Origin of the sequence: Clostridium sp. D5, assembly GCF_000190355.1 — a bacterium.
GTDB lineage: Bacteria > Bacillota > Clostridia > Lachnospirales > Lachnospiraceae > Faecalicatena > Faecalicatena fissicatena_A.
Map to the genome: position 1 here is coordinate 378,246 of NZ_GL870811.1, position 40,659 is coordinate 418,904.

Sequence of the window (40,659 nt, forward strand, 5' to 3'; positions counted from 1 at the left end):
TGCGGATCTATTTTGCAGGCGGTAGGTGAAAGAGATTTTCGGTCGCTGGCTCGATCCGATATATTCTGACAGCAATCTCCTTCCAAAACGTCCAGGCTTTTTAATACACATCCGCCGCTCCCCCGAAAGAAGTCCCTCCCGACAGGGAGTCTCTTTTATCCCAACCGATTGGATGCGTCCAGCTAAGTGAAAGACGGGCCTGGTTTCCGGGCAGGGGAGAGGTATGCCATTTCAAAGTCCATAGAGCGCGCTTAGAATCCGTTAGAGAAAAAACTGGGAACATGGAGGGCAGAATTTGCCTTACCAGGCAAATTCTGTTGCCGCCGGCGGCGCGAATGCATCGGCATTCGGGCCAACTGCGGCAAGCACCCTCCATGTTCCCTGTTTTTTCTCTTACGGATTCTTAGCAAGCGGACAGGATCTTGAAATGGCATACCTCTCCCCTGCCCGGAAACCAGGCCCGTCTTTCACTTAGCGCCCCCCCTAATTTGAAAAAAAGATTGTATTCTTCCCTTTAATTCGCTAAAATAAGTGTAGTGTCGGCAAAAGCAGACGCGTCCATATCTGTATTTTACCGCTGCACCTGTCAGGTGCATCTGTCATACGTTCCCCGGGGATGTATGCCGGGCGGTAAGGTATACCCAGGGGTATGCCGGAATTCATGACCTGCGGGCGGGGGTGCAGCAAGGCTGCAGTATAAGGTACAGGAATAAAAATGAGAGTGAGGTTGATTTATGGACGGTTCAATGTTTATCGGAACATGGTGGTCTTTGGTGCCACCGCTTTTAGCCATTATTCTGGCTTTAGTAACAAAAGAGGTATACAGTTCTTTATTTATCGGTGTTGCGGTGGGAGCTTTACTGTATACCGGGTTTCAGCCGTGGGATTCTTTTGTTGCATTTTTTGAAATCATGAAGAACAGTATGAATCTGAATATCTTAATATTTGATGTACTGCTTGGTATGATTATCGTATTAATGGCGAAATCAGGAGGGTCTTCCGCTTATGGAAACTGGGCGGGCAGTAAGATTAAGACGAAGAAGAGTGCGCTTCTTGCTACAACGGGCCTGGGACTTCTGATTTTCGTGGATGATTATTTTAACTGTCTGACCGTAGGGTCTGTTATGAGACCGGTAACGGACAGGTACAAAGTTTCCAGGGCGAAGCTGGCTTATATTATTGATGCCACGGCGGCTCCGGTTTGCATTATCGCGCCGATTTCCAGCTGGGCGGCTGCAGTAAACTCTTATGTCCCAGATGATGCGGGCATTACAGGGTTCCAGCTGTTTTTAAGAACAATACCATACAACTTATATGCGCTGCTGACGATCGCTATGGTGTTCTATATCATCATTTCGGGTTTTGATTTCGGACTGATGAAGAAGCATGAGGCAAATGCGGCGAAAGGGGATCTGTTTACCACGGGAGCGGAAGAATTCGAACAGATCAAGGAGGAGACTTCCTCTGCAAAAGGCAGGGTGATCGATCTGGTACTTCCTGTGGCAGTGCTGATTGTTTCCGCCATTGGGGCCATGATATTTACCGGATTCCAGGGCGGCGCAACAGGTGTAATTGATGCATTTGCGGGATGCGATGCGGAGACAAGCCTTATCTTTGCTACAATGTTGACCATATTATTTATGCTGGTTTTGTATCTGCCAAGAAAAGTTATTTCATTCAAAGGATTTATGGATAGTTTTGTAGATGGCTTCAAGCTTATGATTCCGGCTGTTGCTATTCTGATATTTGCATGGTCCCTGAAAGGAATGGGCGATGCACTTGGCATAGACGTTTTTGTCGGTAATCTTGTGGGAACCAATGCATCCGCAAGTGTAGCAATTCCGGCGATTATGTTTGCAATTGCAATCTTCCTGGGATTTTCTACAGGAACTTCATGGGGAACTTTTGCAATCCTTGTACCAATTGTTGTTGCAATGTTCTCTTCCTCTAATAACCTGGAAATGATGATCATTTCAGTATCCGCAGTTCTGGCGGGCGCAGTGTGCGGCGACCATGTATCTCCGATTTCGGATACGACAGTCATGTCCTCGGCCGGGGCGCAGAGCAATCATATCAATCACGTGTCAACGCAGATGCAGTATGCCATGATTGTGGCAATTGTGTGCGTGATTGGATATATTATAGCAGGATTCGTGAAGGTATGGTGGATTACACTGGGGCTGAGCCTGGCAATTCTGTTTATTGTGCTGACGGTGATGAAGAAGTATACACAGAGGTGTAGTGAAACGGTGATGGCAGATGATTAAACTTGACGTACCATACATAGACCAGAGTGTTAGATATCCAACGGGGTGTGAGAGCGTTTCAGCGGTTATGCTGCTCCAGTATCTGGGGTATTCCATCACGGTGGACGAGTTTATTGAAAAATATCTGGAGCTTGGAAAACTGGAAGAACAGGACGGAGAGCTTTACGGGCCTAACCCGAATGAATGTTTCTGCGGAAGCCCTTATGATGAAAACTCTTTTGGCTGCTATGCCCCGGTAATCCGCAGGGCGCTGGAAAGAGCCGCGGGAGAGTCCTATGACGTTTATGATGAAACAGGCACTCCGATTGAGAAACTGCTGGAAAAGTATATAGACCAGGGAATGCCGGTGGTCTTTTGGGCATGTATCAACATGCGGGAACCGATTACCGGTCCCTGCTGGAAGCTCCGGGACTGCGGCAGTGATTTTACATGGATATCCAACGAGCACTGTATGCTGCTTGTGGGTTATGATGAGGAGGGATATTATTTCAATGATCCCTATGAAAATAACGGCGTGATCCGTTATGCAAAAGATGTAGTGGAACATCGCCATGCGGCCCAGCATTCTATGGCTGTGGGAATCCGGAAAAAGCAGTAATCCGAGTGCCCGGTAAAGAATAAAAAAACGAAAAAAGCACACAGAGCAGATATGGTTCACTTCCTGACAGCGTAACAGTCTATACGATTAAAACTGTCAGTCTGGAGGAGATCTTAACCAAAACTGTACTGTGTGCTTTTATTTTCAGCCGGCCCAGTATATAGCGCGGCCTTAGTATATAGAGTGAACTGAGTACAGAGTACTACGGCCTGTCAAGATAGGACCGGATTGCACTACCGATTTTAAAGCATCTGTATTCCGTTCTCCAGAGCCAGACTCAGCATATCCTCAGGCCAGATAGAAGACTGTACCTCACCAATATGTGCTTTGCGGAGATAGTACATACAGATTCTGGACTGACCGATTCCGCCGCCTACGGTATAGGGAAGCTCTCCGGCAAGCAGAGCCTTCTGGAAGGAGAGTTCTGCCCTTTCTTCACAGCCTGCAAGTTTCAGCTGCCTCTTCAAAGCATCCTCATCGACGCGGATTCCCATGGAAGAAAGCTCCAGGGCGATATCCAGTACCGGATAATAGACAATGATATCACCGTTCAGCTCCCAATCGTCATAATCCGGGGCGCGTCCGTCATGCTTTTCACCGGAAGCCAGAGTCTTGCCAATCTGGGAAATGAATACGGCCCCTTTTGCTTTCGCGATGCGGTGTTCTCTTTCCTTCGGTGTTTTACTCGGAAACATCTCTTCCAGCTCCTGGGCTGTAATGAAGAAGATATCATCGGGCAACAGGGGTTCTATGTAATTATAGCGTCTGGAGATGAAATCTTCCGTCTCTTTCAGAGCGCCGTAAACCTTGCGAACCGTATATTCCAGTGTCTCTGTATTGCGTTCTTCTTTGGAAATGATCTTTTCCCAGTCCCACTGGTCCACATAGAGCGAATGAATATTATCTGTGTCCTCATCCCTGCGGATTGCACTCATATCGGTGTAGAGGCCCTCTCCGGAATGAAAATCATAATGCTTCAGCGCATATCTCTTCCATTTTGCAAGAGAGTGTACGATCTCGGCAGGCGCATCTTCCTGTTCCCTGATTCCAAAGGAAACCGGGCGTTCCACGCCGTTCAGGTTATCGTTCAGTCCCGATTCCGGACGGACAAAAAGTGGTGCGGATACACGGGTCAGATGCAGCGACTTTGCCAGTGAACGCTCAAAATGGTCTTTGATTTCCTTGATAGCGACCTCTGTTTCCCGTATTGTAAGGGGAGAACGGTACCCCTGAGGAATTGTCAATTGTTCCATAGTATAAACTCCTTTATCATTTTCTATATCTGAATATATATTAAAAGTCCGATATTCCTATTCTACAATCTCAGAATAAAGAAGTCAATGAGGAGTGCCGAAAGATAAATTAACAGATAATTAAAAATATATAATTAAAATGTTAGAAATCATATTGACAAAATAAAAGATGAATGTTATTATAATAACAAGAAAAAAACTGATTGAACAATCATTTAAAAAGGAAAAGTAATCTTTTAATAAGAGAGGAAAATTCTTCGTAAATGAAACTTCAAAAAGTTTTAGCCTATTGGATAAAACAGTGAATGATCGGAAAAGAAAGATGGAGAAATTATCATAATGACGAGAAAGTTATGAGAGAAGTAAAATCCATCCGGAAAAGAAGACCAGAGAATCTTAATCCAATAAGGAAGTTTATGAACAGGAGGTACGGACCGCCAGCAAATTAAATTTTTAAAACCAAGCCCTATCAAAAGATAGAGAAAGAGGTAAAGAAAGAATGATAGAGATATCAGAATAGAGATGGGTGTTAATCATTGATAGATTAGCATCCATCTTTATATTGTATATTTTTAGGAATATTGTTAAAATAGGATAGGTGCAGGTAAAAAAATGTGGGATTATACGTAACAGTTCAGACAGGTCTGAACTGTTACGATTATACAGGGGAGAATATTATGGCGAAATCTTGCAACCAGAAGGAGAAAATCCTGTATCTGATGAGGCTGTTTCTGGAGGAAACAGATGCAGAGCACCCGTTAACCAGAAGGCAGCTGGAGGAAAAGCTGGCAGACTATGGTATCCAGACAGAGAGAAAGAGTCTTTACAGCGACATGGAGACGCTAAAGCGGTTTGGAATGGATATCGCGTACAGAAAAGAGAGGCCGGAAGGTTACTATCTGGCGGGACACGAATTTGAACTGGCAGAGCTGAAGCTTCTGGTGGATGCCGTCCAGTCGTCCAGATTTATTACTGAGAAGAAATCAAACAGCCTGATCCGCAAGATCGAAGGGCTGGCCAGCCGTCATGAGGCGAAGCAGCTTCAGCGGCAGGTTGTGGTGACCAACCGGATCAAGGCGATGAATGAAAGTATCTACTATAATATAGACAAACTTCATGTGGCGATTGCCTCAAACCAGCAGATTCTTTTCAGATATTTTGAGTGGACTATCGATAAGAATATCCGCCTGAAGAAGGGCGGGAGCCCATATCAGGTAAGCCCCTGGGCGCTGACGTGGGATGATGAAAATTATTATCTCATTGGATTTGATATGGATGCGGGGATGCTGAAGCATTTCAGAGTGGACAAGATGCTGGAGATCGAGCTTCTTGAGGAGCCCAGAGCTGGCAGGGAGGAGTTTAGCCGGTTTGATCTGGCACATTATGCGAAAAAAACATTTGGTATGTTTGGTGGGGAGGAGGAGACCCTGCGTATCAGATTTCATAATAAATACATAGGTGTTGTCATTGACAGATTCGGGAAAGATGTTTCTGTCAGGCCGGATGGTGAACAGCATTTTATCGCCCGGGTGGCGGTGGCGGTAAGCGAGCCATTTTTCGGATGGCTGACTGGTCTGGGGAAGAATGTAAAAATTCTTTCACCTGCCCATGTGGCGGATGCATATCTGAACCTGCTTCGGGAGATAACAGAAAGTTATGACAACGGGGAACAAAAGTAAATATTAACAAGGGATAAGGAGATTTATTAAGATGGAAGTGAATTTGATTTTTCAGAAAATGCAGGTTGAGATCAATGCCGGTCTGACAGCATTGTCATCCAAAAGCAGTAACCTGTCACAGGAAGACATGATCATGCTGGCAGTCATTGCAGCTGTTGGTCTGCTGTTCTGTTTCTTTGGATTGAAGATGGTGCGTTTCTGGGCTGCTTTTTTGGGCCTGGCAATTGGTGTGACTGGCGGAAGTTATGTGGCATCCTACTTTAATGTTAGTGATAATATAGCATGGATTATCGGATTGGTGGCAGGTGTGATACTGGCTGTGCTGGGAGCCCGGTTTTATCTGGCAGGGGTCTTTCTGGTTGCCTGGTTTTTGGGCACCGTGGCCAGCGCTTATTTTATGCAGCCGGCAGACTGGATATACACGCTTGTATGTGTCGGAATCGGACTGGTAATCGGCCTGATTACGCTGAAGTTTGCGGAGCCGGTAACGATGGTGGTGACTTCATTGTTCGGAGGCTTTACAGCAGGGCAGGCAATCTATGGACTGATCCCGCTGGAGAATGAGATCGTGCGGATAGCAGCGATTGCAGTTCTCGTTATTCTGGGTGTGATCGTGCAGTTTTTACTGGAATCCAAAAAGCGCAAAAGGCTTCATCTGAAAAAAGCAGAAGAGATCAGGAAAAAGCATTCTACTGCCAATGAGGTGGACAAGGCAAGGGCCATGATGGACAATCTGGACAGTGTTGAGCCTGTGAATAAAAAAGAAGCCGGTGCCGGTACCGTGGCTTTAGCGAAAGCCGCTGACAGGGGAAAGGACACTCAAGCGAACAGCAGAGCAGAGGATGGCGAAAAAATTCTGGATGAGGAAGAGTTCCTGGAAGACGAAGAGTTGCTCGATGATGAGGAGTATTTAGACGAGGATGATGACGGGCTGGACGGGGAAGAAGATCTGGACGATGACATTACGATTCTGGATCTGGATGATGATAAATAAAAGAGGCGAATACTTTAAAGAAACATAAAATAATAAAACAAAAATAAAACAAAAACAAAAAACAAAAAAGTAAAGTCCGTTTTATGACACACCCTTTCTGATATGATGGTTTCATATGAGAGAGAGGTGTGTTTTTTATGTCTGATAAAAAATCAATAATGAGCGGAGCAGTTATAGTATTTGGGACGGCTGTGCTGTTGATTCTAGCCGTGCTCTACTGTTTTACAGAGGTTCAGGTTCCCGGATATGTGTATATTTTTGGCTGGACCGGCAGTATCCTGGCCGTAGTGGATATAGTTGGAAAAATAGAACGGCAGGAAAATGGAGAGAATAGTAATTAAAAATAAAACAGTAAAATAAAACCCCAAAAATCCAGGGAATGACCGGATTCTGGAAAATGTGGCAATTGAAATGAACGTTAATTTATTGCCAGCCCTCAGACAAAGTTGTATAATACATATATGTATATAAACTAAAAAAAGGGGGCTTACTTATGAAGATTGATATGCACTGCCATGTGAAGGAAGGTTCTATAGACAGCAAAGTAAGCTTGGACGAATACATTACAATTCTAAAAAGCAAAGGATTCCAGGGAATGGTAGTTACAGACCATAACACGTATAAGGGATACCGCTACTGGAAGAACCATATGAAAGGAAAAGTCCATGAAGATTTTGTTGTTTTAAAAGGAATCGAGTACGATACAAGGGATGCCGGACATATTCTGGTCATTATGCCGGAGGGAGTCAAGATGCGGCTGCTTGAGATGCGCGGCATGCCGGTATCTGTCCTGATTGACCTGGTGCACCGTAACGGTGGGATTCTCGGGCCTGCACATCCGTGCGGCGAGAAGTATCTGAGTATTACGAATACGAAAAGGTTTTATACGAACCCTGAAGTGATGAAGCGGTTTGATTTTGTGGAAGCATTCAATAGCTGTGAATCTGCAGCGTCCAATGCAGGGGCGCTGAAGCTGGCTGAAAAGTACGGCAAGGTTACCGTAGGCGGCAGCGATTCCCACAAGCCGGGCTGTGTGGGACGGGCTTATACTATACTACCCGAGCCGGTGAGCTGTGAGACAGAACTGATTTCTATGATTCACAAAAGGACGAAGCTGGAGACAGGCGGAACACTGTACGAGAAGACCACAAAAGACCGGATTGGAAAGGTGAATAAAGTGCTTGTATATTCCTTCTGGTTTTATAATAAGGGCGGGGAACTTCTTAAACGTCACGGGCGGAAAGAGAAGATGGAGGTGGAGAATCCCATTGACCCCATCGATCCGATTGAGATGTATTATACAGGAGAACAGAAGCTGTCTTAAACGGCAGCTTTTCTGTATTCACCGGGCGTCTGTCCATATTTACGCTTAAAAAGCCGGTTAAAGTAGGACAGGTTGTCAAAGCCGGTTCTTGCGGCAACCTCCAATACAGAATATCCGGAGGTGACCAGCAGCCGTGAGGCCATGCTGAGACGGTAATCATTCAGATATTCTGTGAATCCCATTCCCATATGGCTTTTGAAAAACTTCATGAAATGGGATTTACTGTAATATGTAACTGCTGCCATATCCTCAATGGTGATTGCATCGGCATAGTGTTCCTCAACATATTTCAATATGGTTTTTAATTTTTCCAGAGATTTGGTCTTGATTGTTGAGGTCGAATCTCTTTTTGTCTGTGAGGAGATCAGCAGAAAGAAGAACTGAAAGAGATATCCTTTTACTGCCAGTTGATATCCATCCGGCCGGGCAGCGCATAAATCATCGATATGGCTGATGCAGCCTGCCAGATCCGCATATGCGGCACTGGATGGCGTAATGAAGGTAAGTGCGGCGCGTTCCGCACGAAGCAGAGGCTGCAGAAACTGTACAGTGCAGAGATCGCTGCTGTCTGCAAGCAGCAGTCCGGGTTTGAAAAGGATATTTTCGTACTCCATGGTGCAGCCTGCCCGCTGCTCAATAGAATGGAGCTGTCCGGGAAGAATGAAGATGATATCTCCGGCAGCCGCGGCTTCCGTCTGAAAGTTGACGGAAACATAGCCCTGCCCTTTTTTTATAACAATAAGCTCGATTTCTTCATGCCAGTGCAGCGGAACCTGTATAAAATCGAGAGGAATGGAACATAGATAAGTATTATAGGGAAAATCAGCATTTGTATGGGATTTGGTTTCATGGTAATTCTGGTACTCTGTAATATTCAAAATGGTGCCTCGCTTTCTGTAATAATACAGCTGGATTTATAAGAATGATAGTATTGTACTATAAATGAAGAGTATTTTGCAAGAAAATGAACTGTAATCGTATTAAAATGCATAACATAGACTTGATGTAAGGCCAATTTGGATTTCCATGAAAGGAGTTATGATATGGGTATAAAGGATAGTATGAGTCAGAAACTGGGAAAGGGAATTGCAGAAGCTTCCAACGAAGAGCTTTATTCTGCACTTCTGGAAATTGTACAGGAGATGGCACAGAAAAAAGAAAAAAGTGGTGGGAAAAAGAAGCTTTATTATATTTCCGCAGAATTTCTGATTGGGAAGCTGCTCTCTAATAATATGATTAATCTGGGCATCTATAATGAGGTGAGGGACGTACTTGCAGAAAGTGGAAAAGATATCTGCGAGGTTGAGGAAGCTGAGCCGGAACCGTCTCTGGGTAACGGCGGGCTTGGCCGTCTGGCCGCCTGCTTTCTGGATTCTATTGCTACGCTGGGGCTGAACGGGGACGGAATCGGGCTGAATTACCATTTCGGTCTGTTTAAGCAGGCATTTGAGGATGAACTGCAGAAAGAGACGCCAAATCCCTGGATTGAGAAGCAGAGCTGGCTGACCAAAACCGATGTGACCTATCCGGTTCGTTTTAAAGGAATGACCCTCAATTCCAGAATGTATGACATTGAGGTTACCGGCTACAACAATACTACGAATAAGCTGCATCTTTTTGACGTGGAGACCGTGGATGAGAGCATTGTAGAGGACGGGATTGAATTTGACAAAGAAGACATTGCGAAGAATCTGACGCTGTTTCTGTATCCGGACGACAGCGACGAGAATGGCCGCCTGCTGCGCATTTACCAGCAGTATTTTATGGTCAGCAACGGGGCAAGGCTTATACTGGATGAATGCGAGGCAAAAGGCTGCAAACTTTATGATCTGCCGGATTATGCGGTCATCCAGATTAACGATACGCATCCCACAATGGTCATTCCTGAGCTGATCCGTCTGCTGATGGAGCGTGGTCTGGATATGGATGACGCTATAGAAGTAGTTTCCCGTACCTGCGCATATACAAACCATACGATTCTTGCAGAAGCGCTGGAAAAATGGCCTGTGGATTACCTGAAAAAAGTAGTGCCCCAGCTGGTTCCCATTATTGAAGTGCTGGACGATAAAGTGAGAAGAAAGTATGCGGATGAGAGCGTGGCCGTCATCGACAGAAATGATACGGTCCACATGGCGCATATCGACATCCATTATGGCTTCAGCGTAAACGGAGTTGCATCCCTTCACACGGAAATACTCAAGGACAACGAGCTGAATAATTTTTATAAAATTTATCCGGAAAAATTCAACAACAAAACAAATGGAATTACGTTCAGAAGATGGCTGCTCCACTGCAATCCGCTTCTGACTGAAATGCTGGATTTCATTGTAGGTAAGGGATACCGCTCAGATGCCAGGCAGCTGGAGAGACTGATGAACTTCCGGGGAGATAAGAATGTATTGGGCCGCCTTCTGGATATAAAGAAGGAGAACAAGAAGGTTCTCTGCGGTTATCTGAAAGAGACCCAGGGACTGGATTTGAACCCGGATTCTATCTTCGATATACAGGTAAAACGTCTCCATGAATATAAACGCCAGCAGATGAATGCTCTGTATGTGATCCACAAGTATCTGGAAATCAAAGCGGGCAGACGGCCCTCCACTCCGATTACCGTGATCTTCGGGGCAAAGGCCGCGCCGGCCTATGTGATTGCAAAAGACATCATCCATATGATTCTCTGCCTGCAGGAAATCATTAACAATGACCCGGAGGTAAGCCCTTATCTTCAGGTTGTTATGGTGGAGAATTATAATGTTACCAAGGCGGAAAAACTGATACCGGCCTGCGATATCTCCGAGCAGATCTCCCTGGCATCCAAGGAGGCCAGCGGTACCGGAAATATGAAGTTTATGCTGAACGGCGCCGTTACGCTGGGGACGGAAGACGGTGCGAACGTGGAGATCCATGAGCTTGTAGGAGATGATAATATCTTTGTGTTCGGGGCATCCAGCGATGAGGTAATCGAACACTATGCAAAAGCGGATTATGTTTCCCGGGATTTCTATGAGAAAGATAAGGATATCAAAGAAGCGGTGGACTTTATTACCTGTAAAAAAATGCTGGAAGTGGGAAATGAAAAGAACTTAAAACGCCTGCAGAAAGAACTGCTGAGCAAAGACTGGTTTATGACCCTTTTAGATTTCAAGGAGTACACGAAGAAAAAAGAAGAAGCCCTTAAAGCTTATGAGAACAGAACCGAGTGGGCGAAGAAGATGCTGGTTAATATTGCGAAAGCGGGATATTTTTCCTCAGACAGGACAATAGAGGAATATAATAGGGATATCTGGAAACTATAAAAAGGTACAATGTAACAGTTCAGACAAGTCTGAACTGTTACGGCACAACACGGATTTCCCGAAATACTTTCCGGGAGTCTCCTGCAGCGCGGCTCCCGGGGAGAATATAGAAGGCAGCAGGGGACGGGCCTTATGGGTAAGGCCCGTGCCGGATTTAAATACACCTGTACAAATTGCACAAAATACGAGAGATAAAACTGTAAAAATTTACAGAATGTAGAATCAGGGATTGCAATTATTATGTGGCAGGTGTATATTTAAGGCAAGGATTGGAAACGTTACCGACACCGATACCGATAACGATTCCAAAACCGGAGGAACAAGAAAAAGTTTATTCAGAAAAAAGGAGAAGTAAGTATGAAGATGAAAAAGTTTTTATCAGCGGCACTGGCAGCTACAATGGCTGCAGGACTTTTAGCAGGATGCGGAAGTAACAAGTCTGACTCCGCATCTGGTGAATCATCTAAGGATGATAAAGGTACCGTTTACTACCTGAGCTTTAAGCCTGAGCAGGCCGAACAGTGGGAAGCAATTGCCAAGGCATATACAGAGGAGACCGGTGTGCAGGTGAAGGTACAGACCGCAGCTTCCGGAACTTACGAGCAGACCCTGAAGTCTGAGATTGCCAAGAAAGATGCTCCTACGCTGTTCCAGATCAATGGACCGGTAGGATATCAGAACTGGAAAGACTACTGCATGGATTTATCTGATACTGACCTGTACTCCTGGCTGAACGACAAGGGCATGGCAATCGAGGGCGAAGACGGCGGAGTATATGGCATCCCGTACGCAGTGGAAGGATACGGCATCATTTACAATGAAGAGATCATGGATAAGTACTTTACACTGGACGGAGCAAAAGCAGCATCCATAGAAGAGATCAATAATTTTGACAAGTTAAAAGAAGTTACCGAGGATATGACCGCAAAGAAAGACCAGCTGGGAATTGACGGCGTATTTGCTTCTACCTCTTTTGCACCTGGTGAAGACTGGAGATGGCAGACACATCTGATGAACCTTCCGATCTATTATGAGTATCAGGATAACAACGTGAAAGATGAGGATGAGATCTCATTTGAATATAACAAAGAGTTCAAGAACATTTTTGATCTCTACCTGAACAACTCCGTAACAGAGCCGGCCATGTTAGGTTCTAAGACAGTTTCCGATTCTATGGCTGAATTCGCACTCGGAAAAGCGGCAATGGTACAGAACGGCAACTGGGCATGGGGAGACATCAGCGGCGTTGACGGCAACACCGTAAAAGAAGATAAAATCAAATATCTTCCAATCTATACCGGTATGAAAGGCGAAGAGAAACAGGGCTTATGCGTAGGCGGTGAGAACTACTTCTGCATCAACAGCCAGGCTTCCGAGGCAGATCAGAAAGCATCTCTGGACTTCATTGAGTGGCTGTTTGGAACAGATGAAGGCAAAGAAAAAGTGACAAATGAGCTTGGATTTATCACACCGTTCAATACCTTTGAGGACGATCAGAAACCTACGGATCCGCTGGCACAGGAAGTCATCCGCTACATGGAGAATTCCGACCTGACAAGTGTTTCCTGGGACTTCCAGACATTCCCGAGCCAGACCTTCAAAGACAATCTGGGGGCATCTCTGCTGGAATATGCATCAGGCAACAAGGACTGGAACACACTTGTGACAGAGTGTACCGAGGACTGGAAAACAGAGAAAGAAGCAACAGCTGAATAAATAAAGACCAGGAGGGTGAGCGCGGAAAACTATTTGCCTCACCCTCAATTACAGAACAGGAGGAGTACTATGCAGAAAGCATATAAAAAATATTTTTGCATATTCGTGCTTCCGACACTGATTGCATTTACATTATTTTTCGTAATTCCATTTGTGATGGGTATTGGCTTATCGTTCTGCAAGTTTACCACTGTGACAAATGCAAGATGGGTTGGATTAGAAAACTACATGAAGGCATTTTCAAATAAAGATTTTATGAATGCCCTCTGGTTTACCGTGAAGTTTACAATAGTTTCTGTCATCAGCATCAATGTGATCGCTTTTATATTCGCATATGCGCTGACAAGAGGAATCAAGGGAACAAATCTGTTCCGTACTACATTTTTTATGCCGAACTTAATCGGCGGTATTGTGCTTGGTTATATCTGGCAGCTGATGATCAACGGCGTGCTTGCCAGATTCGGAGTTACCATAACAACAGACGCGAAATTTGGATTCTGGGGGCTGATCATCCTCATGAACTGGCAGCTCATTGGGTATATGATGATTATCTACATCGCGGGTATCCAGAACATTCCGACGGAGCTGGTGGAGGCCGCAAAGATTGATGGGGCCTCAAAGCTGCAGGCGCTGTTCAAAGTAACCATACCGATGGTGATGTCATCCGTGACGATCTGCCTGTTTCTGACACTGACCAATTCCTTCAAGCTGTTTGACCAGAATCTGGCGCTGACTGCCGGTGCACCGTCCAAGAAGACAGCCATGCTGGCGCTGGATATTTACACAACCTTCTATAATAGAAATGGCTGGGAGGGTGTAGGCCAGGCGAAAGCGGTTATTTTCTTTGTGATCGTAGGAATACTGGCTCTGACACAGCTCTATTTCACAAGAAATAAGGAGGTGGAAAGCTAATGGCAGGTAAAAAGAAAATTCAGGAAGATGTACAGACAATGGAGGTATCAAAAGGAACAGGAACTGTGATGACCGTGATCTTTGCCGTACTGGCCCTGGTATTTATATTTCCGATTATTCTGGTATTCATCAACTCTTTTAAGAGTAAACTCTACATCAGTGACCAGCCTTTTGCACTTCCCAACAGCGATACTTTCGTGGGCCTGAGCAACTATATCGATGGTGTGGCAAAAACAGGATTGATTAAAGCAGCAGGCTATTCCATCTTTATTACGGTATTTTCTGTGCTGCTGGTGGTGCTGCTGACGGCAATGACGGCATGGTGGCTGACACGGGTAAAAAGTAAAATATCTACGGTCTTGTATTATCTGTTTGTATTTGCTATGATTGTACCGTTCCAGATGGTCATGTTCACTCTGTCCAAAGTGACAGACATGTTGAATCTGGGGAATCCGGTGGGGATCATTTTTGTATATGTAGGGTTCGGTGCGGGGCTTTCGGTGTTCATGTTCGCGGGATTTGTCAAAGCGATACCGATCTCCCTGGAGGAAGCCGCAATGATAGACGGCTGCACACCGATCCAGACCTTTTTCAGAATTGTTCTGCCGGTATTGAAACCTACTGCAATTACCGTTGCAATTCTGAATGCGATGTGGATATGGAACGATTATCTGCTTCCTCTGCTTGTGCTGGGAAGCGACTATCAGACAATTCCGATCGCGGTGCAGTATCTGAGGGGCGGATATGGTTCGGTGGATATGGGAGCAATGATGGGTATGCTGGTTCTGGCAATCCTGCCGATTATCGTATTCTACCTGCTCTGCCAGAAATATATTATTAAAGGTGTGGCTGCAGGAGCAGTTAAAGGATAAATAGAAAGGGGAAAAGCGATGAGAGAAAGTGGAATTTTATTACCCGTTTTCGCATTGCCTTCCGCGTATGGGATTGGATGTTTTTCGAAAGAAGCCTATGAGTTTGTGGATCAGTTAAAAGAGGCGGGACAGAGTAAATGGCAGATTCTTCCGCTGGGACCGACCGGGTACGGGGATTCACCGTACCAGTCTTTCTCTACATTTGCCGGAAATCCGTATTTCATAGATTTGGAGACTTTAATCCGGGAAGGACTTCTGACAGAGGAAGAATGTAAATCATATGATTTTGGGGAAATACAGGACAGCATAGATTATGAAAAGCTGTATCTGAACAGATTTAAAATCCTGCATCAGGCATACCGCCGGTTCGACGGCAGCCAGAACTGGGAGTACAGGGAATTCCTGGATGAAAACCGGGACTGGCTGGATGAATACTGTCTGTTCATGGCGTTAAAAAACAAGCATGGGGGCGTAAGCTGGCGGGAATGGAAGGCCCCTTACCGGGACAGAGTTGAGAACGCCCTGGGAGAGGCCAGATCGGAACTGGCCGGGGAGATTGATTTCTACAGGTTCCAGCAATATGAATTCAACAGGCAGTGGAAAAGGCTGCATGCCTATGCAAATGAAAATGGTATCGAGATCATTGGTGATATCCCGATCTACGTGGCATTTGACAGTGCAGATACCTGGGCGGCGCCGGAATTGTTCCAGTTCGATGAAAATAAGGAACCCTCCGCCGTGGCAGGATGTCCGCCGGACGGATTCTCTGCTACTGGGCAGCTGTGGGGAAACCCGCTTTACGACTGGGAGTATCATAAAAAGACCGGCTATGCATGGTGGATGCGCAGAATCGTCCATTGTTTCCGGCTGTACGACATCGTCCGCATCGATCATTTCCGGGGATTCGACGAATATTATGCCATACCATACGGTGAGAAGACTGCCGTTAACGGAAAATGGATGCCGGGGCCTGGGATCGAATTTTTTAGGACAATGGAAGAGAAGCTTGGCAGGCTGAATATTATCGCGGAGGATCTGGGATTCCTGACGGACAGCGTTTTGAAACTGCTGGACGACACCGGTTTTCCGGGAATGAAGGTCATACAGTTTGCGTTTGACTCCAGGGAGTCGGCGAATTATCTGCCTCACACATATACAGAAAACTGCGTTGTTTATACTGGGACGCACGACAATGATACGACCCGGGGATGGTATCATCATGTGAATAAGGAGTGCCGCGATTTCGCCAAGGAATACCTGCATAAGCATGCACTGGACGAGGATGAGCTCGCATGGGATTTTATCGCTATGGCTATGGGGAGTGTAGCAAAGCTGTGCGTGATACCCGTTCAGGATTATCTCTGCAGAGGGAGCGAGGCCAGAATCAATACGCCCTCAACCCTGGGAAATAATTGGGTATGGCGGTTGAAAAAAGATGAGATAAATGATACTCTTATAAAAGAGATACGTAAGATAACGAAACTGTACGGTCGTCTATCTCGTAAAGGACAGCATTCTGAACAGAAAGTTCAATAGATAAAATCGGTCCGGGAGAGCGTGCATGTCCAAAATACTTTGCAAGGGCAGGAATCAGCATGGAGACAATCAAGGATATAGCAAGGATATGCGGCGTTGGAGTCAGCACCGTATCCCGTGCAATCAATAATCACCCGGACATCAATCCGGAGACAAAAGAGATGGTTATGCAGGTCATCAAGGAGCATAATTACATTCCAAACAACAGCGCAAGGAATCTGAAGCGTTCCGACGCCAAAGCTATAGCAGTCCTGGTCAAAGGCATTACGAACCCGTTCTTCAACGATATGATAGGGATCATTGAGCAGGAAACACAGCGGAAAAAGTATTCTTTCATTCTGCAGAGAGTGGAGGAGCGTGAAAATGAGCTGGATGCGGCGATCGAACTTGTCAAAGAGAAGAAGTTAAAAGGAATCATTTTTCTGGGAGGGTTTATTACTCATTCCAGCGAGCATCTGGCACAGCTGGATGTGCCTTTTGTACTGAGTACCTCAGGGATCGTCAACGAGGAGAATGAGGCGGGGCCGCTCTGGTCCTCCGTTTCCGTCGACGACTATGCGGAAAGCTACAAGATGACAGATTATCTCTGCAGATCAGGACATAAGAAGATCGCGATTATTTCTGCCGACAAGGAAGATAAAAGTATTGGAAAACTCAGGTTTGAAGGATATCTGAAGGCGCTGGAAGATAATCACATCCGGCCGGATGAAGAGCTGATCCGCCATATGGACTACGCTGTGGACAGCTATTCCATGAAGACCGGGTACCGGTTGATGAAGTCTCTGCTGGAGACAAAGCAGGAGTTTACCGCGGTGTATGGGATCGCGGACAGTCTGGCAATTGGAGCGTGCCGTGCTCTTACAGAGGCGGGAATCCGGATTCCGCAGGACTGCTCTGTGGCAGGATTTGACGGGCTGGAGATTGGATCTTATTATACTCCTACACTCACGACCATACGCCAGCCGGTGGAGAAGATGGCAAAGGTGACGATTGATCTGCTGTTTAATATAATACGTAAGAATGGGCAGCATAAAAAAGTAGTGCTGCCCGGAGAACTTCTTATCAGGGAGTCTACCAGGGGAGTGTAGATGGTACGCCTGCCGTGGAACGGGACGGGGACGCTCTGTGCGAAGGGGGTGACGCAGGACGCCGGAAGGGCATATATACCTTTCCGGCGTCCTGCGTCACCCCTTCGCACAGAGCGTCCCCGTCCCCCTATTCTCTTAAGCACATTTCAGATATCCACGGATTTGATTTGTGGGTTTTCTTTGAGGAGATCTATGACATCCTGGAATGTATAATCGTCCGGAAATGCTACGTTTAGTTTGAGCTTTAGTGTCTCTTCATTCAGGCGGGTGACTTTCATTGTAAGTATTTTCAGATCCCGGATGGCAAAGGAATCTTTCAGGATAGCTTTGATGTTATCTGTTTCTTTGATCTCAAGAGTAATCTGCTGGATTGAAAGTGTTTTGAGCCAGCGGAAGTTCTTGTGCAGGATGAATTGGATTATGATTATACAGATTGTAGCCATTACGCCCAGGATATACATACCTGCCCCGAAAGCCATTCCGATTCCTACGGTTGCCCAGATACCGGCGGCGGTGGTGAGTCCGCTGACTGTTAAGTTGCGGGTAAAGATAATGCCTGCCCCGAGAAAACCGATGGCAGTTACAACGCCTGCTGCCACACGGGATGGATCCAGTCCGACGTGTTCCAGAGGCAGGATATCATTGAATCCGTATTTGGATATAATCATCATTACCGAGGAGGCAAGTGCTACGATAGTATGAGTACGGATTCCAGCGGTTTTAAAATGGTTTTCCCGTTCATATCCCACAATCATACCGCACAGAGCTGCACCTAAAATTCTGGCCAGATATTCGAGTTGTATCAGTACCTGTGTTAACATAAGAGAATCCTCCTTTCTGCAGTTCATCATATTATTTAGGGCCTTTTTTAATATATGTCATTTTATCATGAAAAACAGTAAAACACAAAATCTGGAAAGTTTTCTGCTTCTTTTATTATATCATTGTATGCGCGAATAAGGTATAATGCATGGGAAGTGTACAATTTTGAGGGTGGAAATAATGGAGATAAAAGATATTAAATACTTTGTAGAGATAGCGGAACAAAAAAGTATGAGAAAGGCAGCTGCCAATTTGTATGTATCGCAGCCCAATCTGACAAGGGCAGTACAAAGTCTGGAGCGCGAGTTCGGGTCAGAGCTGCTGAACAGAACAAATAAAGGCGTGGAGATGACCACATTTGGCGAAGGTTTTTATTATTATGCCAAATCAATCCTGAAGCAGGTCGAGGAGATATCCATGATAAAGCTTCAGACTGAGAACTACATAGAATCCAGAATCAGTATTGCAATCGGCAAGCTGATCATGCGGGACGATATGATCTTCCAGTATTACGAGACAATACGAGCCAGACGTACTGGAATAAACATCATGGAGACCACAATAGAAGAGGTATTAAACCAGGTACAACAGACGAAGGCAGACATCGGAATCGTTACAATCAACAGCATGCAGATGTTTTCATTCCACAAACTGGCTGAAATAAAAGAACTGGAAATACACGAGATTGGCCAGGGCCCTCTGTATGTCCAGCTGGGGAAGAAAAACCCACTGTATGGGAGAACATCCGTAGATGCAGAGGAACTGCTGCCATACAGCCGGGTAAGGCTTCCTCTTGACTACTTTGCCAACGTAAATAACAGTATGAGAATAGATGGGAAAATCCAGATTAGTGATTTTGACAAAACAATTCAGATAAACAACTACCATGCAATCATCAACATGGTAAAAAGAACAGATTCCTTCATATTCGGGAGCAAATGGCAGGTAGAAGAACTAAAGAGAGGCCAGATCAACAGCCTGTTACTGAACAACTGTGATGTACACCAGAAACTGATCTGGATAAAGCGCAAAAGAGAGATTCTCTCCCCTCAGGCCAAGGATTTTTTAAAACTTTTCATGGAATGTTATGCCGACTAAAAAACTTTTAGTGATAGCCTAAACGTATCACGGAACAATCAGGTTTAAGTATTAGCCAAATCCCCTGTCCCAGTATATAATGAAGTCAGTTAATAAAACGAAGAAAACCTTTAGGAGGGATTTGTTATGAAAAAATGGCAATTAGGTAAGAAAAAAATACTGGGGTTATTAACAGCAGGGGCAATAGTTGTAACAATGGCGGGGTCTTATGCGGTATGGGATACGTTGACAACATCAACTAATGCTGCATTAACAATAGGAAAGCCAATTACTTTGTCTGTTGGAACTGCAATAAGCTATGACAATGTTGCAGACGCGAGAGAGTGGGGAGAGACACCACCGGTATATACAAGTGGCGAAGTTAAATTTACGGCAGCTAATATACCTAATGGTGAGACAGCAAATTTGACCTTAGCGCCAGAGGTAACAGTTACAACTCAACCAACAGCTGGTGGTGTAACAAAAGATGACTTTACGGTAACAGTAGTGGAGACAGGAAAGGAAGATACACCGATAACGGCGGCTGTTCCCTTTGATACAGCAAAGACATATAAGGTTAAAGTACAGCCAACGGCTGGTGCAGATGCGGATAAGACTGCAGAAACTGTGCTTGACGTAAAATTGAATGCAACATTGACGAAGGCAACACCGGCACCATAAGGTATTAATTTCATGTTAAAGTTTATTAAAAGGATACCTAATTTATTATTAATAGTTTTAGCTTTATATATTATATTAGTAAAAATATGTCCAGAAAAAGTAAAAGCATTATTAGGATATCAAACATTTGTGATTCTAACAGACAGCATGGAGCCAGTCATACCGACTGGCTCTGCTGTGCTTGTTAAAAACTTAAAAAATAATGAAGAACCCAAAGAGGGGGATATTGTTTCCTTCCGTGTGGATCGTCTGGGTGAGGATGCCGTCTTCACTCATTATTATCGTGGGACAGAAAAAGAGGGAGACGGTTCTACTAGATATCTGACTCAGGGGGCAACAGCTGAAAGAACTGATGACTATATTACTCACCGTCAGGATATCATAGGAACCTATGTTTTTCATATCCCCTATGTCGGCAGGATCGTTTTATTTTTAAAAAGCCCATTTGCATTAATAGAGTTGGGTATCATTATGCTTATTATGATAATGTATGAATTGCTTTGGGATAAATTTGATAAAGAAGAGCAGGCAGAAAAAGAAAAGCAGGAGATAGAAGAAAAACCAGAGGAGCAAAAAGCATTGCAGGATACCGAGACGAAAAACAGTGTATGTGGCGGATAAGTTTTGGGAGATGCTATAAATAGGCTATGTATAGCAAAGATATATGGAATGAGAATTGGGATTGTTATAAGAATTTGATTTAAAGAGGCACTTCGCATGGGGTGCCTTCTTAGTATTATAGTAAATATAACAGAACAGTTTATTTTGCTTATTATCCCGCCTCAAGATATCCATTAAAAATAATTACAAGCCCCGCGCAGCCAGCCCAATCCGCCTCCCCGCCGCGAGTCCCAAAGGGACGATCTCCCTCCCGCCCTGATGCGCCCAGCTGAGAAAAAGGTGAGTCCGGCTCCCGCAGGGGATGTATATGCCGTTGTAAAACCCTCAGAGCGCGCATAGAATCAGTTACAGAGAAAATATGGGGAATAAAGGTCAGGATTTGATTCTCAAAATCAAATCCTGACCTTTATTCCCCATATTTTGTCTGTTACTGATTCTCAGCAAGCGTCCGGATTTTACAACGGCATATACATCCCCTGCGGGAGCCGGATTCACCTTTTTCTCAGCGTCCCTCATTCGAAAATTTCCCCGCTCCCATCCAACCGCCCCAGCAGATCCTCCACCTCCAATGGCCGATAGAAGTAAAACCCCTGTATCATATCGCAGTCCGTCTGCCGCACAATCTCAAGTTCCGCATCTGTCTCTACTCCTTCCACGCAGACCTGTTTTTTCGATCGATGGCAGGCATAGACGATACTCATAATAAAGTCCAGATTTTCCGTAGAATGTGTGATCTCATTCATCAATGTACGGTCCAGTTTGATCACATTTACCGGATATTTAAACAGCATCTGGAGGGAAGAAAATCCATTGCCAAAGTCATCCAGAGCAAATTTAATCCCCAGTTTGAGGCATTCAGCCACGAATTCCTGGAGCCGCTTTGGCATCTCATCGAAATGGGTTTCTGTCAACTCCAGCATGAGGTGGCCTTCCGGCAGTCCACTTTCCTCCAGGGTCTGACGGATGAAGGGCAGAAACGTATCATCCAGTATCTGAAGATAACTTACATTAAAAGATAACAGGAAATCCGGCTGGAAGGCAAGGATCTGCTTGCAGAGTTTGACAACCTGCCAGAACACCCATTTTCCTACGGGGAGTATCATACGAGTTTCTTCCAGCAGCGGTATGAATATTACGGGAGAAATATCCTGTCCTTGGTACTGCCAGCGAAGCAGTGTTTCTCCGCCGATGATCTGGCCGGTGTCACGGGAAACGATGGGCTGGACAACAATGCGGAAATCATCGCAGCCTCTTTCCACGCTTTCGCTCAGACTCAGAGCCATGCTGGACTTATCCTTCTGTTTCGCAATCACATCAGAAGAAAATTCACTGTATTTCAGATCAGGATTGAGCTTGGCAATGCTGATCAGTGTCATTGTATTCTCCAGAATCTCCTGCGGGGTGCCGCCGTCATCAGGAAAATGAAGGATCCCAAAAGAGGCCGCCTGCTTTGTGGACAACTTCTGTCTGGTATAGCATTCTTCAATGGACTGACGGAGGTTTTCCACTGCATCGCCGTCAGCATATGATATGAGCTGTTTGGAAACAGCCATAAAACGGATTCCATCCAGACGGTAGAATGTGAAGCAGCTTCCCAGCTTTTCCAGCAGGCAGTTTGAGATTGCCTGAAGAAGTGTATCGCCGGCTGCCCGTCCTTTGGAGTCATTGATGTATGTAAAGTGGTTCAGGCCAAAACCAACAATCAGAGTGGTGCTATTCTTGCCGGCGCGTGCAGCAAGGTCATTCAGCGCGGACTGTTCCCTGGGAAATCCGGTGACAGCATCCAGAGAGAAATCGCCGTCCAGCCTTGAAACACAGCCGGAAAAGAAAAGAGGAGTACTCTTATCTTCAGACCATTTAACGATACCACGGCAGTGAACCCATGTAGAATTTCCGTTTTTGTCAGTCACGCGGTAGCGCAGGCTATGCACTCCTTTTTTCTGCTCCATGATGTGGCTTAGATCCTGGTGATATAAAAAGCGATCCTGCTTATTGCTGATTTTTTCGCCCCAGGCATCAATCAGGTTGTAAACGATATTGTCTGAAAAGCCGAAATCATCCTTCATATTGTCGGAGATATAGTAGAGATTTCTCTGCAGATCGCCGAAATAAAGATAATAGGGGGCTTCCGGGATGGCAACGGACTGGAAAAACGCTTCCGCATCGAAGTAATTATTCAGAATAAATGTCTGAAATACCGTTCTGCCTTCTGAAACAGGGACTATGTCATCATTCCAGATCCTTTTCGTGTCAGAGGAAAGGTTCTGATAATGATTTTCTTCTATAACTTGGCTATTTTTATCATAGGCAAGTTCAATTCGGTATTTTTTCCCATTTAGCTCGACCAGAGTATCCCTGAGAGTGTAAGTTATATGAGTCAGAGGATTGGTGTATTCCCAGTCGTGAAACATGCCCTTTGACAGAAGGAAATTTGTACAGAACGGGCAGGGAGATGAGAACCCCTGAAGCAGTTTATGGCATTTCTTTCCCTGATAATCCTGGTGTTTGAGACAGCCAAAGGTATTTCTCGCACTGTGATTCATATAGGTCAGCGTGTGGTTTCCCATCTCTATCACGAAAATGAGTTCCTGCAGGTCTTCAAAAAACTCCCAATTATTCTCCATATATGTATTCCTTCCTTACGGCAGAGCCATTTCCATATATATAAACAACATATGAAATCTGATTATTTTTTCTTCTTTATATTAAACTTCTTGCGTAGTTCTTCCAACTGAAGCTTATTGTTTCTGGATTCCATCTTAGGGAATGCCTTTACAAGACGACGGCCGATACGTGGTGTTTTGCTGCTAAGCTCCTGATAGCGCTTTTTCAGGTCAGTAATATGGCCGCGCATTTCTTCGGAGACTTCCTGTGTCTTTTCTTTCCAGTCGGCAGCAGCTTCCTGGGTTTTTTCAATCAGACCGGAAGTAGTTCCCTGCGTCTTCTCAAGCAGGCTGGAAGTAGCTTCCTGCGTCTTCTCTTTCCAGTCGGCGGCAGCCTCCTGGGTCTTTTCTTTCAGTTCCGCGGCGGCCTCCTGTATATTCTCTCGAATGCCGGAAGCAGTCTCATCCAGTTTTTGCCTGGATACCTCCTGTTTCTCCATAGCCAGGATTACCTTTTCGTAAATATCTTTTCCGAGCTGGTCGGAAATCTCATGCAGTTCTCCGGCAATCTTCTCCATGCTTGCCAGACGTTTGTTGAACTTGAAGATGGCGGCAGCTGTCACATAAAGGTCGGCAAACATTGCAGCGCCCAGCAGTACGATCAGTACAATCCCCAGAGTGTGGGGGAGGTAGGTCAGGAGCTTATGGATCAGCGGATGGATAAAATCCATGATGGCCACACAGGCAACGCCCCATACAAGAGAGAAAATCAGGCATACGTAGCCACCGATATTAAATGGCTGTTCCGAATAGTCCCACCATTTATTATGAAATATTTTGTCCATTGCCCAGCCGGTGATGCCCTCGAGAAGGGTGACAAGGATGACAGAGGACACGTATAAGAGAATCAGGTTTTCTCTGTAGGGAGTCAGAAATGCGATGACAATAGTGACGCCGACTCCATAAATAGGGCAGATGGGACCATTAAGAAAGCCCCTGTTGACGAATCTGTGCTCTTTAAAAGCAGCAAAGCCGACCTCTGTGCACCAGCCTAGAAATCCGTATACGAAAAAGTAAAGTAATATGTAGTAAATGTCCATAAAATATACCTCATTTTGTTTTGTAATCTCAGGTGAATCCCGCGCGAATCTATGCAGGAACGTAAAAAGCTGTTATTTATAGAGTAAATCTTGCGACAAAAAATGTCAATCTATTTGACTTACAGCGGGAAAAGATTTATAATCCCTTATAGAGAATAATTATCAATACCAAAAACAGATTACAGGAGAGAGTCATGAGGTTAAAAGAGGGCAGGAACCATCATACTTACCAGGTACAGGAGATAAATACAGAACTGAATCTGGAGCGCAGGCTGGAAGCGCTTGGGCTTACCACGGGGTCCAATATCACGATTTTAAACAATGATAAAAAGGGAGCCATTACCGTGAGGTTCCGTGGCACAAGATTTGCCATGGGAAAAAGGATCGCTGACAACATTGTGGTCGAGGAGGTCCGGGCATGAGTGATAAGGTAATTAATGTAGGATTCATAGGGAATCCAAACTGCGGGAAAACAACATTATTTAACGCATACACAGGCGCCAATCTGAAGGTGGCAAACTGGCCGGGAGTTACGGTTGAGAAGAAAGAGGGCAAAGCATTCTACAAAGACCAGGAATTCAAGCTGATTGACCTGCCGGGGATATACAGCCTGACCTCGTATACGATGGAAGAAAAGGTATCCAGGGAATGTATTATGAGCGACGAGGTGGACGTCATTGTAGACGTGGTGGATGCCTCCTGTCTGGAGCGGAATCTTTATCTGACACTGCAGCTTATTGAACTGGGAAAGCCGGTCGTCCTGGCACTGAATATGATGGATATCGTGGAAGAGCGGGGAATGGAGATCGACCTGCACCGCCTTCCTGAGATGCTGGGCATTCCCGCGATTCCAGTGTCCGCCAGGAAGATGAGCGGGCTGGAGATATTGATGCATGCGGTGGCACATCACAAGGATTATGCAAGACAGAGTCCTTTTATCCATCACCATCCACAGAACACAAAACATGTACATAACCATCACCGTGATTATGCTATGGTGTATCAGGATGAGATCGAGGATAAGATAGATCTGCTTATAGAACAGTTTCAGCGCAGATATCCTGAGATGGAAAATAAAAGATGGCATGCCATCAAGATGCTGGAGCAGGATCATGCGGTTATGGAAAAATATCCCCTGAATATGCCGGAGGTTATGGACCGCAGTTACGAGAAGGATATTATTAATCAGAAATATGATTTTATAGAAGAGATTATCCAGGAGACACTGGTGAATAAGAGTAAAAAAGAGGAGAAGACGGACAGAATTGACCAGTTCATGACCAGCAAATGGCTGGGGCTGCCTATCTTTCTGGCGATTATGGCCCTTGTTTTCTTTCTCACATTTACTGTGGGAGACTGGCTGAAGGGATATTTTGAAATCGGACTCGAATGGATTTCCGGGGCAGCGGGCAGTCTGCTTGTCTCCTGGAATGTGAATGCTATGCTGCAGTCTCTGATTGTGGATGGAATTATTTCGGGAGTCGGAGGAATCCTGACATTTTTGCCGAATATCTTTATCCTGTTCCTGGCGCTTGCCTTTTTAGAGGACAGCGGTTACATGGCGAGAGTGGCATTCGTAATGGATGATATCATGGGGCATCTGGGACTTTCCGGCAGGGCATTCCTGCCCATGCTGCTTGGATTTGGGTGCTCCGTTCCTGCGATTATGGCATCCAGAGCCCTGGAGAATAAAAAAGACAGGCTGAAAACCATCATGGTAACGCCTTTCATGTCCTGCAGCGCAAGACTGCCGATTTACGTACTCTTTTCTTCTATGTTTTTTGGAAAGAATGCAATGCTGGTTTGTTATTCCATGTATCTGCTGGGGATTCTTGTGGCAATTACAACGGCCTTTGTTCTTTCAAAGATCGATGGAAGTAAAGCGGAACATTCACTGCTGATTGAACTTCCGGAGTATAAGGCTCCGAATATCAGGACAATTGCTATTTATGTATGGGAAAAGGTAAAAGATTATCTGACCAAGGCAGGAACCGTTATTTTCATAGCGTCAATTATCATGTGGATTATTCTGAACTTTGGAACCACCGGATATGTGACAGACATTTCCCAGAGTTTCGGATCAGTTATTGGCAAGGCTGTGGTGCCAATATTTAAACCCCTGGGGCTTGGTTACTGGCAGATCATTGTAGCCCTGATCTCTGGAATCGCCGCAAAAGAGGTGGTTGTATCCAGCTGCAGCGTACTGTTCGGAATTCAGAACATCACTACAGGCCATGGAATGACAAGCTTTGTAGGAGCGCTGGGGGCGATGGGGTTCGGACCGGCCAACGCCTATGCATTTATGGTGTTCTGTCTGCTCTACGTACCTTGTACGGCCACAATTGCTACCATAAACCGGGAGGTCGGAAGTAAAAAAATCACAGTCGGGATCGTATTTTTCCAGCTGGCAGTGGCCTGGGCCGTAAGCTTCCTGGCGTACCACATATCAGGGGTGTTCTTCGGCGGAGTTTAAGAGAGGCACATGCGGGACGCGGGATGCTTAGTTACTCATGGAAGATTTCAAATATTAAGATTATGAAAACCAGCTTGAAACTATATTGAAGGAGTATTTATGAAAAGGAATAGAGCTGCATATCTGGCGCTGATTGTAATTACAATGGCACTGGGTCTTGCGTCAAGGAAGTTTGGAGCCTGGCTGCCGGCATTTCTGAGGGACTATGCGGGGGATGCCCTGTGGGCTATGATGGTGTTTTGGGGGCTGGGCTTTATATTTTCTAAAACGTCTACTGTAAAAGTGATGCTGGCGGCATTGGCGTTCTCTTTTGCAATAGAGTTTTCCCAGTTGTATCAGGCAGATTGGATAAATGCATTACGCCACACTACTTTGGGAGGGTTGATTTTGGGATATGGCTTTCTATGGAGTGATTTGGTATGTTATACTGTTGGGGTACTTACAGGAGTGGGAATTGAACGCGGGATAGTGTACAGACATGGGAAAAAATAATGAAGAATCATTCACCGTATGTGTGCTGTAAGATTGAAAGCGTGAAAATAATGAATAAACAGACGTTTGGGCGTTTTTTATGGAGGAGAAATGATGATGCACAATATTAAGCTGGTTTTGGAATATGATGGAGCACGCTATCAGGGATGGCAGAGACTTGGAAAGGGAGAGTCTACGAATACTGTTGCGAACAAATTGCTGGAGGTTATTCATAAGATGACTGCTGAGGATGTGGAGCTGTTTTGTGGGGCGAGGACTGAAGTGGGGGTTCATGCTTATGGGCAGGTGGTTAATTTTAAGACTACTTCTGATATGAAAACGGATGAGATACGTCAGTATCTGAACCGTTATCTGCCAATGGATATTGCGGTTCTGTCGGCAGAGGAGATGCCGGAGCGTTTTCATGCTTCACTGAATGCAAAATCAAGAACTTACCAGTATCGGATAGCGATAGGTGCGGTTCCCAGTGTATTTAACCGCAAGTATACTTACTATGCCTTCCGCACCCCGGATATTGGGATTATGCAGCAGGCTGCTCTTTTGCTGGCTGGAAGACATGACTTTAAAAATTTTTCAACCGTAAAGAAGAGCAAATCTACGGAAAAAGAAATTTACAATATAGATATTTATGGGGATACAGATGAGATCCAGATTAGCCTTCGGGCAAATGACTTCCTGCATAATATGCCGAGAATGATTATCGGTACATTGATGGATATCGGACTTGGGAAACGGAAGATGGAATGCATTGAGGCAATCTTTAAGGGGGAGGAAGAAGCCAGCGCACCATGCGATCCTAAGGGGATGTTTTTGAAGAATGTGGGGTATTAGGCGGCGGGTATGGGGCCGCTGTACGGAATTGGAATATGCCTCTCCCGGATACGTTATTAGGGCATAAGTGCCGCTAATAACGTATCCGGGAGAGGCATATTCCAATTCCGTACAGCTGGTCTCTTGACAGCCGGGAGGTGGAATGGCTTGCCGGGAGGCGTATGAGACGGGGAAGGCGGATCGGGATGGGCTGTGAGGGAGTGTATTGGCTGGGAAGTTAGTTTATAAATGGGTCCGCAAGCGTGGCTAAAGCACGCCTGCTAATCTTTGCTTGATTTCTGGATATGAGGGATACTATAATGAATGGGTAGGGAAAAGGCGGGAGACGGTGGTTAACTTTTATATAAGTTTTGTATTTTGGTAATGCAGATGGAAATGCGAGGGGAAAAAGGAGGTTTTTAATGTTTCAGTCTATGAGTGCACAGGAGCTGGCGGCGAAGGGGGCGGTTCTGATTGAGGATATACAGGATGGATTTTCGCGGTACAGATCGGTGATTCTAAAAGGGGAAAAGATCGCTATGCAGCATTTTCTGGAGCGGTGCCTGGCAGTTAATGAGGAGGGCTCTTTTGCGGATTTTTATTATTCGGTGCTGGTTCCTAAGGTACAGCGGGAGTTTGCTGCTGGATTGAGTGATGCGGAAAAAAATGTGTTTTTGAAGTTTGAAACGGATTCCAGACAGGTATACTATCCATTACAGACGGAAAATCTGGAATTTCTTGCGGATATTACTGCCAGGAACTGGTTGTTTTCAACTTTTTATTTTACGAAGTTAAGAGCGGTGGTATGGGGGAATTATAATCTGGAATATCCTTTGTTTTGTGAAGATGATGAGACATTGGAGATTTATAAAAATATTGCGGGAGACTGCGGATTGGAGTTGATATAAATGATAGAAGAGAGAAGAATAGCGGATTCAAGGGTGGAAACGGTGCATATGGTGCGGCCGAATCATCTGAATGCGGCGGGGCGTCTGTTCGGCGGAATTCTGATGCAGTGGCTGGATGATGTGGCCGGGCTGGTGGCAAAACGGCATACAAGGGGAAATATTATAACGGCGTCGGTAGATAACCTGAGATTTATCCAGGGTGCCTATCAGAAGGATGTGATCGTGATTATCGGCAAGGTGACTTATGTGGGTAATACATCCATGGAGGTCAGGGTGGATACTTATGTGGAAAATATGGACGGAATGCGCCGGCCGATTAATCGCGCCTATTTTACCATGGTTGCTCTGGATGAGAACGACAAGCCAAAGCGGGTGCCGCGCCTGATTCTGGAGAGTGAGGAAGAGAAAGCGGAATGGGAAGCAGCGGAAAAAAGAAGAGAAATGCGCATAAAAAGGAAAGAAGAAGGCTTTTAGGCCTCCTTCTTTTTTCGTTTATCTGCCGGGATGGCGTTTTCATTTTTTCTTCATAAAAGAGCTGACCATGTTGATGGTTCTGTCAATCTGTGCCTGTTCTTCTCTGGATTTTCCTTCTTTGAGCATTTCAAGAATCAGGGACATTTCGTCTCCAGAAAAATTGATCCCCTTTTTGTTTGCATTTGTGATCAGAGCGAGCATGATGGGAGCCAGATCCCTGCCGGATTTGCCGGCAGTCTGGGCTGCTGCCATCTGGATCAGCTCCAGTTTTATCGGATCAATATTTTTCATAGCCGGATTGTTCATCCATTCGTTCATCTATAACATCTCCTTCCATAAATGAATCATTTGCCATGGGGTTATTTTCTGCTGAATCGTTTTGCGGCGTTTTTTTCCCCGCTGATGCAGGCTCCCACGGAGCATTCCCATGGGAAATGTTTTCTGCGGCATCTTTTACATCGAATTCTTTTTCTTCTGTGCCTGTGTTTTCCGGAGCTGTGTTTTCCCCAGAACCCTGGTCAAAAGACATGTCGCCGGAAAACATATTATTGTACATCTGGAACATATTCTGCTGGTCCGGCGTGAGCATTCCCATCATCATATCCATTGGGTTGAATCCGCCGGAGAAGAGATCTCCCATACCGCCCATGCTGCCGGCTCCTCCTCCGAAGGGCCCGCCAGAGCCGCTTTCAGATGAAAAAGCGCTGTCTGTGCCTGAAAAAGCATTTTCCTGACCCTGTGAGCTTTCCTGAAACATCTGGACCATATCCATTATATTCATCATATTCAGAAATGTGTCCATCATTTCCGCCTGTTGCTTGGGCAGATAGGGCCTTAATTCCTGGAGCATCCCCATCATGGATGGCATCTGGCCGCTGCCAAAGGCCTGACTATGTAAATCATTTTCAAAATTCTGAAAATAGGAGATGGTATGCTGAAGCTCCTGGAATTTTATGAATACTCCTAAAAACTGCTGGTTAGAAGCAGGAGTGTAGGGCAGAAAAAGCTTCAGCATCTGAAGCTGAGGCGGTGTAACAAGCTCATCAAACGGTGTCATTGGTTTTGGCGTTTTCTCTTCCATATTCACTCCTGTTTATTACGTTGTAAATATATATGATGAGAAGTATAAAAATATGAGGATTGGATAAGACTAAAGTAAGGGTTCTTACATACTATAATAGGGAATAGAAAGGGAACGGTGGTATAGACTATGAAAAGAAAACTGATTATCGATGGAAATGCTGTATATGAGATAGATGAGGACTGTATGCTAAAGAAACGCATGGAAGGAAAAAAAGAAAACAAAGAGCAGAATGACAAAGGTAAGTCACAGCACCAGAATCGGGCAAGACCATAAAAAGCGGGCAGGCCCACTTCAACTCCCCATCCCCTCCTTTATGAGGGGTTTTTATGATACAGGGAATTCCGGCGGAATTTCCTGTATCATAAAATAACCCCGGCACAGTGAGCTGTACCGGGGTTATTTTTATTCCCTGCCCCAGGGTGCCCGAAACAAAAGTGTTACGGGATGGCCAGGGGCAGGTAGATTCATGTTCTGGTAAGGTTTTACAGTATTGGGATTAGCATCCGCAGTTGTTTCCGCAGCCATTGCCGCATCCGCCGCCGAAGCCGCCGCAGCAGCACAGTAACAGGATAATCCATATGCAGCTGTCATTTCCGCCGCAGCCATTGCCGCATCCGCCAAAGCCGTTGCCGCCGCAGCAGAACAGCAGGATGATGATCCACAGGCATGAAGACATACCGTTTCCGCATCCTCCGCAACTATTTTCGCATCCACATCCGCAGTTTGTAGCACTTAAATCACTCATGTTAAATCCTCCATATATGTTTGATTACAGTTCATAATATGTAGCGGGTTCCAAATGTGTGAAAAGATTTCCTGAATTATTTAAAAAAAGATTTTTATACGCTTTTAATATCCTGCAGAGATTCTTTCACACCTATTTTATAGCGCATGTGTTAACTTGAAAGCAGGAAAGGAAGGGATTGTCATGAAGGAACAGTCTAAAGGATACAGACAGCTTTTAAGCGATGAGGAAGAACTGAATAATCTCTGCAGGGTAATCAGAAATTATGTAAATGGCTGGAGGTGGGAAGAGTGTGACAGACTCATTCCTAAATATATGGGGCTATACCCTGACAGCGCGGTACCGCACAATCTGATGGGAATTGTACTGGAGAAGAGAGGGCGGCATACGGATGCCATGAAACATTTCAGGGCCGCGTGTGCGCTGGATGCATCCTATGCTCCGGCCAGCTTTAATATGGCATTATACTCTGCATTTGAAAAGGAACGAAGTGCAGAACCGGCTTACGACGAGCAAGACTGTGCAGGGCGCAGAAAAATAGAAAGTGATGATTTTTTCGTGTGAAGGGCATTAATGGCCCTGGGCAAGTGTTGCAATGCAGGAAATTCTGAAGTAAGATAGCAGATAGGAAATGTCAAAGGAAATGATAGGATGAAAGAAGACAGCAGAAAACCGGATCTGTTTCTGAAACAGCTTATGGAGGCTGAGAAGGAACAGAGCGGAAAAGGCAGGTTAAAAATATTTTTCGGATACGCAGCAGGCATAGGGAAGACCTATGCCATGCTGTCGTCTGCACACAGAGCGAAAGATGCAGGGATTGACGTGGTGGCAGGATACATAGAACCCCATACAAGGCCGGAGACCATGGCACTGACTAGGGGGCTGGAAATGCTCTCGGTAAAGGATGTGGAATATCACGGGATACGTCTCCATGAATTTGACCTGGAGGCGGCCCTGTTCAGAAAACCGGAGCTGATTCTGGTGGATGAACTGGCTCATACCAACGCACAGGGGTGCATCCATGCCAAACGATACCAGGATATAAAGGAGCTTCTGAAGGCGGGAATCAATGTCTACACAACGGTTAATGTACAGCATTTAGAGAGCCTTAATGATACCATAGCAGGAATTACCGGTGTGATTGTCCGTGAACGGATTCCGGACAGCGTATTTGATGAGGCGGATCAGGTGGAGATGGTGGATATTGAACCGGAGGAGCTGCTGGAGCGGCTGAAGACCGGGAAGATATACAAAGAAAAGCAGGCAGACCGGGCGCTGTCCAATTTTTTCACAAAAGATAATCTTATCTCTTTGCGGGAGATTGCACTGCGTCGAATGGCGGACCGGGTGAATCTCGCACAGGACAGTATGATCCATGCAAGCAATGAGACGGCAGAGCATCTGATGGTATGCCTGTCCCCTTCCCCTTCCAATGGAAAGGTGATCCGTCAGGCGGCGAGGATGGCGAACGCATTTCACGGTAAACTGACGGCACTCTATGTTGAGACGCCGGATTCGGCCAATATGTCCAAGTCAGATCATAAAGGACTGAATGATAATACACGGCTGGCGGAACAGCTGGGGGCGAAAATCGTGACGTCCTACGGCAATGATATTGTGGAAGAGATTGCCGCGTATGCGAAGGCGGCCCGCGTATCCAAAATTGTTCTGGGAAGAACCTATACGAAAAGAAGGCTTCTGTTTATCCGAGACAGTGTGTCAGAGCAGCTTTCAAGGCTGGCGCCGAATCTGGAAATCTTTCTGATTCCGGATGCCTATGATAAGCGATACAGAGGCCGTGCAAAGAAACGCCGGGAGGAGACTTACAAAAAGGCCTGGCAGGATGCGCTTATCTGTGCGGGAAGCCTGGGGGCGTCTACCGGAATTGCCCTTATCTTCACAAGGCTGGGTTTCAGCGATGCAAATCTGATTATGGTATATATTCTGGGTGTACTGACATCGGCTATGTTTACAAGCCATCAGATATGGGGGATTATCACGAGTATTCTCAGCGTCCTGGTCTTTAATTATTTTTTCACAGAGCCGGTTAGGACGCTTTCTGTAAATGACCCTGCATATTTTATTACATTTTTTGTCATGTTTGTGACAGCCCTTTGCAGTTCTGCATTGACAAAGCAGGTGAAGAACTATGCCCGGCAGAATGCCAGAAAAGCATACCGGACAGAACTGCTTCTGGAGACCAGCAGAAAGCTGCAGGATGCAGGCACAACGCAGGAGATTGCATCCAGGACGATCCAGCAGCTGGGGATGCTTCTGGAGAAAAATATTTATTTCTATCTCGGAAAGCCTTCGGCCGATAACCGGCCGATTGTATATAAGAAGGATCCGGAGGTGCCGGATGTCCTAAGCGATGCCGAGCTGGGCGTTGCTCAGTGGACCTTCCGCAATAATAAGCATGCGGGATATTCTACCCGGACGCTTCCCGGAGCCCGCTGCCTGTTTTCGGCGGTGAGAAGCGGGGACAGGGTTTTTGCGGTTGTGGGGATTGATATGGAGAAAAAAGAGATTCCGGCATTCGAAGAAGGGGTTATGGGCGCAATCCTGAATGAGTGTGCCTTTGCGCTGGAGAAGGAAGCGCTCCTTGCACAGCAGCAGGAGATTGATATGAAGCTGCAGAAGGAACAGCTGAGAGCCAACCTGCTGCGCTCCATTTCCCATGATCTGCGGACTCCCCTGACCAGTATATCCGGGAATGCGGAAACACTTCTGATCAATGAAGGGAAAGTGGAAAAAGAGCAGCGGAAAAAGATTTACAAAGATATCTATGATGATTCCATGTGGCTGATTAATCTGGTAGAGAATCTCCTCTCAGTAACCCGGATAGAGAATGGTACAATGGAACTGAATCTTCAGGGCGAGATTGTGGAGGATGTGATAGAGGAAGCATTGCACCACGTGAACCGGAGGGGAAAAGAACAGAAGATACATGTGGAGTGCGATGAACTGCTGATGGCGAAGATGGATGTGAAACTGATGCTCCAGGTACTGATTAATCTGACGGATAACGCTGTAAAATATACACCGGCTGGCTCAGATATCCGGATTAAGGCAGAAAAACAGGGAGATAGGGCGGTCATCTCGGTAACAGATAACGGGCTGGGAATTCCGGCGGAGCAAAAGTCCAGGCTGTTCCAGATGTTTTATACGGCGGGCCACGCGGTCTCGGACGGCCGGCGCGGGATGGGACTGGGGCTGACGTTGTGTAAATCAATTGTGAATGCCCATGGAAGTGAACTTAAGGTATATGACAATGTTCCGAAGGGAACAGTATTTCGTTTTGAATTGGAAGTGGAGGAAGTAACATTATGACAGTAAATGGCAAACCTTTTATTCTTGTCGTCGAGGATGATATGCCGGTCAAAAATCTGATTACAACAACGCTGGAATCCCAGGATTACAAATACGAGACGGCTGCCACCGGAAACCAGGCGGTTATGGCTGCGGCTTCCGGCAATCCGGATATCATCCTGATGGACCTGGGGCTGCCGGATATGGATGGCATCGAGGTGATCCGTAAAATCAGAACGTGGTCTGTGGCCCCGGTCATTGTAATCAGTGCAAGAAGCGATGACAGAGATAAGGTAGAGGCTCTGGATGCGGGGGCGGATGACTATCTGACAAAGCCCTTCAGTGTGGAGGAGCTGCTGGCGAGGCTGCGCTCTACACTGCGCCGGATTCAGTATCTCATGCGGACAAAAGATCAGAATTCCAGTGTGTTCAAAGATGGGGATCTGGTGATAGATTACGGCGCGGGGACGGTTTTTGTGGGGGAGAAAGAGATTCATCTTATGCCGCTGGAGTACAGTCTCCTCTGCCTGCTTGCGCAGAATGTGGGGAAAGTGCTGACATACCAGTTTATTCTGGATAAAGTATGGGTGAATGCGATTGAGAGCGATATGTCCTCTCTTAGAGTTTATATGGCTTCTCTCCGTAAAAAAATAGAAAAAGATAAATCCAATCCGCGGTATATACAGACCCATATAGGCGTAGGGTACCGGATGCTGCGTGTGGATGAAAAAACAGATTAAGAGCAGATATAATATAGAATTTTTAAGAAGATCCGGGAATCCTGATAGCAAACAGTAGACAGGGACAACATTTCTGAATACCATATTAAAAAAGGTGTTTTTATGAAATGGGTAAAGCAGACTGTAGGATATTGGTGCCCGGATATCATAACTAATAAATACCTGGGACAGGATGTGCGTGTGGCGGTGCTGGATACCGGAATTACGCTTCATCCTGATTTTGATAGGCGAATTATCGGTTTCCGCGATTTTGTAAATAATAAAGAGAAAATATATGACGACGGGAAACACGGGACCCATGTTTCCGGAATTCTGGCAGGAAGCGGCAGGCTATCCTCGGGGGTATATGCAGGAATGGCGCCTAAGGCAGAGATTCTGGTCGGAAAGGTGCTGGATGAAACGGGGAACGGCTCGGTGGAACATGTCCTGGATGGGGTAGACTGGCTGCTGGATATCCACAAAAAGGTGAGGCTTCGCATTGTGAATATCTCGGTGGGGACACAGCCCGGAGTGGAAAAAGCGCAGGAACAGAGACTCATAGATGCTGTGGAATCGCTTTGGGATGAAGGGCTTGTGGTAGTCGTTTCTGCCGGAAATTACGGACCGGGTGCGGGTACGGTGGCAGTTCCGGGAACCAGCAGGAAGGTGATAACTGTGGGGGCGGTGGGTGAGAAGAAGACCATAGTAGGAGGGCGCAGCGGCAAGGAGTGGAATTATTCCGGCAACGGACCGACGGAGGCCTGCATTATTAAGCCGGATCTTCTGGCGCCGGGGACGAATATCCTGAGCTGCAACGGGGAGTATACGAACCGGTGGCAGAAACCATATGTTGTGAAAAGCGGTACTTCAATGGCAACCCCCGTGGTGTCGGGAGCAATTGCCTGTATGCTGTCAAAATTTCCGGATATGACCAATGTGGAAGTGAAGCTGAAGCTCCGGGAATCCTGTGTCAGAAATGAGTATGCGGCACAGGGCTGGGGAATGATCAATGTCGGAAAGATGTTTTCCATATGATGTATTTTGGGGGAAAATGTATATTTCAGGGAAAGAGTGCTGTCTGCATAACTTGTACCTGAAGTTTTTTAACTTATAGATGAACTTCGTAAATATCATAAAAAGGCGGGTGTCAAGAAAAAACACTTGACACCCGCTTTGCTTTTTAGTATGATAACAAAGGTGATTATGGTGAATGAGATTTTAGAACAGGCGTTATTATATGATTTTTATGGTGAGCTTCTCACAGATCACCAAAAAGAGATTTACGAGCAGTTTGTGCTGGAAGATCTGTCATTAAGTGAGATTGCACAGGCGGAAGGAATCAGCAGACAAGGTGTCCATGATCTGGTCAGGCGCTGTCAGAAGATTCTGGAGGGCTATGAGAGCAAGCTGCATCTTGTAGAGAAGTTTCTTTCTGTAAAAAAGATGGTGCACGAGATTAATGATGCGCTTGATTCCTATGAGAATCAGAGTGTGGAGCCAGAAGTGATGGCTGAGAGAATCCGGAGGATTTCGGATACAATTATAGAGGAGTTATAGAATGGCATTTGACAGTTTAACTGAAAAGCTTCAAAACGTATTTAAAAACCTCCGCAGTAAGGGGCGTCTTACAGAAGATGATGTTAAGGCGGCTCTGAAGGAAGTCAAGATGGCGCTTCTGGAAGCGGATGTCAACTTCAAGGTAGTTAAGGGATTTGTCAAAGATGTGCAGGAACGCGCAGTCGGCCAGGACGTGATGAACGGACTGAATCCGGGCCAGATGGTCATCAAGATCGTGAACGAAGAGATGGTCAGGCTGATGGGCTCCGAGACAACGGAGATTCAGCTGCAGCCGGGCAGTGCGATTACTGTGATTATGATGGCAGGCCTTCAGGGAGCCGGTAAGACGACGACCACTGCCAAGCTGGCAGGAAAGTACAAGTTAAAGGGAAAGAAGCCGCTGCTTGTGGCATGTGACGTATACAGACCCGCCGCAATTAAGCAGCTACAGATAAATGGAGAGAAGCAGGGCGTGGAAGTCTTTTCCATGGGAGACAAGAACAAGCCTGCTGATATTGCAAAAGCGGCTTATGAGCACGCTGTAAAGAACGGCAACAATATTGTGATTCTGGATACCGCCGGCCGTCTTCACATTGATGAGGACATGATGGCTGAGCTCCAAGAGATCAAAGAGGCAGTCACTGTGCATCAGACGATACTGGTTGTAGATGCGATGACCGGCCAGGATGCGGTAAATGTTGCCGGAAGTTTTCACGAGAAGATCGGAATCGACGGAGTCATTGTTACAAAGCTGGACGGTGACACCCGCGGCGGTGCGGCGCTTTCTATTAAGGCCGTAACAGGAAGACCGATTCTCTATATAGGTATGGGAGAAAAACTTTCCGATCTGGAACAGTTTTACCCTGACAGAATGGCTTCCCGTATTCTCGGTATGGGAGATGTCCTGACCCTGATTGAAAAAGCAGGGGCCGAGATGGACGAAGACAAAGCCAAAAAGATGGCAGAGAAGATGAAAAAAGCCCAGTTCGACTTCGATGATTATCTGGAGAGCATGAGCCAGATGAAGAAAATGGGTGGTCTGTCAAGCGTTATGAGCATGATGCCCGGTTTGGGCGGTATGGGCGGCAAGCTGCCGGACCTGGATTCTGAGGAGAATGACAAGAAGATGGCCCGTATGGAAGCCATGATCTACTCCATGACATTGGAAGAACGAAGCAACCCAGATCTGCTGAATCCATCCAGAAAGCACAGGATCGCGCGAGGCGCCGGTGTGGATATTTCAGAAGTGAACCGTATGGTGAAGCAGTTCAATGAGGCCAAGAAGATGATGAAGAAGCTTCCGGGCATGATGGGCGGCATAGGTGGTAAGAAAGGTAAGTTCAGACTTCCTTTTTAACACATAAATTAACAAAAAAGAAAAAATAATAAGAAGAGGTGAAAGAAATGGCAGTAAAAATCAGATTAAAAAGAATGGGACAGAAGAAGGCTCCTTTCTATAGAATCGTAGTTGCAGATTCCAGATCTCCAAGAGATGGCAAGTTTATCGAGGAAATCGGAACATATGATCCGAACCTGGAGCCAAGCGGAATTAAGGTAGACGAGGAAGCAGCTAAGAAGTGGTTAAACAACGGAGCTCAGCCTACAGAAGTAGTAGGAAAAATCTTAAAAGCAGCAGGTATTGAGAAATAAGCTGTTCCGCGGAGGTGGCTTAGATGAAAGAATTAGTTGAAGTAATTGCGAAAGCATTAGTAGACGACCCGGACAGCGTTGTTGTTTCTGAGAGACAGGACGGCAGAACTACTGTGATAGAAGTTCGTGTCGCTGACGGCGATATGGGCAAGGTCATTGGAAAACAGGGCCGTATTGCAAAGGCAATCCGTTCTGTAGTGAAGGCAGCCGCTGCCAAGGAAGATAAGAGAGTTGTTGTTGATATCGTACAATAGCAGAAAATAAGGGGACAGCCTTCATGCGCCAGCATAAAGAGACTGCCCCTTTCCTTTTATCCGGAAAACGGCGGTACTAGAGTGTGTTTGAAAATTGCTTGTTGCAAGATGTTGTCCCAGTTTGCGGGATATTTACTGCCAAATTTAGGAGGCGTAGTGGTGGGCTACGTTGACTGGATTTGGCAGTAAATAGACCGTGAAATGGGGCGGCATATTGCGGCAATGAATTTTCAAGCACGCTCTAATAAGAAAATCATATACAGGAGAAGAATATGGAACAGTTCTTACAGGTGGGGGTGATATCCTCTACTCATGGAATCCGCGGGGAGGTCAAGGTATTTCCTACGACGGATGATGCGGCAAGATTTAAAAGTTTAAAACAGGTGATACTTGATACGGGAAAAGAACACATCCCTATGGAGATACAGGGCGTTAAGTTTTTTAAACAGTTCGTGATTGTAAAGTTTAAGGGGATTGATAATATAAATGATGTTGAAAAATATAAAGGAAAACGTCTGCTGGTGGACCGTGAGGATGCGGTCAGCCTGGAGGAGGACGAGTATTATATCGCGGATTTGATCGGCATGAAGGTGTACACCGAAGAAGGAGAGTTCGGTATGTTGAAGGATGTGATTGAGACCGGAGCGAATGAAGTCTATGTGGTGGAGTCTCCGGATCACGGAGAAGTGCTGATTCCGGCGATTCACGACTGCATACTGGATGTGAATGTGGAAGAACAGACGATGAAGGTACATTTGCTGGAGGGGCTTATATCATGAATTTTCACATTTTAACTTTATTTCCGGAAATGGTGATGGACGGTTTGAATACAAGCATTATAGGGCGGGCTGTGAATAACGGCCTGCTGTCAATTGAAGCCGTGAATATCCGGGATTATGCATTTAACAAACACCAGAGCGTGGATGATTATCCTTATGGGGGAGGCGCCGGCATGCTGATGCAGGCGGAGCCGGTATACCTGGCGTATGAATCCATTGAAGAGCGGCTGGAGAAGAAGCCCAGGGTGATATATCTTTCCCCCCAGGGGAAGACATTCAGCCAGCGGATGGCGGAGGAACTGGCACAGGAAGAGGAATTGGTGCTGTTATGCGGCCATTACGAGGGGATTGACGAGAGAGTTCTGGAAGAGATTGTGACGGATTATGTCTCTATAGGGGATTATGTGCTTACGGGAGGAGAACTTCCTGCTATGGTCATGGTGGATGCTATTTCACGGCTGGTTCCGGGAGTTCTGCATAATGATGTGTCGGCGGAGTTTGAATCCTTTCAGGATAACCTGCTGGAATACCCGCAGTATTCAAGACCGGAAGAATGGCATGGAAAAAAAGTGCCGGAGGTACTGCTTTCAGGGCACCATGCTAATATCGAAAAGTGGCGCAGGGAACAGTCCATATTGAGGACAAAAGAAAGAAGGCCGGATCTACTACAAAATCGGGATTTAGCTCACGAGCTTTAGACTCGGGAGCGGATGGAGGGGGCGCTTACCGTGAGCCGGGACGGACTGTGAAAAACACCTGTCCTGTTGGAAATACAGCCGCTGCGCCAAGCGGCAGTAAGAGGAAATCCGCAAAATCAGTCAGAACCGAACGCATTCACCGTTTAATCTGATGATTAAACGCCAATGTCATTTAGTTAAGAAAAATAGTAGTATCAGTAACAATTGGGATATATAGAAATATATATCCTATTTTTTCATCTTTTTTTGAAAAAGGGTTGACAAATCC

The 40,659-nt window shown here is 45.8% G+C and carries 40 protein-coding genes; 32 read left to right on the forward strand and 8 right to left on the reverse strand.

The features are described from left to right. The first annotated feature begins 734 nt into the window (after positions 1–734). Positions 735–2,267 carry a Na+/H+ antiporter NhaC family protein gene (locus HMPREF0240_RS10010; protein WP_009003324.1) on the forward strand — a complete coding sequence of 511 codons (1,533 nt, stop codon included), beginning with the start codon at positions 735–737 and terminating at the stop codon, positions 2,265–2,267. After that, entirely contained in the window at positions 2,260–2,865 is a 606-nt protein-coding gene (locus tag HMPREF0240_RS10015; protein WP_035312903.1) for a C39 family peptidase, read from the forward strand. The genes HMPREF0240_RS10010 and HMPREF0240_RS10015 overlap by 8 nt, the downstream gene beginning before the upstream one ends. Before the next feature lie 242 nt (positions 2,866–3,107). Here the strand turns inward: HMPREF0240_RS10015 and asnA are convergent, their stop codons facing one another. After that, positions 3,108–4,118 (reverse strand): aspartate--ammonia ligase, encoded by a 1,011-nt coding sequence (gene asnA / locus HMPREF0240_RS10020; protein ID WP_009003325.1) that lies wholly within the window; start codon positions 4,116–4,118, stop codon positions 3,108–3,110. Between the two features lie 677 nt (positions 4,119–4,795). On the opposite strand from asnA, the gene HMPREF0240_RS10025 reads away from it, so the two are divergent. The 4 genes from HMPREF0240_RS10025 (at position 4,796) to HMPREF0240_RS10040 (ending at position 8,115) form a co-directional block, all read left to right on the forward strand. Beyond that, positions 4,796–5,797 carry a WYL domain-containing protein gene (locus HMPREF0240_RS10025; RefSeq protein WP_009003326.1) on the forward strand — a complete coding sequence of 334 codons (1,002 nt, stop codon included), beginning with the start codon at positions 4,796–4,798 and terminating at the stop codon, positions 5,795–5,797. Between the two features lie 31 nt (positions 5,798–5,828). Beyond that, complete coding sequence (locus HMPREF0240_RS10030) at positions 5,829–6,791, forward strand: DUF4203 domain-containing protein (protein WP_009003327.1); 963 nt, start codon at positions 5,829–5,831, stop codon at positions 6,789–6,791. A gap of 137 nt (positions 6,792–6,928) precedes the next feature. Beyond that, on the forward strand, positions 6,929–7,132 hold the full coding sequence (locus HMPREF0240_RS10035) for a hypothetical protein (protein ID WP_035312905.1): 204 nt from the start codon (positions 6,929–6,931) through the stop codon (positions 7,130–7,132). 152 nt (positions 7,133–7,284) lie between these two features. Then, positions 7,285–8,115 carry a PHP-associated domain-containing protein gene (locus HMPREF0240_RS10040; protein WP_009003329.1) on the forward strand — a complete coding sequence of 277 codons (831 nt, stop codon included), beginning with the start codon at positions 7,285–7,287 and terminating at the stop codon, positions 8,113–8,115. On the opposite strand, the gene HMPREF0240_RS10045 is transcribed toward HMPREF0240_RS10040, so the two are convergent. Then, complete coding sequence (locus HMPREF0240_RS10045) at positions 8,112–8,993, reverse strand: AraC family transcriptional regulator (RefSeq protein WP_009003330.1); 882 nt, start codon at positions 8,991–8,993, stop codon at positions 8,112–8,114. The genes HMPREF0240_RS10040 and HMPREF0240_RS10045 overlap by 4 nt on opposite strands. A 165-nt stretch (positions 8,994–9,158) precedes the next feature. Here HMPREF0240_RS10045 and HMPREF0240_RS10050 point away from each other — a divergent pair, with 165 nt between their 5' ends. From HMPREF0240_RS10050 to HMPREF0240_RS10075, 6 genes are all read left to right on the forward strand, one after another. Next, entirely contained in the window at positions 9,159–11,411 is a 2,253-nt protein-coding gene (locus HMPREF0240_RS10050) for a glycogen/starch/alpha-glucan phosphorylase (RefSeq protein WP_035312907.1), read from the forward strand. Positions 11,412–11,768: 357 nt separating this feature from the next. Then, entirely contained in the window at positions 11,769–13,127 is a 1,359-nt protein-coding gene (locus HMPREF0240_RS10055; RefSeq protein WP_009003332.1) for an ABC transporter substrate-binding protein, read from the forward strand. 69 nt (positions 13,128–13,196) lie between these two features. Then, the gene (locus tag HMPREF0240_RS10060) at positions 13,197–14,039 is read left to right on the forward strand and encodes a sugar ABC transporter permease (RefSeq protein WP_035312909.1); all 843 of its coding nucleotides are present in this window, start codon (positions 13,197–13,199) and stop codon (positions 14,037–14,039) included. Continuing rightward, complete coding sequence (locus HMPREF0240_RS10065; RefSeq protein ID WP_009003334.1) at positions 14,039–14,911, forward strand: carbohydrate ABC transporter permease; 873 nt, start codon at positions 14,039–14,041, stop codon at positions 14,909–14,911. Before HMPREF0240_RS10060 ends, HMPREF0240_RS10065 begins: the two co-directional genes overlap by 1 nt. An 18-nt stretch (positions 14,912–14,929) precedes the next feature. Continuing rightward, positions 14,930–16,447: a 4-alpha-glucanotransferase gene (gene malQ / locus HMPREF0240_RS10070; protein WP_009003335.1), complete on the forward strand. Its 1,518-nt coding sequence runs from the start codon at positions 14,930–14,932 to the stop codon at positions 16,445–16,447. Positions 16,448–16,506: 59 nt separating this feature from the next. Further along, positions 16,507–17,535 carry a LacI family DNA-binding transcriptional regulator gene (locus tag HMPREF0240_RS10075; RefSeq protein ID WP_009003336.1) on the forward strand — a complete coding sequence of 343 codons (1,029 nt, stop codon included), beginning with the start codon at positions 16,507–16,509 and terminating at the stop codon, positions 17,533–17,535. A 146-nt stretch (positions 17,536–17,681) separates the two neighbouring features. Here HMPREF0240_RS10075 and HMPREF0240_RS10080 read toward each other — a convergent pair whose 3' ends face one another. Further along, positions 17,682–18,356 carry an MgtC/SapB family protein gene (locus tag HMPREF0240_RS10080; protein WP_009003337.1) on the reverse strand — a complete coding sequence of 225 codons (675 nt, stop codon included), beginning with the start codon at positions 18,354–18,356 and terminating at the stop codon, positions 17,682–17,684. Between the two features lie 181 nt (positions 18,357–18,537). Between HMPREF0240_RS10080 and HMPREF0240_RS10085 the strand changes: the two genes are divergently transcribed. From HMPREF0240_RS10085 to HMPREF0240_RS10095, 3 genes are all read left to right on the forward strand, one after another. Beyond that, on the forward strand, positions 18,538–19,455 hold the full coding sequence (locus tag HMPREF0240_RS10085; RefSeq protein WP_009003338.1) for a LysR family transcriptional regulator: 918 nt from the start codon (positions 18,538–18,540) through the stop codon (positions 19,453–19,455). Positions 19,456–19,581: 126 nt separating this feature from the next. Continuing rightward, entirely contained in the window at positions 19,582–20,115 is a 534-nt protein-coding gene (locus HMPREF0240_RS10090; RefSeq protein WP_009003339.1) for a hypothetical protein, read from the forward strand. A gap of 12 nt (positions 20,116–20,127) precedes the next feature. After that, positions 20,128–20,736: a signal peptidase I gene (locus HMPREF0240_RS10095; protein WP_009003340.1), complete on the forward strand. Its 609-nt coding sequence runs from the start codon at positions 20,128–20,130 to the stop codon at positions 20,734–20,736. Positions 20,737–21,248: 512 nt separating this feature from the next. On the opposite strand, the gene HMPREF0240_RS10100 is transcribed toward HMPREF0240_RS10095, so the two are convergent. Further along, positions 21,249–23,360, reverse strand: coding sequence for an EAL domain-containing protein (locus HMPREF0240_RS10100; protein WP_050794520.1), 2,112 nt, complete (start codon positions 23,358–23,360; stop codon positions 21,249–21,251). A 62-nt stretch (positions 23,361–23,422) separates the two neighbouring features. Beyond that, complete coding sequence (locus tag HMPREF0240_RS10105; RefSeq protein WP_009003342.1) at positions 23,423–24,439, reverse strand: membrane protein; 1,017 nt, start codon at positions 24,437–24,439, stop codon at positions 23,423–23,425. 194 nt (positions 24,440–24,633) lie between these two features. Here HMPREF0240_RS10105 and HMPREF0240_RS10110 point away from each other — a divergent pair, with 194 nt between their 5' ends. The 6 genes from HMPREF0240_RS10110 (at position 24,634) to HMPREF0240_RS10135 (ending at position 29,596) form a co-directional block, all read left to right on the forward strand. After that, entirely contained in the window at positions 24,634–24,861 is a 228-nt protein-coding gene (locus tag HMPREF0240_RS10110; RefSeq protein ID WP_009003343.1) for a FeoA family protein, read from the forward strand. After that, positions 24,858–26,912 carry a ferrous iron transport protein B gene (gene feoB / locus HMPREF0240_RS10115; RefSeq protein WP_009003344.1) on the forward strand — a complete coding sequence of 685 codons (2,055 nt, stop codon included), beginning with the start codon at positions 24,858–24,860 and terminating at the stop codon, positions 26,910–26,912. The genes HMPREF0240_RS10110 and feoB overlap by 4 nt, the downstream gene beginning before the upstream one ends. A 99-nt stretch (positions 26,913–27,011) precedes the next feature. After that, positions 27,012–27,404, forward strand: coding sequence for a DUF2809 domain-containing protein (locus HMPREF0240_RS10120; protein ID WP_009003345.1), 393 nt, complete (start codon positions 27,012–27,014; stop codon positions 27,402–27,404). A 93-nt stretch (positions 27,405–27,497) separates the two neighbouring features. Continuing rightward, positions 27,498–28,235, forward strand: coding sequence for a tRNA pseudouridine(38-40) synthase TruA (truA, locus tag HMPREF0240_RS10125; protein ID WP_347462580.1), 738 nt, complete (start codon positions 27,498–27,500; stop codon positions 28,233–28,235). A gap of 401 nt (positions 28,236–28,636) precedes the next feature. Continuing rightward, entirely contained in the window at positions 28,637–29,122 is a 486-nt protein-coding gene (locus HMPREF0240_RS10130; RefSeq protein ID WP_009003347.1) for a hypothetical protein, read from the forward strand. After that, entirely contained in the window at positions 29,123–29,596 is a 474-nt protein-coding gene (locus HMPREF0240_RS10135) for an acyl-CoA thioesterase (RefSeq protein ID WP_009003348.1), read from the forward strand. A gap of 39 nt (positions 29,597–29,635) precedes the next feature. Here HMPREF0240_RS10135 and HMPREF0240_RS10140 read toward each other — a convergent pair whose 3' ends face one another. After that, complete coding sequence (locus HMPREF0240_RS10140; RefSeq protein WP_009003349.1) at positions 29,636–29,914, reverse strand: hypothetical protein; 279 nt, start codon at positions 29,912–29,914, stop codon at positions 29,636–29,638. Next, positions 29,874–30,677, reverse strand: a complete 804-nt coding sequence (locus HMPREF0240_RS10145; protein ID WP_050794521.1) for a hypothetical protein — start codon at positions 30,675–30,677, stop codon at positions 29,874–29,876. The genes HMPREF0240_RS10140 and HMPREF0240_RS10145 overlap by 41 nt, the downstream gene beginning before the upstream one ends. Before the next feature lie 129 nt (positions 30,678–30,806). Between HMPREF0240_RS10145 and HMPREF0240_RS24635 the strand changes: the two genes are divergently transcribed. Further along, on the forward strand, positions 30,807–30,953 hold the full coding sequence (locus HMPREF0240_RS24635; RefSeq protein WP_198137784.1) for a hypothetical protein: 147 nt from the start codon (positions 30,807–30,809) through the stop codon (positions 30,951–30,953). Between the two features lie 223 nt (positions 30,954–31,176). Here HMPREF0240_RS24635 and HMPREF0240_RS10150 read toward each other — a convergent pair whose 3' ends face one another. Then, on the reverse strand, positions 31,177–31,425 hold the full coding sequence (locus HMPREF0240_RS10150) for a hypothetical protein (protein ID WP_035312911.1): 249 nt from the start codon (positions 31,423–31,425) through the stop codon (positions 31,177–31,179). 183 nt (positions 31,426–31,608) lie between these two features. Between HMPREF0240_RS10150 and HMPREF0240_RS24640 the strand changes: the two genes are divergently transcribed. The 10 genes from HMPREF0240_RS24640 (at position 31,609) to trmD (ending at position 40,391) form a co-directional block, all read left to right on the forward strand. Then, on the forward strand, positions 31,609–31,989 hold the full coding sequence (locus HMPREF0240_RS24640; RefSeq protein WP_035312913.1) for a hypothetical protein: 381 nt from the start codon (positions 31,609–31,611) through the stop codon (positions 31,987–31,989). An 87-nt stretch (positions 31,990–32,076) separates the two neighbouring features. Then, the gene (locus HMPREF0240_RS10160; RefSeq protein ID WP_009003352.1) at positions 32,077–34,755 is read left to right on the forward strand and encodes a sensor histidine kinase KdpD; all 2,679 of its coding nucleotides are present in this window, start codon (positions 32,077–32,079) and stop codon (positions 34,753–34,755) included. Beyond that, complete coding sequence (locus HMPREF0240_RS10165; protein WP_009003353.1) at positions 34,752–35,474, forward strand: response regulator transcription factor; 723 nt, start codon at positions 34,752–34,754, stop codon at positions 35,472–35,474. Before HMPREF0240_RS10160 ends, HMPREF0240_RS10165 begins: the two co-directional genes overlap by 4 nt. A gap of 102 nt (positions 35,475–35,576) precedes the next feature. Next, the gene (locus HMPREF0240_RS10170; RefSeq protein WP_009003354.1) at positions 35,577–36,488 is read left to right on the forward strand and encodes a S8 family peptidase; all 912 of its coding nucleotides are present in this window, start codon (positions 35,577–35,579) and stop codon (positions 36,486–36,488) included. Between the two features lie 171 nt (positions 36,489–36,659). After that, entirely contained in the window at positions 36,660–37,010 is a 351-nt protein-coding gene (gene ylxM, locus HMPREF0240_RS10175) for a YlxM family DNA-binding protein (RefSeq protein WP_347462581.1), read from the forward strand. Position 37,011: 1 nt separating this feature from the next. After that, positions 37,012–38,367 carry a signal recognition particle protein gene (gene ffh, locus HMPREF0240_RS10180; protein WP_009003356.1) on the forward strand — a complete coding sequence of 452 codons (1,356 nt, stop codon included), beginning with the start codon at positions 37,012–37,014 and terminating at the stop codon, positions 38,365–38,367. Between the two features lie 47 nt (positions 38,368–38,414). After that, entirely contained in the window at positions 38,415–38,660 is a 246-nt protein-coding gene (rpsP, locus tag HMPREF0240_RS10185; RefSeq protein WP_009003357.1) for a 30S ribosomal protein S16, read from the forward strand. A gap of 23 nt (positions 38,661–38,683) precedes the next feature. Continuing rightward, on the forward strand, positions 38,684–38,914 hold the full coding sequence (locus tag HMPREF0240_RS10190; protein ID WP_009003358.1) for a KH domain-containing protein: 231 nt from the start codon (positions 38,684–38,686) through the stop codon (positions 38,912–38,914). Between the two features lie 272 nt (positions 38,915–39,186). Then, positions 39,187–39,693, forward strand: coding sequence for a ribosome maturation factor RimM (rimM, locus tag HMPREF0240_RS10195; protein ID WP_009003359.1), 507 nt, complete (start codon positions 39,187–39,189; stop codon positions 39,691–39,693). Beyond that, entirely contained in the window at positions 39,690–40,391 is a 702-nt protein-coding gene (gene trmD / locus HMPREF0240_RS10200) for a tRNA (guanosine(37)-N1)-methyltransferase TrmD (protein WP_035312915.1), read from the forward strand. The genes rimM and trmD overlap by 4 nt, the downstream gene beginning before the upstream one ends. The last annotated feature ends 268 nt before the right edge of the window (positions 40,392–40,659 follow it).

Bases quoted from the DNA above. Each gene is read 5' to 3' on its own strand.
- HMPREF0240_RS10015 (WP_035312903.1), top strand. From the start codon at position 2,260: ATGATTAAACTTGACGTACCATACATAGACCAGAGTGTTAGATATCCA.
- HMPREF0240_RS10075 (WP_009003336.1), top strand. From the start codon at position 16,507: ATGGAGACAATCAAGGATATAGCAAGGATATGCGGCGTTGGAGTCAGC.
- HMPREF0240_RS24635 (WP_198137784.1), top strand. From the start codon at position 30,807: ATGAAAAGAAAACTGATTATCGATGGAAATGCTGTATATGAGATAGAT.
- rimM (WP_009003359.1), top strand. From the start codon at position 39,187: ATGGAACAGTTCTTACAGGTGGGGGTGATATCCTCTACTCATGGAATC.
- HMPREF0240_RS10110 (WP_009003343.1), top strand. From the start codon at position 24,634: ATGAGGTTAAAAGAGGGCAGGAACCATCATACTTACCAGGTACAGGAG.
- HMPREF0240_RS10105 (WP_009003342.1), bottom strand. From the start codon at position 24,439: ATGGACATTTACTACATATTACTTTACTTTTTCGTATACGGATTTCTA.
- rpsP (WP_009003357.1), top strand. From the start codon at position 38,415: ATGGCAGTAAAAATCAGATTAAAAAGAATGGGACAGAAGAAGGCTCCT.
- HMPREF0240_RS10160 (WP_009003352.1), top strand. From the start codon at position 32,077: ATGAAAGAAGACAGCAGAAAACCGGATCTGTTTCTGAAACAGCTTATG.
- ffh (WP_009003356.1), top strand. From the start codon at position 37,012: ATGGCATTTGACAGTTTAACTGAAAAGCTTCAAAACGTATTTAAAAAC.
- HMPREF0240_RS10040 (WP_009003329.1), top strand. From the start codon at position 7,285: ATGAAGATTGATATGCACTGCCATGTGAAGGAAGGTTCTATAGACAGC.
- HMPREF0240_RS10050 (WP_035312907.1), top strand. From the start codon at position 9,159: ATGGGTATAAAGGATAGTATGAGTCAGAAACTGGGAAAGGGAATTGCA.
- truA (WP_347462580.1), top strand. From the start codon at position 27,498: ATGATGCACAATATTAAGCTGGTTTTGGAATATGATGGAGCACGCTAT.
- HMPREF0240_RS10035 (WP_035312905.1), top strand. From the start codon at position 6,929: ATGTCTGATAAAAAATCAATAATGAGCGGAGCAGTTATAGTATTTGGG.
- HMPREF0240_RS10030 (WP_009003327.1), top strand. From the start codon at position 5,829: ATGGAAGTGAATTTGATTTTTCAGAAAATGCAGGTTGAGATCAATGCC.
- feoB (WP_009003344.1), top strand. From the start codon at position 24,858: ATGAGTGATAAGGTAATTAATGTAGGATTCATAGGGAATCCAAACTGC.
- HMPREF0240_RS10010 (WP_009003324.1), top strand. From the start codon at position 735: ATGGACGGTTCAATGTTTATCGGAACATGGTGGTCTTTGGTGCCACCG.
- HMPREF0240_RS10065 (WP_009003334.1), top strand. From the start codon at position 14,039: ATGGCAGGTAAAAAGAAAATTCAGGAAGATGTACAGACAATGGAGGTA.
- trmD (WP_035312915.1), top strand. From the start codon at position 39,690: ATGAATTTTCACATTTTAACTTTATTTCCGGAAATGGTGATGGACGGT.
- HMPREF0240_RS10140 (WP_009003349.1), bottom strand. From the start codon at position 29,914: ATGAACGAATGGATGAACAATCCGGCTATGAAAAATATTGATCCGATA.
- HMPREF0240_RS10060 (WP_035312909.1), top strand. From the start codon at position 13,197: ATGCAGAAAGCATATAAAAAATATTTTTGCATATTCGTGCTTCCGACA.
- HMPREF0240_RS10130 (WP_009003347.1), top strand. From the start codon at position 28,637: ATGTTTCAGTCTATGAGTGCACAGGAGCTGGCGGCGAAGGGGGCGGTT.
- HMPREF0240_RS10095 (WP_009003340.1), top strand. From the start codon at position 20,128: ATGTTAAAGTTTATTAAAAGGATACCTAATTTATTATTAATAGTTTTA.
- HMPREF0240_RS10080 (WP_009003337.1), bottom strand. From the start codon at position 18,356: ATGTTAACACAGGTACTGATACAACTCGAATATCTGGCCAGAATTTTA.
- HMPREF0240_RS10085 (WP_009003338.1), top strand. From the start codon at position 18,538: ATGGAGATAAAAGATATTAAATACTTTGTAGAGATAGCGGAACAAAAA.
- asnA (WP_009003325.1), bottom strand. From the start codon at position 4,118: ATGGAACAATTGACAATTCCTCAGGGGTACCGTTCTCCCCTTACAATA.
- malQ (WP_009003335.1), top strand. From the start codon at position 14,930: ATGAGAGAAAGTGGAATTTTATTACCCGTTTTCGCATTGCCTTCCGCG.
- HMPREF0240_RS10120 (WP_009003345.1), top strand. From the start codon at position 27,012: ATGAAAAGGAATAGAGCTGCATATCTGGCGCTGATTGTAATTACAATG.
- HMPREF0240_RS24640 (WP_035312913.1), top strand. From the start codon at position 31,609: ATGAAGGAACAGTCTAAAGGATACAGACAGCTTTTAAGCGATGAGGAA.
- HMPREF0240_RS10100 (WP_050794520.1), bottom strand. From the start codon at position 23,360: ATGGAGAATAATTGGGAGTTTTTTGAAGACCTGCAGGAACTCATTTTC.
- HMPREF0240_RS10145 (WP_050794521.1), bottom strand. From the start codon at position 30,677: ATGGAAGAGAAAACGCCAAAACCAATGACACCGTTTGATGAGCTTGTT.
- HMPREF0240_RS10190 (WP_009003358.1), top strand. From the start codon at position 38,684: ATGAAAGAATTAGTTGAAGTAATTGCGAAAGCATTAGTAGACGACCCG.
- HMPREF0240_RS10170 (WP_009003354.1), top strand. From the start codon at position 35,577: ATGAAATGGGTAAAGCAGACTGTAGGATATTGGTGCCCGGATATCATA.
- HMPREF0240_RS10135 (WP_009003348.1), top strand. From the start codon at position 29,123: ATGATAGAAGAGAGAAGAATAGCGGATTCAAGGGTGGAAACGGTGCAT.
- HMPREF0240_RS10090 (WP_009003339.1), top strand. From the start codon at position 19,582: ATGAAAAAATGGCAATTAGGTAAGAAAAAAATACTGGGGTTATTAACA.
- HMPREF0240_RS10025 (WP_009003326.1), top strand. From the start codon at position 4,796: ATGGCGAAATCTTGCAACCAGAAGGAGAAAATCCTGTATCTGATGAGG.
- HMPREF0240_RS10150 (WP_035312911.1), bottom strand. From the start codon at position 31,425: ATGAGTGATTTAAGTGCTACAAACTGCGGATGTGGATGCGAAAATAGT.
- HMPREF0240_RS10165 (WP_009003353.1), top strand. From the start codon at position 34,752: ATGACAGTAAATGGCAAACCTTTTATTCTTGTCGTCGAGGATGATATG.
- HMPREF0240_RS10055 (WP_009003332.1), top strand. From the start codon at position 11,769: ATGAAGATGAAAAAGTTTTTATCAGCGGCACTGGCAGCTACAATGGCT.